Genomic DNA, 57671 nt, shown 5'->3' with positions numbered 1-57671 from the left:
TTTGAGATTACGAGAAGGTTAAATTTAGAAGATTCCTCAGTTTTTTCTCGGAATCAGCTTGCTTTGGCATAAGAATCTTTCCGAAGTTTCTGCATGATCCAAAGCATGCAGGCGCCGGCGAAAAAGAGAAACGCCGTGACGTAAAAGGTGGCCGAAATGGTAAAGTGGCTCGATATGATTCCGCCGAGCAGAGGCCCGAGCACGTTTCCTAAAAAGCGAAAGCTGACATTGTAGCCGAGAACTTCACCTTGAATGCTGCCGGGAGCCTGAACGCGGATCGCTGCCGTAATGCATGGCAGCAAACCGCCCATCGCCATTCCGAATAAAAATCTGAAAACAAGGAGCACGCTGAGTGAGGACGCGAGCGCCTGCGGAATAAAAAAGAAAGAGGAGGCGAGCAAAAGTCCGATTAAAATGCGGCGGTGGCCGTAGCGGTCGCCCAGATCACCCCATTTTCTAGCCAGCAGCAAACTTCCGAGCCCCGTTGCTGAAAATGCCATGCCGGAGAAAAAGGCAAGATTGACAGGTCCGTGCAGCTCATTTACATATAAAGCGAGCAGGGGCTGGATACTGAAATTGCCTGTTTGAATCAGCATGGTTAACAGCATCATGACCCACAGCGCCGGATGGTGAAAAATATAGGAGAGCACTTCTTTTCTCGAGTAAGACGTACGTTTGGCTGTTTTCTCTGCAAGAGGCTTTTCTTTGACACCAAATAACACGAGAAGAACAGACGAGAAAATCACAAAGGATGTGATAAAAAAGGTATACGTAAAGCCGAAATGATCAGCAAGCATGCCTCCCAAAAGCGGGCCGAACAAGCTTCCGGACACTTGCCCCATTTGCAGTGTGCCAAGTGTTTTGCCGGCTGAGCTCTTCGGAGTCTGTGCCGAAATCATCGCAAGAGAAGTCGGGATGAATCCGGTTACAAGACCCATTGCCATACGCAGAAAAAACAATTGGTACACCGATGTAACAAAGCCCATGAAGAAAATGCTGAGGGCAATGCCCGTTCCGGTTGCCATAAGGATTTTCTTGTATCCGCGTTTGTCTCCGAACCGTCCCCAAAACGGGGATACCAAAAACGCCATGAGAAATGTAATGCCGAACACATAGCCGCTCCACCTTTGCACAAAGCCGTTTGAAAAAGAGCTGAGCGTCTCAATGTATAAGGAGAGAAAAGGAACGATCATCGTTGTGCTAGCGGAGACAAAAAAGTTCGCCAGCCACACAATGACAAAGTTTTTCTTACGGATAGAAATAACATCACCTTCTTATTATTTCGGGTTCCTTACTAATTATAAAGAAACGATTCACAATTTAAAAGAAACGAAGCGGCTGGGAAAATTCATTATTTTTAGAAAATGAAGAAATGTCGAGAAGGGGAATTGATATACTATAAAGATAGCATTTTCTGATCGGAGGAAAGGCAGGTGTAAAAAGGTGACGACAAACAGCTTACTCATTATTGATTTCGAATTTACAATGCCTGATGGAAAGTACAGTCCTCAAAACTTCTTCCCGGAAATCATTGAAGCCGGAATTGTAAAGTCGATTGATGATGAAGTGGTTGAGACGTTTTCTAGCTATGTTAGACCGAAAAAGTTCCCGAAGCTTACGAAACGATGCAAATCATTTTTAAAAATAACCCAAAAACAGGTAGACGAAGGAATGAGATTCGAGGATTTCATCCGTAAACTAAACGAGCTGGATCCTGAGAAAAACAGCACAATTATTACGTGGGGAAACATGGATATGAAAGTGCTGAAGCAAAACTGTATGTTTAACCATATCCCTTTCCCGTTTAAGGGAGAAATGAGAGATTTATCGCTTGAATACAAAAACTTTTTTGGAGACCGGACATTGACGGGTTTATGGAAAGCTGCCGAAGAGTATGGAGATTCCGGAACCGGCACCCATCATAAAGCGCTTGATGATGCCCTTACAGCATATAAACTTTTTAAGCTTGTTGAGCAGGATAAGCAGTATCTCGAAAAGCCAAAACCGCCCACAATCGGCGAAAGAATCGATTTAACCGAACTGTTGAAGCGCGCGACGTGAAAAACCCAATCTTTTGTCAGACTGGGTTATGGCAGGTTAAAATATTCTTTTTCTAAAATGTCCAGATTATGAAGGGAGCGCTTTGCCCACTCCGAACCATCCTCATTCAATTTGGCTCTCATCTGTGCTGTCGCCTCCCGCAGAGATTCGGTATAATCCGGTACTTCACCGTCATAAGGCTTCACCATATGGTGGGGGATATTGGTCTGTTCACCATATGCGAGCGCTTTTCTCTCATGAAAAAATGGCACATCCGCCTGTTTTGGATGATGAAGGTCTCCCTGAGCGGGATGGGTAAGAACCGCTTTCACTTTCACTAAATAATGCTGCGGCCTGCAAGCCGTGATTTCTCCTATGTATACACCTGTTTTGTAAAATCCTTTAACGATAGAGCCTGTCTCAAACGTGCTCATCTGTCATCACCTCGCATTTATTCTATTAAAGTTCCAATCGATTTGCTAGTGAGGAAGATCAGCGGGAAGCTTAATGGTCACCGTAGTGCCTTTTTGGAAGCTGCTGTTAAATGAAATGGTCCCGTGATGATGTTCAATAATGGAAAAGGTTACGGTGAGGCCGAGTCCCGTTCCGTTCGTTTTTAAGGAATAATAAGGTTCGCCGAGTTTTTGCATTTGATGGTCTGTCATCCCGACCCCATTGTCTGTGATGTTAATCATGATCGTATGGCCGTTTCTTTTGGCTGATATGTGGATCATCCCCTTCCCGTGAGGAACCGCTTCAATACTGTTTTTCATCAGGTTGATGACAGCCTGCTTCAGCTTTGTTGCGTCTCCGTATATCAAAAGGTCCGGTTCTGTTTCAGCCTCGACGGTTACTGACTTGTAATTGGCGTACGACACCATAAGGGAGCTTGTCTCTTTGATAAGGGCAGATAGGTCAAAAACCTCTTTTTCGTATAATTGCTGTTTGGCCATATCGAGATAGTTTGTAATAATGCCTTGCGCCCGGTCAAGCTCTGACAGTACAAGCTTTTTGTAATCCGCACTCGACTTGTTTTGTAAGGTTTCGTCATTAAAAAGCAGCTGGACAAACCCGCGGACAACTGTCAGCGGATTCCTGACCTCATGGGCGACGCTCGCTGCCAGTTCACTCACAATCGTCATTTTTTCAGAATGGATAAGCTGTGAACGCAGGGCGATATTTTCGGCGATGCTTTCGATAATATAGATGCTTAATAGAAGAACACTGGAGCGGAAAAGCCCTGAGACTGCCGCCTCGTAAACGAAAATTCCTGATTTTTGAAAATTTAAAATATTCAAGGCGGAAAGAATCCAGCTTGAGGCGAAAAATAGGAAAATCTCCACGCAGCTGATCAATAAAGACAGCAGCAGTTTTTTCGCTTTGGACATGAATGGCCATTTTTTCTGAAATAAGATTGGGATAATGATAAGAAAAGGCAGCAAAGTGAAAACAAACATTGCGGAAGGTTCGTAAAAAAGCAGTTCAAAACATAGGACAGATGCGGCGACTGTAAGTCCGGAAGCGGTACTAATGTAAAATAAACAAATGATAACGGGAATCATCTGAAGGCCGTATTGTATGTAGTCCATTTCATGAATCGGGAAAATAATGCATAAAACGGAGGCACCGCAGGCGAAGAGCGTGACCAAACCGCTGTTTATTTTTGGCACAAGAATCGCAGGTTTTCCAAGCCAAAACACTTGGTAAAGAAGAATAGGAAACAAAATAAAGCAGATGTGCAGAAGATAGTCTTTTAGAATTTCCATTCGTGTGAAATCCTTTCGTATAAAATATGAATCTATTATAACACTAAATATTAGAAGTAAAATATAAAATTCCTTTATTAAGAACGCCTTTACAAATGAAGACGTAAAGGCGTTTAACAGCTATATTTACGATAATGCGGCTTTGATGCGGCGCAGGCCGTCCTGCAGGGTTGCAAGAGAGCATCCTGCGTTCAGGCGCATAAATCCTTCTCCGCCAGGCCCGTATTTCGTCCCGGGCTCTAAAATAACTTTTCCTTTTTTTAGCATTCTTTGCTGAAGCTCTGCATCGGACAAGCCGTAAGCGCTGAAGTCGAGCCAAATCAAGTATGATGCATCCGGCTTCATCATTTTGACCTTTGGCAGCTCATTGCTCAAAAAGGCTTCCGCTTCGTTCATGTTTTTCTCAATGTAAGTGATCAATTCATCAAGCCACGGTCCCCCTTTTGAATACGCGGCTTCGATTGCAGTGACGGCAAACGCGTTCAGTCCGCCTAAACCATTTCGCTGAAGGCTTGCGGAAAACTTGGCGCGCTTCAGGCGATCCGGAATAATGATCGTTGAAGCCTGCAATCCGGCGATATTAAATGTTTTGCTTGGAGCAGCACATGTCACAGAAATATCAGCGAAATCGTCAGAGAGTGAAGCGAACGGCGTGTGTTTGTGTCCGTACAGCATTAAATCGGAATGGATTTCATCCGATACAACTGTGACGCCATGCTCAAGGCACAATTCGCCTAGCTTCAGTAAATCTTCTCGGCTCCATGAACGCCCAGAAGGGTTATGAGGATTGCATAAAATAAACAATGTAACACTTGGGTCACTAAGCTTCGTCTCCAAATCTTCAAAATCCATTGCATATGCGCCGTCTTTTTCTAGCAGCGGATTATGTAAAATGTGCCGGCCGTTTTTCTCCACCATATGGTAAAAAGGCGTATAAACTGGAGGCTGAACAACTACTTGATCGCCCGGCTCCGTAAAAGCTTGTACCGCCATGCTCAAAGCCGTTACAACGCCGGGGCTGAATGTGATGCTTTCCGGATTCACCTTCCAGCCGTGCCTGTTTTGCATCCATCCGCACACAGCATCCCTCGTTTTTTGATCTGGAGTTGTATAACCAAAAATACCGTGGTCAAGACGCTCTTTTAACGCTTCAGTTATCGCTTCTGGCGCGCGAAAATCCATATCCGCCACCCACATCGGGAGTGCGTCTGTCACGCCAAATAATTCGCCTGTTTTGTCCCATTTGACCGATTGGGTGCCAAGGCGTTCTTCTCGTTTATCAAAGTTCATTCTGTTACCCCCTCATGTATGTTTATTCTTCTAAGCTTCACTATGATAAGATAGAACTGCAAATTTTATTATAAGCGGTGATGAATATGGAAGAAAGTCAAGCGGTCAGGGAAATGATTAAGATCATTGCCAAATGGGACCCGTTTAAATATGGAGAAGAGTTTTACGAAACGGAGGCTGTTGATGTCGTGCAGGCAGTCTATGATGAAGACGATCCCGACGTGCTGGCGAAAAGCATTCAGCAAATATTTGAAACTTCTTTTGAACAAACGCTGCCGATCGCCAGCTGCCGGGAAGTGGCTGGCCAGCTTTTATTCATTAAAAACAGCAGCTCCTGCACGCCTTAAAAAAACCGGTTCAGCACCGGTTTTTTTAATTGATAAAATCAGCAATGTGTTCAGAAACAAGTTCAGGCCGTTCTTCAGGCACCAGATGTCCGGTCTGGCCAAGTGAGTACAGCACGGAATTAGGCAAATCTGCGTGCAGCCGTTTACCGATCTCCATTGGGACAATTCGATCCTCCTCGCCCCAAATCAATAGAGCAGGCTTGTTCATTTTCTTCAATTGCTCGGGTTCTAAATCTCCTTCTCTGTGGCGGATAAACCTTGTCATGGCTTTGAAAATCTGCTCGTCCTGAAACGGTCTGCCATAGCCGTCGATCATCTCCTCATCAATCAGCGATTTGTCATGCACCACATTTAATAAATTTTTCATCACGCCTTCTTTCGAGAGCCAGCGTTTGATGTAAAGATGAAAATACGGGATATGGGTCCCGAAAATGATCGTCGGGTGTGAACGTTTTAAATACCCTGAACTGCAAAGCAGCACAACCTTTGAAAAAAGCTCAGGTTTTTGGAGAGCAGCAGACAGCGATATCTGCCCGCCCATAGAATGCCCGACAAGCACAGCCTGTTTCACTTGCAAGTGCTCCAAAATCCCAATGACAAGCTTAGCAAGGTTTTGATAGGTATAGATAAACGTTCTTGATTTTTCAGATTGGCCGAAAGGAGGCAAATCAAGCGCGATGATGTCGTACTTGTCCCGAAGGAGAGGAATTACTTTTCTGAAGCTGAATGCAGATGATAAAAAACCGTGTACGCAGACCAGCGTTTGCCTGCCGGGATTTTGATAATGTTCGTAGTATACATTGACTCCATCGACCATAAACCGCCTTATTGGTGAAACCGCCTCCATTCTGTGTCACTCCCTTTTTTTGATGGTTGTATTATGCCCTGAAATTGTAAATTCTAGCGGAAGTTTCTCCTCGTTTTTTCTTAGCATTCGTCAAAAAACGTGATATAATGTCATGAGATTTCTTGACATTGCAAAGGTGTGAATCAAATGAAATTGACAGAAAAAGAAACAGAAATATTAGAAATTTTAGACGAAAACAGCCGCGCCGATTTAGAAACAATCGCAAAGATGGCGGGCATCCCTGTAAATGAAGTAAAAACAATTATTGACAAACTGGAGAAAGAAAAGGTTATTATCGATTATTCCGCTATGATTGATTGGCGAAAAGTAGACGGACATGAGGGCGTTACGGCCATGATCGACGTCAAAGTAACGCCGAAGCGGGGCGTCGGTTTTGATGAAGTGGCGGAACGGATTTACCGATTCCAAGAGGTTGAATCAGTTTACCTGATGTCAGGCGTATACGATTTGTCTGTCGTGATTCGCGGCAATTCGATGTCTGACGTAGCGCGTTTTGTTTCGGATAAACTGTCAACGCTTGATTCAGTTGTATCTACGACAACCCATTTTATCCTGAAAAAATACAAGCATGACGGCAAAGTGTTTGAAACAGGAGACGACGACAAAAGAATCGTGGTGTCACCGTAAATGACTTCGTATTTATCAGACTATGTACAACAAATAAAACCATCCGGCATCCGCAAATTCTTTGATTTGGCGGCAACGATGGAAGGCGTCATTTCTTTAGGCGTCGGCGAGCCTGATTTTGTTACCGCGTGGAATGTCCGCGAAGCAAGCATTCTCTCTCTTGAACAAGGATATACGTCATACACGGCCAATGCAGGTTTATACTCATTGCGGGAGGAAATCAGCCGTTATTTGAGCAACAGGTTTGATCTTAGCTACTCGCCAGATAATGAGCTGATTGTGACAGTGGGGGCAAGTCAGGCTTTGGATATTGCGATCCGCGCCATTGTGAATCCAGGTGAGGAAGTCATCATTCCTGAGCCGTGTTTTGTGGCGTATGATGCGCTTGTTTCTTTGGCAGGCGGTATCCCGGTTCACGTTCATACAACGGCAGACAAAGGATTTAAAGCAACGGCTGCTGATTTTGAAGCGGCAGTCACTGAAAAAACAAAGGCCATTCTCATCTGCTCACCATCGAATCCGACAGGTTCGGTTTATTCGAAGGAAGAGCTGAATGAGATTGCTGAGTTTGCCAAAAAACATGATGTCATCGTCTTAGCCGACGAGATCTACGCGGAGCTGACATATGATGAGGAATTTACAAGTATAGCGGCATTACCGGGAATGAAGGAACGGACGGTAGTCATCTCAGGCTTTTCAAAAGCATTTGCAATGACGGGCTGGAGGCTCGGTTTTGCCGCGGCACCATCCTTGCTTCGGGATGCCATGCTTAAAATTCATCAATATGCGATGATGTGTGCGCCCGCAATGGCGCAGTTTGCCGCCCTTGAAGGCCTGAAGAACGGCATGGAAGACGTAGAAAAAATGAAAAAAAGCTATCGAAGAAGACGGAATCTGTTTGTAGAATCGCTCAATGAAATCGGTCTCAGCTGTCATCATCCGGGCGGCGCTTTCTATGCTTTTCCATCTATTAAAAGCACGGGAATGAGTTCAGAACAGTTTGCCGAGGAGCTACTGACGCAGGAAAAAGTGGCAGTTGTTCCTGGAAGTGTGTTTGGTCCGAGCGGTGAGGGATATATCCGTTGTTCATACGCAACCTCGATTGAACAGCTTCAAGAAGCGTTAGTCAGAATGAAACGCTTCCTGCAAAAAACAACATAAAAAAAGATACGAACCTTTTGTTCGCATCCAATAAAAGGGGGGAATACTAGAAAGCCTTTGGTATTTTCAGTTTACCCCCTTTTTGCTGTGTATAAACCTGATTTTTTATAAAAAGTTTTCTTTGCGGAAATAAGACATGTGTGATATAATTTTAAATTGCGTATAAACAGATATTTAATTTAACTTAGGAGTTGTTATGAATGGCAGCAAAATTTGAAGTGGGCAGTGTTTACACTGGTAAAGTTACAGGATTACAAGCGTATGGTGCGTTTGTTGCATTAGATGAAGAAACTCAAGGTTTAGTACACATTTCTGAAGTGACTCATGGTTTCGTAAAAGATATCAACGAGCACCTTTCAGTTGGCGACGAAGTACAAGTAAAAGTACTTGCTGTTGATGAAGAAAAAGGCAAAATCAGCCTTTCAATTCGTGCGACACAAGCTGCGCCTGAGAAAAAAGAAAGCAAACCAAGAAAACCTAAAGCTGCTCAAGTAAGCGAAGAAGCTTCTACACCACAAGGTTTCAACACATTAAAAGATAAGCTTGAAGAGTGGATCGAAATGTCCAACCGCAAAGACCTTATCAAAAAATAAGCATGAAAAAAGCACCGGACAGGAATGTTCGGTGCTTTTGATTTCATGCAAAATCCTATTTCAGCGTGATTGATATCCTATCGCATTTCAGGATTTGCTGCTTCTTCACGTGATCTTTCCTCGTTTGGCTTAAATAGCAGACCGAGGTTGATTAAGCCGGCGATTCCGACAAGTCCGTAAATGATTCGGGAAAGAGCTGACCCTTGGCCGCCGAAGATAGCCGCTACTAAGTCAAATTGGAAAAATCCGATCAGTCCCCAGTTAATGGCGCCAATGATGGTTAATACAAGACAAATTCTTTGAATGGTACTCATGTTTTGCAACCTCCTCCATGAATTATTAAAACAGTTATAGATTGTGACATATTGGAGAATCTATACATGCATTCTCCATATGAGGGAAGCTGGCCTGCCCTCGCTTATATCAGCTTCTTTCCCAGCGACATGCAAAATAAAACCATCTGGTATGCTGACCGGTGAGAGCTGATTGCTTTACATGTGGTGAGGACATTCTGCATAATAAAAAATCTAAGGAGGAGATGTCATGCAAAACTTTACATACTGGAATCCGACCAAATTAATTTTCGGGCGCGGCGAAGTGGAAAGACTTCCGGAGGAACTCAAACCTTACGGAAAAAACGTATTGCTTGTGTACGGAGGCGGCAGCATTAAACGCAGCGGCCTATATGATCAAGTGATTGAACAGCTGAATAAAGCCGGAGCGACCGTGCATGAATTAGCAGGTGTGGAACCGAATCCTCGTGTGTCAACTGTTAATAGAGGTGTTGCCATCTGTAAAGAACAAAACATTGATTTCTTGCTGGCTGTCGGAGGCGGAAGCGTAATCGACTGTACAAAAGGGATTGCCGCAGGAGCGAAGTATGATGGTGATGCGTGGGATATCGTTACGAAAAAGCATCAGCCAAAAGATGCTTTGCCATTCGGAACGGTATTGACTCTCGCTGCGACTGGTTCAGAAATGAACTCAGGATCTGTTATTACAAACTGGGAAACAAAAGAAAAATACGGCTGGGGCAGCCCGCTCGTATTCCCTAAATTCTCGATTCTTGATCCGGTGAATACATTTACCGTACCTAAAAACCACACGATCTACGGGATGGTTGACATGATGAGCCACGTATTCGAACAATACTTCCATCATGTATCAAACACGCCGTATCAGGACCGCATGTGTGAATCACTTCTGCGTACAGTCATTGAAACAGCACCTAAGCTGATTAATGATCTCGAAAATTACGAATTGCGTGAGACGATCCTGTACACAGGAACAATTGCATTAAACGGCATGCTTTCTATGGGTGCAAGAGGGGATTGGGCTACTCATAATATTGAACATGCAGTATCAGCCGTTTATGATATTCCGCATGCCGGCGGACTGGCAATTTTGTTCCCGAACTGGATGAGACACACATTGTCTGAAAACCCTGCCCGCATGAAACAGCTTGCAGTTCGCGTGTTTGATGTTGAAGAAGCAGGTAAAACAGATGAAGAAATCGCACTTGAAGGTATCGATAAGCTGTCCGCATTCTGGACAAGCCTTGGCGCTCCGAACCGTCTTGCTGATTATGATATTAATGATGAGCAGCTTGACACAATTGCTGACAAGGCAATGGCTAACGGTACATTCGGCCAATTTAAATCACTCAACAAAGAAGATGTGCTGTCAATTTTGAAAGCATCACTATAAAAAAGGGGAAATAGCCGTTTGGCTGCTTCCCTTTTTCTTTTTGTCAACTTATGTTACAATGGAAAATCTGTTTTTCACCAGCATCATTTGGAGGTTTTACTATGGAAAATTTCACTTATTATAATCCGACAAAGCTGATTTTTGGAAAAGGTCAGCTTGATCAATTAAGAAAAGAATTCAAACAATACGGCAAGAATGTACTGCTTGTTTACGGGGGCGGCAGCATTAAACGCAACGGCCTTTATGATCAAGTCACAGGCATTTTAAAAGAAGAGGGCGCTGTTGTTCATGAGCTGTCAGGTGTAGAGCCGAACCCGCGTCTTGCAACAGTGGAAAAAGGCATAGGCCTTTGCAGAGAGCATAACATTGATTTTCTGCTTGCTGTCGGCGGAGGCAGTGTGATTGACTGTACAAAGGCAATTGCAGCTGGCGTCAAATACGATGGCGACGCTTGGGATATTTTCAGCAAAAAAGTAACAGCGGAGGATGCGCTGCCGTTTGGCACTGTTTTAACGCTTGCTGCGACAGGCTCTGAAATGAACCCTGATTCCGTGATTACAAACTGGGAAACAAACGAGAAATTTGTATGGGGCAGCAATGTGACTCATCCGCGTTTCTCTATTTTAGACCCTGAAAATACGTTCACGGTTCCGGAAAATCAAACAGTATACGGCATGGTTGACATGATGAGCCACGTATTCGAACAATACTTCCACAATGTTGAAAACACGCCGCTTCAGGATAGAATGTGCTTTGCTGTTTTGCAGACGGTCATCGAAACAGCTCCTAAGCTTCTTGAAGATCTGGAAAACTACGAGCTTCGTGAAACGATTTTGTATGCTGGTACAATCGCTTTAAACGGCACGCTCCAAATGGGCTACTTTGGTGACTGGGCTTCTCATACAATGGAACACGCCGTTTCAGCTGTGTATGATATTCCGCACGCGGGCGGTTTGGCGATACTGTTCCCAAACTGGATGAGATACACGCTTGATACAAATGTAGGTCGTTTTAAAAACCTAATGCTCAACATGTTTGACATTGATACTGAAGGCAAAACAGATAAAGAAATTGCGCTTGAAGGAATCGATAAACTGTCTGCGTTCTGGACAAGCCTCGGTGCACCTTCTCGTCTTGCTGATTACAATATTGGAGAAGAAAAGCTTGAGCTGATTGCTGATATCGCAGCCAAGGAAATGGAACACGGCGGCTTCGGCAACTTCCAAAAACTGAACAAAGATGACGTGCTTGCCATCCTTCGCGCGTCTCTATAAACCCAAAGGGCGGAATCCAGTCATTCCGCCCTTTCTTCTTGACTTGATTTCACAGATAAGTTCATATAAAGTGAAAGATGAAAACATTATACCGTTATGGAGGGACAAGCAATGACGCATGTACGCTTTGACTACTCAAAAGCGTTGACTTTCTTCAACGAACATGAACTTACATATCTGCGGGACTTTGTAAAAACAGCACACCATAATATCCATGAAAAAACAGGCGCGGGCAGCGATTTTCTAGGCTGGGTGGACCTCCCTGAACATTATGATAAAGAAGAATTCGCGCGCATCAAAAAAAGCGCGGAAAAAATCAAATCTGACTCTGATGTCTTGCTTGTTGTCGGCATTGGCGGTTCTTATCTTGGAGCGCGGGCAGCGATTGAAGCGCTGAATCACGCGTTTTATAACACTTTGCCAAAAGCAAAACGCGGCAATCCGCAAGTCATTTTTATCGGGAACAACATCAGTTCATCTTATATGAGAGACGTCATGGATCTTCTTGAAGATGTTGACTTCTCTATTAATGTGATTTCTAAATCAGGTACGACAACTGAACCTGCAATCGCTTTCCGTATTTTCCGCAAGCTTCTTGAAGAGAAATACGGTAAAGAAGAAGCGAAAGCGCGGATTTATGCAACAACTGATAAAGAGCGCGGCGCATTAAAAACGCTTTCTAACGAAGAAGGCTTCGAATCATTCGTTATTCCTGACGATGTCGGCGGCCGTTATTCAGTTTTAACAGCTGTAGGCCTCTTGCCGATTGCTGTCAGCGGCGTCAACATTGATGACATGATGAAAGGCGCCCTGGATGCGAGCAAAGATTTTGCAACATCTGAACTGGAAGATAACCCAGCATACCAATATGCGGTTGTTCGCAATGTCCTTTATAATAAGGGCAAAACAATTGAAATGCTCATCAACTACGAACCGGCGCTTCAATACTTTGCGGAATGGTGGAAGCAGCTGTTCGGAGAAAGCGAAGGGAAAGATGAGAAGGGCATTTATCCTTCTTCAGCGAACTATTCAACAGACCTTCATTCTTTAGGCCAGTATGTACAAGAAGGCCGCAGAGATTTATTCGAAACGGTCCTGAACGTAGAGAAACCTAAACATGAACTGACAATTGAGGAAGCGGATAACGATCTTGACGGCTTGAACTATTTAGCCGGTAAAACTGTTGATTTCGTTAACAAAAAAGCATTCCAAGGTACAATGCTTGCCCATACAGACGGAAATGTTCCGAACTTAATCGTTAACATTCCTGAGCTGAATGCATATACTTTTGGATACCTTGTATATTTCTTCGAAAAAGCCTGCGCGATGAGCGGTTACCTCCTTGGCGTCAATCCGTTTGACCAGCCTGGTGTAGAAGCGTATAAAGTCAATATGTTTGCGTTACTCGGCAAACCTGGCTTTGAAGAGAAAAAAGCAGAGCTTGAAAAACGTCTGGAAGATTAATGTGAGAAAGCTGACTGGCATTTGCCGGTCGGCTTTTTATAAAATCAGAAAGGGTGCTGATGTTCATGAAACAATTGGTTAAACATCTCATCATTGCCGGTTTTTCTGCAGCTATTTTAAGTTTCCTTATCTCCTTTGATGCCGTGTATACAGAGTTTTCTTCAAGCTTTGGCGGCACGCTTTCACATTTTTTCATCCACGCCTTTCTTCTCATTGGTTTGCCGCTTGCCCTTTTTACCGATGCAGTACATCGGATTTTGCATTTAAAACGAACCCATACTCTTTTCACTAAATTAGGACTCTATGCAACGGTTGTTTATGTGTCTTGGGATTCAGCTGTATGGCTTGCAGCGGCAATGGCTGTTTACTTCTTAATTGAATGCGCTTTCTTTTCTGTTGGCCGCGCGAAAGAAACAACGATTTCCATGTAGGCGCCTCTGAATGAAGTCTTGTTCGGCAGGACAGGATAAGTGAAAAAAGGGGCATTCTGATGATACCAATACCTTCCGCGATAGATGGGCAGTCTTTTCTGCTTCAAGAACTGGAACAAGTGATGAAGCCGCTCGGTTATGTGATAAACGGCGGCTGGGAATACGATCATGGCTACTTTGATTATAAAATTGATGATAGAGACGGCTATTTATTTTTAAGAATTCCCGTCAATTCGGTACAGGGCAGTCTCGATGAACGAGGGGCGGCCGTCCGGATCGGAACGCCATTTATGCTGAGACAGGTGTTTCAGGCGGATGTTGACGATCACGCCGAGGGAGGGCCTTTCCAATCACTGTTTAATCAATTTTCCGAACCGGAAAGGCGGGACGCGGAAATTGATCCGGCATTTTTGGATATCGGCGCCTCTCTCGTGAAAGAATTGGAGGATGTTCTGTTACACTAGATGGCAAGGAATTGATCTGTTTCGAGCACCTTGTATGTAAGAGGAGGGGAAAGCATCGGCCCCTCCTTTTTTTGTACGCCTATAATTGTTGTGTTGTGATCAAGGAAATAGAGAACACAGGTTTTGTAAGCCGCTCCCTTTAGTTCGTCAGGAACAGCAAGAAGCTCCACATGCTGATCAAGTGTCAGCTTGATTCCGTTCTGCTGTTTAGACGGCCGTAACTTGACTTGGTAATGCTGCAGCATCGCCCGGCTGATAAATTCTGAAGTTCCGATGATTTGGTTTGCGCCTGCCCGCTCTGCATTTGTGACAAAACGGTCAGTCAAAATCTCGACGATGCAGTAAGCAAGGGGATTAAGCCCTTTAACAGATAAAAGAGTCAGCACTGACAGCATATCAGCATCAGTTTCACTTTTATACTGATCGGCAGTAATCATCACTGATTCCGCTTCAGTGATATTGGCCCGTTTCAGTGTCCCATCATCGGCAGCGTGCCCGCGTATGAAATGAACGTTTTCAATAAGCGGGCCTTCTGTTAAGGATTCATCGATTAGTACGACCGTTTTGGAAGGGGCGGCAAGCTGAAGCTCCTTCAAAAGCCGGTTTGTTTTTTCATTCCACCCGATCAGAATGATGTGGTCCCGGCCTTTGTAAGCAACTTTTCCTTCGATGTAGCGATGCTGTCTGCTGAATGCGGCCGCTGATAACGTAGCGAAATACGCTGTGACAAAGCTTGCTCCGCTCAAAATCAGCAGTATTCCGGCTGCCTGTCCCAGCGGCGTGTGCGGCACATAGTCTCCATAACCGACTGTAGAAACCGTAACGACAGCCCACCAAATACCTTCGAATACCGAAGTGAACTGCTTAGGCTCAAGTATATAAATGATTTGGCCGAACAAAAGAATCAGACATAAAATAATAACCCCGATTCGGATAAATAACGGCCACCTGAGCCATGAAATAAATATCCGATTTGATTTCATTCTTTTTCTCCTTCTTCAGATACTGAGATGGATAAAATCTGTTTAATAATTGTATTTAATTTCTCATTTAGCTTTTCCTGGCCGTACTTATCTCGGGCCTGCTTCATTAACTCGGCTGTATCATCATCAAGCTGAATAAGCGGTTCATCAATTTCCGATTCATTATACAGCTGGATAAACGCGTCCAGTCCTTCATTCATTCGGTCGATTGCTGTGCTCAGCTGTTCCTTTTCCTCACTCGTCACTTTCATAGCTTCCATCACACCCGTGCTTTTTTCTAACAGTATGTCCCACTTCCGGTGATGTTTTTCAAAAAATGTACAAAACATATAAAACCGGATTTCTCCATAAACTAAAACAAAAAGGATGAAAAAGATGACGATCTTTCAAAGAACGATCGTGGTTTTGATCGGTACGCAGCTGGCGGCATCCGCGGTGATTTTGTTTATTTTTGATTTGAATTCATATAATCACTTTTCCGGCAGCTTCTCCTGGCTTCATTTTCTGAAAGAACTGGCCGGCAGTTTCGCCTTTTATTTGTTTTCAGCAGGCCTGTTCTTTTTGCTGATTGGATTGTGTGCTCCAAGCCGGAAGAAAAAGCGCATTTCTGTACACGGGAAAGAAAACTCATTAAAATAATCGTAATAGAGAAATGATCATGGAAAAAGGATGATGAAAAAATGCTGTTTATATTTTTAACAATAGCCGCATTGGGATTGTCGTTTTGGGCACAATTTAAAGTAAAGAGCAACTTTGAAAAATATTCAAAAGTGGAAGCCTCAAGCGGACGTACAGGGGCAGAAACGGCAAGACGGATTTTAGATATAAACGGTCTTTACGACGTGCCGGTCGAACCGGTAAGAGGCACTTTAACAGACCATTACGACCCGACAAGACGGGTGGTGCGTTTATCTGAGCCGGTCTATTACGGCCGCTCAATTTCCGCCATATCCGTAGCTTCCCATGAAGTCGGACATGCCTTGCAGCATCAGGAGTCATATGGTGCGCTTGTGCTGAGACATAAAATCTTCCCAGTCGTGAATTTTGCATCCGGTGTAGCTCCTTTGCTTTTCTTAGGGGGCATGCTTCTCGGCAGCCTGAATTTGATCGGGCTTGGCATCATACTGTTTTCAGCGGCAGTCTTTTTCCAGCTGATTACATTGCCTGTCGAATTCAATGCAAGCTCACGCGCGAAGCAGATTATTGTGTCAGAAGGATTCATCCGAAACAATGAAGAAAATGGGGTAAATAAAGTGCTGAGCGCTGCTGCCTTAACGTATGTGGCCGCCGCCCTGGTTTCCCTGTTTGAACTACTTCGTTTTGTGATGATTTTCTTAAACGGTCGTGATGAGAATTAACGTTAAGGAGGTGGCCCCTTACCATTTATGGTAAGGGCTTTTTTTGCTTATTTTACAATTGATCGCCATTTTTGTTTTGATTGGCATTACGGCTGTTTTCGTTGCAGCGGAATTTGCGATCGTCAAAATCAGAGGTTCAAAAATCAATCAGCTCATCGAAAGCGGTGACAGCCGAGCACTAGCCGCACATAAAATCATCTCCAATCTTGACGAGTATTTATCAGCCTGCCAGCTCGGGATTACGATTACAGCCCTCGGCCTTGGATGGCTTGGTGAACCTACATTTGAACGTTTTCTTCATCCCTTATTTACAATGACAGGCATGCCGGAACCATTTAACCACATTGTCACATTTGTAGTTGCATTTATCATCGTCACTTTTTTGCATGTGGTGATGGGGGAGCTTGCCCCAAAAACGGTTTCTATTCAAAAAGCTGAAGCTGTAAGCTTATGGATTGCAAAGCCGCTGATCTGGTTTTATAAAATCACGTACCCGTTTATTAAAGCATTAAACGGCTCTGCAAGCTTTCTTGTGAAATTGTTTGGCTTTCATTCAGTAAAGGAGCATGAGGTTGTCATCAGTGAAGAGGAACTAAGGCTGATCCTTTCTGAAAGCTATGAAAAGGGAGAAATCAATCAGTCTGAATTCCGCTATGTAAATAAGATTTTTGAATTTGACAACCGGGTAGCGAGAGAGATTATGATTCCGCGGACAGAAATTGCGGTTATCTCTCTGGAGCAGTCGCTTGAAGAGGCAATTCATCACATCATTAATGAACGGTATACACGCTACCCTGTCATCAAAGATGACAAGGATCATATTTTAGGGATCATCAACAGCAAAGATATGTTTAAAGCTTATTTTCTCGGCCAGCCGATAAAGCTGGAGCAAATCATGAGGCCCGTTATCAGAGTCATTGAAAGCATTCCTGTTCAACAGCTTTTAATCCGCATGCAGAAGGAGCGGATTCACATGGCGATTCTCGTCGATGAATACGGGGGAACGGCGGGGCTTGTCACTGTAGAGGATATTATAGAGGAAATCGTCGGGGAAATCCGCGATGAGTATGATCAGGATGAAACACCGCACATCCTGAAAAAGGGCGAGCACCATTATGTGATGGATGGAAAAGCGCTAATAGACGAAGTGAATGACCTTCTCGACATTGCGATTGAAAATGAAGAAATTGATACGATTGCAGGCTGGCTTCTAACGCAAAAAATGGAGCTGAAAGCAGGAGATGTGATACACGCGGAGGGCTGTGAATTTAAAATCCTCGACGCCGAAGATCATCACATCCGTTTTGTAGAAATTAAAAAAACTGATTTTTGATAAAAAACAGCCGGGGAACAAACGGCTGTTTTTTGTGTCATCAAGTCATTTCTTAAAAAGCAATGCTGTAAAGACCTTTTTCTACATAGGATATATAAGAACGGTACACTGGGAAGGAGTGGCTGTATGAAAAAGGCTTGGTGGAAGGAAGCCGTTGTTTACCAAATTTACCCCCGCAGTTTTAAAGATTCAAATGGCGACGGAATCGGGGATATTCAAGGAATCAGATCCAAGCTTTCTTACATAAAAGAGCTGGGCGCTGACGTCATATGGATTTGCCCGCTGTATGATTCACCGAATGCCGATAATGGCTATGATATCAGGGATTATCAAAACATATTAAGCGAGTTTGGCACGATGGAAGATTTTGATGAGCTGCTTGGTGACATTCATGATCTGGATATGAAGCTGATTATGGATCTCGTTGTGAACCACACAAGCGACGAACATCCATGGTTCATAGAATCCCGTTCATCCATACACTCGGAAAAGCGCGACTGGTATATTTGGAAAGACGGCAAAAACGGAAAAACGCCCAACAATTGGGAAAGCATTTTCGGCGGGCCGGCTTGGGAGTATGATCAAAAGACAAGCCAGTATTATCTGCACCTTTTTGATAAAAAACAGCCTGATTTGAATTGGGAAAATGAAAAGGTGAGGAATGCCGTTTATGACATGATCAATTGGTGGCTTGATAAAGGAATTGACGGATTTCGGGTGGATGCCATTACGCATATTAAGAAAAAAGAAGGGTTTCCTGACATGCCGAATCCAAAGGGACTGGACTATGTCCCTTCCTTTCCTTATCATATGAATGCTGACGGCATTATGGATTTGTTAACAGAACTGAAGGAAAACACGTTTTCCCGCTATCCGATTATGACAGTTGGTGAAGCAAACGGCGTCGCTGCAAAAGAAGCAGCTGATTGGGCTGGAGAAAAAAACGGCATATTCAGCATGATTTTTCAATTTGAGCATCTCGGCCTGTGGGATGTAGAGATCAATGAAAGTATTGATATCGTTGCATTTAAACGAATTTTAACTGACTGGCAGGACAGTTTGGAAGGGATCGGCTGGAATGCTTTGTTTATGGAGAATCACGACCAGCCCCGTTCAGTTTCTGTGTGGGGAAACGACGGAGTGTACCTGAAAGAAAGTGCAAAAGCGCTTTCCGCTGTTTATTTTCTCATGAAAGGCACACCGTTTATTTATCAGGGACAGGAACTCGGGATGACGAACGTGGCTTTTCCATCTATTGAGGACTATGATGATGTCGCAATGAAACGCCTGTATGAAACAAAAACAGCGAAAGGCACATCACACGAGGATGTGATGAAGATTGTCTGGAAAAAGGGAAGAGACAATTCGCGAACGCCGATGCAATGGAATGCTGGTCCATACGCCGGATTTTCTGAGGCCAAACCGTGGATCGGAATCAATGACAATTACAAATGGCTGAATGCCGAGGCGCAAAAAAACGATAAAACATCCGTTTACCATTTTTACAAAAGCTTGATCAAGCTGCGCCAAACATATGATGTTTTTATTAACGGGACATACGAGCTCATTTTACCGGAAGATCAGCAAATCTTTGCATATCTTCGGAAAAATGAGAGCCATACTGCACTGATTGCGGCCAATCTGACAGGAACACCGGCGTTGTTCAAGCACTCTGGATTGCCATTGTCATCAGATGCACTCGTCTTGTCAAATATTGAAGCAGAGCCGCACCAGCATATGACATCAGTACTCTTAAAGCCGTATGAAGCAAGAATATATCTATGGTGCTAAACTCCAGCCTTAGACTGGAGTTTTTTTGTTTTATCGGGTTTATGAGAGCGGTTTAACAGGAAAAAAAGAACACAGAACGAATTAAGCGATGAGAGCGGACAAACGAAAGGAGAAACAAATGCTGAAAACACTGCAAATCAAAACAACCAAACGAGATGAAATGATTGATATCACCCGGGAGGTGGAAGCATTTCTTCAAGAAACAGGTATAACGAGCGGCGCAGCGCTGATTTACTGTCCGCATACGACTGCGGGCATTACAATTAATGAAAATGCCGATCCGGACGTCAAAAAAGATATGCTCAGAAGGTTTGATGAGGTATATCCGTGGGAACATGAGCTGGACCGCCATATGGAGGGCAATACAGCTGCACACATGAAGTCGAGTACAATCGGAGCTTCACAGCATGTCATTGTGGAAAACGGCCGGCTTATTCTTGGAACGTGGCAGGGCATTTATTTCTGCGAATTTGACGGCCCTCGTACCCGGACATGCTATATCAAAATGATGGGATAATAGGCTGTTTTTTATGACAAAAGCATGATCGCTGAACAAGCGCCGATAGCCGGAGGGCCTGTCACACCCGCCCACGCTGCGGCTTTATCGAATGAAGGCGCGCTTGGCATTCGTCCATATGCGAAATAAAAAGCGCGGGAAAGAGACACGCGCCTCATCCTTTGTTTTCAGGAAAGCCTGCATGAGGGATAGTCAATCAATGGATGTGAACGTACCGAGCTTTGCCGAACGTAACTTGATAAACTGAGGTGACAGATATGAACATTATTCAATATTCTTATAAAAAAAGAGGGAAAATTGAGTTTGTATTTGAAGGCTGGCCTCACTCAAAAGTTACAATGGTTCCTATCAAAGGCTACTATTTTGTCCGCTTTATCAAATGGAGCAGCCAGGATCCAATCGTGACAAGAAATGACCTTGAAAAAATGGAGTGGGCTGCGAACCAATATTTCGGCACAGCCCCCTTCTATCGAAAACGAAAGGCATTTGAAACCCCATCGTCCGGAAAATAGGCGATGGGGCTTTTTAGCGGACGATGCGGAAAAGAGACGGAACATCCAGTCTGGTCGCCTGAGACAGAAGGTAGGCTGACTGTAAGGCTCCTTTTTTCCTAAAAGAATTCAGCTTATCAATAATTTGCTTTCCGTTTAAGATTCCAAGACCATGGGCAAAATATTTATCTTCCCCCAGTAAAATCACATTTTCGCCTCTCCATTGCGCCTTTTGCGGATCAAATTCAGGATTCTTAAAATACAAACAATCTCCAAGGAAAAAGTGGTGTCCTGTTTCCGTATAGATCGGCAATTTCTCATAATGCCAGTCATATAAAATAATTCTGTCAAAGCTGGCATTGAATTTATCTTCACCGATTGTATCGATTAAGGCCAAGTAATAAATGATAACGATTGCGGTTGCGCATTCAAACGCATAAAACGGGCCGTTCTCTGCAATGTCCCGAATCGCTTTTGAAGGCGGCATTCTGTATTTCAGCTCCAAGGCGCCCTCCGGTGAAACCCTCCAATACGTTGTATTCCCGTATGTTTTTAAAAAAGTGGCAAACTTCGCCCCGCTTTTGTGCAGCGTCTTTGCCGCTGCTACAATATTCATCCGCAGTTTAAGCTCAAACATCAGTTCAGCAATTGAATGATAATCAAACTGAACAGGCGTCTCAATCATCTCTTTTAACAGCGGATTCAGATTTTGATCAATCTGCCAATTTTCAATATCCTGGGGACGGAGCAATTGTCCTGATACAATAATCATGTTTAGCCCCCCTTGTTTTATATAAGATATGCAAAGAGCTTGGGCAATGAAAGCTAAAAAGACAGAAGACTGCCAAAAAGAACTTCTTCCATTTTTTATTTTAAAACTTTTTTAAGCAGCCGATATATACTGTATCAAACCTGAAGGAGCAAGTGGACATGAAGACTTTTATCAATTGGCTTAAGAAACCGTCTATTTCAAAGAAATTAATCGTCTCATTTATTGCGATTCTCATTATCCCTATTCTTATATTAGAATTTAGCTCTTACCGAAGCGCCAGCGGAAAGCTGGATCAGGAAATTATGGGAAATGCGAAAAACAGTGTCGATACATTTAATACAACTGTTACAAATGATCTGGGAGAAAAAGCGAAAGCAGTCACCTTTTTCAGTGAATCTCTTAAAAGGTCCGCATTCAAAGGGAAATCGAATCAAGAAGAGATCAAAGCTAAATTTTCACAATATGTATCTATTAATCAAGGAGTAGCCAGAATTTATGGGGGCGCAGATAACGGAACTTATGTACAAGCGCCAAAAGAAAAATTGCCGGAAGGATACGACCCGAGACAACGGCCTTGGTACCAGGATGCGATGAAGGCCGGCGGTGAAATTGTCGTGACAGATCCTTACGTGGCTGCGAGTGACGGAAGCATGGTCATTACCATTGCACAGGAGCTGAAGGACGGATCTGGCGTTGTCGCCATGGATATTACCATTGATAAATTGTTAGAACAAATGAAACAAATCAAGGTCGGAAAAGAAGGTTATGCTTTCATTGCAACAAAAAACAAAACCTATGTCGCCCACAAGAACCATAAGGCTGGAGAAAAGCTTTCAGGCGACTGGGTAGCCAAAATGTATGCGAATGACAGCGGTGAACTCCAGTATACTCTTAATAACGAAGATAAAAAGATGACCTATACTACAAACGAACTGACTGGTTGGAAAATAGCCGGCACAATGTATATGGATGAAATTAAGGATGCCTCAAAGTCTGTGCTGACAACAGGAATGATTGTGCTGATTGCTTCCATTGTGGCAGGCGGAATTTTAATTCTGTTTATCGTTCGTTCGATTACAAAACCGTTAAAACGTCTTGTTCAATCATCGAAAACGATCAGCAGGGGGGATCTGACCGAAACGATCGAAATCCATTCAAAGGATGAGCTTGGGGAGCTTGGGGAAAGCTTCAATGAAATGGGACAATCTCTCCGCTCTCTGATCAGCGCTATTCAGGACTCGGTGAACAATGTGGCCGCATCTTCCGAACAGCTTACGGCATCTGCCGGGCAGACGAGTAAAGCCACCGAGCATATTACGATGGCGATTGAGCAGTTCTCAAACGGAAACGAGGAGCAAAGCGAAAAGGTTGAATCCAGCTCTCATCAGCTGAACTTAATGAATGAAGGACTCCAGCAAGTCTCACAAACATCGTCAGATATTACAAAGGCATCTATCCAATCAACGGAAATCGCCGGAACGGGTGAGAAGTTTGTGCAGCAGACAGTCGGACAAATGAACTCGATTAATCAATCTGTTCAGCAGGCTGAAGCTGTTGTCAAAGGCTTAGAAGGAAAATCAAAAGACATCACAAGCATTTTGAGAGTCATCAACGGAATCGCTGACCAAACAAATCTGCTTGCACTAAACGCAGCCATTGAAGCGGCGCGTGCCGGAGAGTCAGGACGCGGCTTCTCTGTCGTAGCGGAGGAAGTGCGCAAGCTGGCTGTCCAATCAGCCGATTCAGCAAAAGAAATCGAAAAGCTGATCCAAGAAATCGTCGCAGAAATCGAAACCTCTCTTCACATGTTTAAAGAGGTCAATCAGGAAGTACAGTCCGGACTTGTTGTCACAGACAATACAAAAGAAAGCTTCCAGAGCATTTTCAGCATGACAAACGAAATCGCGGGCAAGCTGCAGACGATGAATTCCACCGTCGAGCAGCTGTCAGACCGTTCACAGCATGTTTCAGCAGCAGTCAGCGGCATTGCAGACGTGTCGAAAGAAAGCTCGGCTAGCATCCAGGACATTGCCGCATCAGCTGAAGAACAGCTTGCTTCCATGGAAGAAATCAGTTCCTCAGCGACCACTCTTGCGCAGATGGCAGAAGAGCTTCGTGATCTGACGAAACAATTTAAAATCGAGTAAAAGCCGAAAAACAGCGCTATCAAAGCGCTGTTTTTTATATGGTAAACAATAATAAAGTCCTAGTTTAACCGGTGAATTTAGAACTATTTTTCATTTTTACCTTCATTTTCAATGTAATTTAAAGGAAGATCCGCCGATATAATTTGTAAATTATTGAAAGAAGGTTCAAAAGGAAATGAAAAAAACACTCACCACTATTCGCAGATCATCAATTGCAAGGAGACTTATTATTTCTTTCCTGCTGATCTTAATTGTTCCGATAACCGCCCTTTCGGTTAGCGCTTATCAATCAGCAGTTGCCTCACTTGATGTACAGATGACGCAAAGCGCAAAGGAAAATGTTCAGATATTAGATCACATCATTGATGATAAAATCAGTACGACTGAAAAAAGCCTCGCGTATTTCAGCGATTGGGCTACAGCAGAAAAATTTCAGGATAAAAAGAAAACAGAGCTGAAACAGGAATTTAAACAATTTATCCAAATGAATGATAATGTCGCTGCGGTATTTTCAAGCGGCAAAGACGGGGAATTCACACGTTATCCGTACGCTGACATGCCAAGTGACTTTAATGCTTTGGAACGAGATTGGTACAAAGAAGCAATGGCCAATAAAGGCAAAACAATTGTCACTGAGCCTTATGAATCGATTTCATCAGGAAAAATGGTCGTCACCATCGCCCGTCAAACGGTGGATGGATCAGGCGTTGTCGCCATTGATATGAAAATTGATGACTTAGTCACTACCGCGAAAGGAATCAATATCGGAAAAGAAGGCTATGCTTTTATCTTGAGCCAAAACAAGAAAGTCATCGCCTACTCCGGAGAAAAAGCGGGAACAGAGCTAAAAGGGGACTGGGTTGATAAGCTCTACAAGGATAAAAGCGGGGACTTTGAATATACGTACAAAGGCAAAAAGAAAAAAATGGCATTTGCAACAAGCGAAACAACAGGCTGGAAAATCAGCGGCACGATGTATGCAAACGAGATTCACGATGCTGCAAGCAGGGTTCTGATCATGGCTTCAATCGTTCTGGCGATTGCCATCGCAGCTGGAATGACGGCGATTTATTTTGTGATTCGATCCATCACAAAGCCATTGAGACGCATTGTCGCATCCGCTGAAAAAATTAGTGAAGGCGATCTAACCGAAACGATTGAAATCAATTCAAAAGATGAACTCGGCGTTCTGAGCGAGAGCTTCAATCATATGGCACACTCGCTTCGCTCGCTCATTCAGGGGATCAAAGACTCAGTAGAACACGTTGCCTCATCGTCCGAAGAGCTGACTGCATCGGCAGACCAGACAAGCAGAGCCACTGAACACATTACGATGGCTATCGAGCAATTTTCAAACGGCAGCGAAAGCCAAAGCGAGAAAATAGAAACGACAACCGAACAAATTAATGAAATGAATGACGGATTGGCAGAGCTGGCGCGGGCTGCAGCAGTGATTACAGAAACATCCGCAGATTCAACCGAAGTGTCAAGCAAGGGGGAGACACTCGTCCAGAAAACAGCCGGCCAAATGAACACAATTGACCATTCCGTAAAAGCAGCGGAACAAGTGGTGAAAGGGCTGGAGATCAAATCAAAGGATATCACGAATATTTTGCGTGTCATCAACGGTATTGCGGATCAAACCAATCTTTTGGCTTTAAATGCCGCCATTGAAGCGGCCAGAGCGGGTGAATATGGCCGGGGCTTTTCAGTCGTCGCTGAGGAAGTGAGAAAGCTCGCGGTACAGTCGGCTGACTCAGCAAAAGAAATTGAATCGCTGATCAGTGAAATAGTAAAAGAAATTCACACATCACTGAACGTGCTTCAGTCCGTAAACAAAGAAGTTGAAACAGGGCTTGTCATGACGGATGAAACTAAACAGAGCTTCAAACATATATCGCAAATGACCAATCAAATTGCTTCCGAGCTGCAAAACATGAATGCAACGGTTGAGGAGCTGTCAGCGGGAGCTCAAGAAATTTCCGCAGCTTCAAATGATATCACAGCCATTTCTAAGGAAAGCTCGGATGGCATCCAAGATATCGCCGCTTCAGCTGAGGAACAGCTGGCTTCCATGGAGGAGATTAGTTCATCTGCACTGACGCTTGAAAGAATGTCTGAAGAACTCCGTGATCTGACAAAACAATTTAAAGTAGATAAATAATAGGTCTAAAATACTATTTATTTATGGGAAATTAGTTACTTTCGTTAAATTTCTTCTTTTTTGCTGTATATATTTACCCATTTCCAGCCGATATGAAGGGTAGCATAAAAAAGGAGAAATGAATGATGAAAAAAATACTCCAACTCATAAAACAAAGATCAATTACACGGAAGCTTCTCGTTTCCTTTCTGTCGATCCTCATCATACCGGTTGTTATATTGGCGATCTTTGCGTATCAATCGGCTAGCAGCTCACTCGACAGACAGATGATGGGGAGCGCATTGGAAAATGTACAGCAATTAAACGAAATCATTAACACCAGCATCGGCGAAAAAGAAAACAGTGCTGATTATTTCAGCGAATGGCTGACAAAAGAGAAATACAATGCAAAAAGCAATGCAAGCATTGCAGAGAAATTCTCACAATATATCAGCATTAACAAGGATGTAGAATCCATTTATACAAGCGACACAAAAGGGCACTTTACCCGCTATCCGGATCTTCCGATGCCAAGCGGCTATAATCCGGTTGAGCGCGACTGGTACAAAAAAGCGGTTGCGAATAAAGGAAAAGTCGTTGTGACAGATCCTTATAAAACCGCGTCGACAAATACGATGGTTGTGACAATCGCCCAGCAGACAAAAGATGGTTCAGGCGTTATCGCAATCAACATGACGATTGAAAATCTGCTGAAAACAACCAAAAAAGTCAACATCGGCACACAAGGCTACGCATTTATCATGACGAAGGACAAAAAAGTTGTCGCACACCCGAATGAAAAATCAGGAACTGAATTAAAAGGCGACTGGCTCGATAAGATGCTGAGTGCTGATAAAGGCGATTTTCAATACACCATGGATGGCGATAAGAAAAAAATGGCCTTTGATACAAACAAGTTGACGGGATGGAAGATCGGCGGCACCATGTATTTGGATGAAATCCATGAGGCAGCCCAGCCTGTCCTACACCTTGCTTTAATTGTCTTGGCCGCAGCTATTATCATAGGGATTATCGTCATGACTTTGATCATTCGGTCGATTACAACACCGCTGAAACAGCTTGTCGGTTCCTCTAAGCGGATCAGCGAGGGAGATTTGACGGAAACCATTGATATCCGTTCAAAAGATGAATTGGGCGAGCTTGGCAAAAGCTTTAACAATATGGCGTCGTCACTTCGTTCTCTCATACACGCCATCCAGGATTCGGTAGATAATGTTGCCGCTTCCTCTGAGGAGCTCACTGCATCAGCTGCGCAAACGAGCAAGGCAACAGAGCACATTACATTGGCGATTGAACAATTTTCTAACGGCAATGAAAAACAAAACGAAAACATTGAAACGGCAGCAGAGCACATTTATCAAATGAATGACGGGTTGACGAATATGGCTCAAGCTTCTGAAGTGATCACTGATTCATCTGTTCAATCGACAGAAATTGCAAGTGAAGGCGGCAAGCTTGTTCACCAAACCGTCGGCCAAATGAACGTCATTGACAAGTCCGTTAAAGAAGCGGAGCAAGTTGTACGCGGATTGGAAACGAAATCGAAAGACATTACAAACATTTTGCGTGTGATCAACGGCATCGCAGACCAGACGAACCTGCTTGCCTTAAACGCAGCAATTGAAGCAGCGCGCGCAGGCGAGTACGGCCGCGGCTTCTCCGTTGTAGCGGAAGAAGTAAGAAAACTGGCAGTACAGTCAGCAGATTCAGCAAAAGAGATTGAAGGATTAATCATCGAAATTGTGAAGGAAATCAATACATCTCTCGGCATGTTCCAATCTGTCAATCAAGAGGTGCAGACAGGCCTTGACATCACAGATAAAACAGAAATGAGCTTCAAACGCATTTCTGAAATGACGAACCAAATCGCCGGCGAACTGCAAAATATGAGTGCGACGGTTCAGCAGCTTTCTGCCAGCTCCGAAGAAGTTTCGGGAGCGTCTGAGCACATTGCATCGATTTCAAAAGAAAGCTCAGCGCATATACAAGATATCGCGGCGTCAGCCGAAGAGCAGCTTGCTTCCATGGAAGAAATCAGCTCGTCTGCAGAGACCCTTTCGTCTATGGCGGAAGAGCTTCGCGATATGACCAAACGATTCAAAATCGAATAATAAACCTTAACACCCAAGCTTGTTGCGCTTGGGTGTTTTTTTTAGTTTTTTTATTAAACCTTTTATCCTAGTTTGACGATATTAGATTTATCTTAAAGGAGGAGTCAACAAGAATGGGAAAATTCATACATCGGATCAAACAGCCATCGATCAGCAAACCGCTAATCGCTGCGTTTCTGGCAGTGCTTATTTTGCCGGTTGGGGTTTTAGCATATTTCAGTTATCAATCAGCTTGGAACGCGTTAGACAGAGAGCTCATAAACAGTGCGAAGGGAAATGTTGAAGAACTAAACAGTACGCTGCAAAATAAATTAGAAGATAAAGTAAAAGCAATAGATTATTATAGTGAGACAGTCGATAAAGACATATTGCTAGGCAAAAACAAAACATTACTGAAAGAGAAATTTAAGCAGTACACGACACTTAACGACGATGTAGGCGCAATCTATGCTGCTTCAGAAGATAAGAAGCTTTATAAATATCCGGATAGCGGTGTTCCGAAAGGTTTTGATCCGACAGGACGTGACTGGTACAAACAGGCGGTTGCGGAAAAAGGACAAGCTGTTTTCTCAGAACCGTATACTGATGAAGCGACAGGAGATATCGTTGTCACAATTTCAAAACAATTAAAAGACGGTTCAGGGGTTATAGCGCTTGATTTAAACCTGGATGAAGTGCTTACTGCATCACAAAGAATCAAAATCGGTAAAGAAGGCTTTGCATTTATTACGACTGGCAACAAAAAATATATCGCCCATCCGACAATTAAGCCGGGGACAACCGGATCCGGCGATTGGACAAACCAAGTATATTCCAAAAAAGAAGGCTCATTTGAATATACATTCGAAGGCAAAGAAAAGAAAATGGCCTTTACGACAAATAAACTGACTGGCTGGAAAATCGCAGGCACATATTTTGTCAGTGAATTGCAAGATGCTTCAAGTCCGGTGCTGAACACTGCGGTTATCATTCTATGCGTGTCAATTGTAATCGGCGGCATACTCATACTCTATATTATTCGTGCCATCACCAAGCCGTTAAAAAAACTTGTCTCAACGTCTGCAAAAATCAGCAGCGGAGATCTCACAGAAGTCATTGACATTCACTCGAAAAACGAGTTTGGCCAGCTTGGCGAAAGCTTTAATGAAATGTCTGCATCATTGCGTTCTGTAATCGGGGTTATTCAAACGTCTGTAGAAAACGTTGCTTCATCTTCTGAGGAGCTGACGGCAAGCGCAGCCCAAACGAGCAAGGCAACTGAGCATATTACACTTGCCATCGAACAGTTCTCAGATGGCAACGAGGCGCAAAGCGAGAAACTGGAAACAAGCTCAAATCATCTTTCTCAAATGAACGAGGGGATTTCAAAAGTGGCTCAGGCCTCTTCAACCATTACGAAATCATCGATTCAGTCCTCTGAGGCAGCGGGCAGCGGAGAAAAGCTGGTGGAGCATACAGTCGGCCAGATGAAAACAATTGACCAATCCGTTCAAAAAGCGGAAGCGGTTGTGAAGGGTCTTGAAACAAAATCGCAAGACATCACAAGCATCTTGAATGTGATTAATGGCATTGCTGATCAAACCAACCTGCTTGCATTAAATGCTGCGATTGAGGCGGCAAGAGCGGGAGAATACGGAAGAGGTTTCTCAGTAGTTGCGGAAGAGGTTAGAAAACTTGCTGTACAGTCAGCAGACTCCGCCAAGGAAATTGAAGGATTAATTCAAGAGATTGTCAGGGAAATCAGCACCTCACTTTCAATGTTCCAATCCGTGAATCATGAAGTGAAAGAAGGCTTGCAGATTACGGATCAAACAGCGGAAAGCTTTAAACAAATCTATGAGATGACAACCCAAATTTCCGGCGAATTGCAAAACTTGAACGCGACGGTTGAACAACTGTCAGCCGGATCACAGGAAGTGTCAAGTGCTGTTGAAGATATTTCTGCAGTGGCGAAAGAAAGCTCAGCAGGCATTCAGGATATCGCAGCTTCGGCGGAAGAACAGCTTGCGTCCATGGAAGAAATCAGCTCTTCAGCGGAAACGTTGGCAAACATGGCGGAAGAACTTCAGGACATTACGAAGAAATTTAAAATTGAATCTTAATAAAACAAGAAAGCGGCATATCTGCTGCTTTCTTTTTTGTTGAAAACAAAAATAAACAAAAACAATTCAAAAACAAACAGAAATCATGTATAATGAAAACGGATACAAATAAAAGGGGATGGAGGAATATCAAATATGGTGAAACATATATGGGATTCAGAGCGAGCTGCACAGCTGCCTAAAGGTGTAGAGGAATTGGTGTACAGGTCCAATCTGATCGGGTCAGACCGCACTGTCTGCAACTGGGGCGGGGGGAATACATCTATGAAAACAACGGAAAAGGATTTTAGAGGCCGTGAAATAGAAGTCATGTGGGTAAAAGGAAGCGGTTCGGATTTGGCAACAATGAAAACGCATAACTTTACCGGTTTGAAATTAGATGATATCCGCCCGCTGATTAAAAGGGACCAAATGCCAGATGAAGAAATGGTAGACTACCTGTCTCATTGTATGATAGACAGCAAACATCCCCGCCCTTCAATTGAAACGCTATTACACGCTTTTCTGCCATACAAACATGTTGACCATACCCATCCAGATGCGATTATCAGCATATGCTGTGCAGATAATGGAAAACAAATCGCTGAAGACATTTACGGAAACCGATTTGTATGGGTGCCATACGTTCGCCCTGGATTTACTTTGTCTAAAATGATCGCTGAAGGCGTAGCAAACAATCCCCACGCCGAGCTTATATTAATGGAGAAACACGGCTTAGTCACTTGGGGAGAGACGTCTGAAACATGTTATCAAAAAACGATATCCATCATTCAAGAAGCCGAGCAGTATGTTAACGATCGTATCAATCAGCATGAGGTATTCGGAGGCAAAAGGTATCAGCCGCTGCCGGAGGATAAAAGAAAACAAATCTTGGCAGGCATCATGCCTGTGATCAGAGGAGCAGTAAGTGAAGAAAAGAAAATGATCCTTTCCTATGATGATCATGACGATGTCTTGGAATTTGTAAACAGTGTCCAAGCGCCAGCACTTTCGCAAATCGGTGCGGCATGCCCGGATCACCTTGTTCACACAAAACGGGTTCCGCTGTACATTGATTGGAATCCGGAAACTCAAGATGTGCACAAGCTTGCAGATCTGATCAAGTCAGGAATCGAGACCTTTACATCAGAGTATCAGGCTTACTTTACACGAAATCAGCAGGATGGGGATCAAATCTTTGAATCCTCCCCACGGGTGATATTGATTCCGGGAATCGGAATGGTGAATACAGGAAAAAGTTATGCCATGTCTAAAGTAAGCGGGGCTTTATATCGGAGGGCCATCGCCGTGATGAAAGGAGCAACCGCTCTGGGGCAATTTGTTTCTTTACATGAAAATGAATCCTACCATGTCGAATATTGGCCGCTCGAACTATATAAACTCACGCTGGCCCCGCCGGAAGCAGAATTTTCCCGAAAAGTAGCGTTGATAACTGGAGGAGCCGGCGGAATCGGCAGTGCAGCATGCCGCCGATTTGCAGCTGAGGGAGGGCACGTGATCGTAGCTGATCTGAATATAGAAGGTGCACAGAAAATTGCCGGGGAAATAAACGATGCATACGGAGAAGGACGGGCAATGGCTGTCAAAATGGATGTGACAAAGGAGGAAGACGTACAATCAGCTTTTGAACGAGCGGCGCTTGCTTACGGCGGCATTGATATCGTCGTCAATAATGCCGGGCTGGCCACATCAAGCCCATTTGACGAAACAAGTCTAAAAGAATGGAATCTTAATATGAATGTTTTAGGAACAGGCTATTTCCTTGTAGCCCGTGAAGCGTTTAAACAGATGAAACACCAAAATAGAGGCGGAAGCATGGTATTTGTCGGATCGAAAAATTCGGTTTATGCGGGCAAAAACGCCTCTGCCTACAGCTCGGTTAAGGCGCTTGAAACCCATTTAGCAAGATGCATTGCTGCAGAAGGTGGAGAATTCGGCATTAGGGTCAACTCTGTTTTGCCTGATGCGGTTCTTCAAGGATCGGCAATCTGGGGTTCAAGCTGGCGGGAGGAACGAGCCGCGGCGTACGGGATTGAACCGGATCAGCTGGAGGAACATTACCGGAAACGGACAGCATTGCTCGTCAATATTTACCCGGAGGATATTGCCGAAGCCATTGCATTCTTCGCTTCTTCCAAAGCCGAAAAAACAACGGGCTGCATGATCACGGTAGACGGCGGCGTCCCTGCTGCTTTTACGCGTTAGAAATATGCTATGATAAAAAATATAAGACGGACTACGATATGAGGAAGGGCGTTACCGATGCTAGTAGCAGAACGGCAGCAAAAAATAGTGGAAATAGTAAATATGCGTTCAAGCATCCGCGTTTCCGAATTAAGTGACATATTTTCAGTCACAGAGGAAACCATTCGGCGTGATCTTGAAAAGCTTGAAAAAGAACATAAACTGAGCCGGAGCCACGGAGGAGCGGTCAGTATTCAGCAGAAGGAATCAGAAATTCATTTTTCTGAACGGGAAATCACGAATGTCATCGAAAAAAAAGCCATCGCTCACGAAGCGGCCAAATATGTAAAAAGCGGAGACCGAATCATTCTCGATGCAAGCACAACCGCTTGGTACATGGCAAAAATACTCCCTGACATTGAGCTCACCGTGATTACAAACTCAATGAAAGCAGCTATTGAACTCAGCAATAAAGAAAACATATCAGTCATTTCAACAGGCGGCATTTTGCTGGAAAAATCATTATCGTTTGCCGGCCCGTTAGCAGAGCGTTCACTTGAGACCTATCATGTCAATAAAACCTTTCTGTCATGTAAGGGATTTGACGTACACAACGGGATGAGTGATTCAAATGAGTGGCAGGCGCTGCTCAAAAAACGGATGATCGAAAGGTCGGACCAGACCATTTTGATGGCCGATTCAAGCAAATGGGGGAACCGCGAGTTTTCACATATTGCCTCGCTGCAAGATGTCAGCCGCCTTATTACGGATTCTGGACTTGATCCGGCATCGGTAAAAGCTCTTGAGGACAAAAAGGTGAAGGTGACAGCTGTTCCTCTTTCGAAGAGAGGGTGAAAGGATGATTTATACTGCCATTGATATAGGCGCATCAAGCGGGAGAATCATGGTAGGTGAACTGAATGAAGGGAAGCTTGACATACAAGAGATTCACAGGTTCGCTAACGGTTTCAGTCAAAGAGACGGGCATTGCTTTTGGGATATTGATCATTTGCTAAAACAAATCCTGCAAGGACTGCAAAAAGTAAAGACGCTTGGGTATGAACACTGCACCGTAGGCATTGATACATGGGCAGTTGATTATGTCTTACTGGACGAAAAAGGCGATCGGTTGCGGGAAGCAATCTCCTACCGTGATAGAAGAACAGATCACACAATAGACAAACTGGAACATACCCTCTCAAAAGCCGCAATTTATCAAAAAACAGGAATACAATTTCAGCCTTTCAACACGATCTATCAATTGTATGAGGAAGACCGTGAGCTGCTGATAAAGACAGACAAAATTATGATGATTCCTGATTATTTAGGCTATTGTTTAACCGGAAAAGCTGTAACGGAAATCACAAATGCGTCCACAACACAGCTTTTAAACGCCTCAACGGGAAATCTTGATCCTGAATTGCTTGAAGCCGTGTCCGTTCAGGAACAGCAATTTGCCCCGCTGACTGAACCGGGGTGTGAACTCGGGAAGCTAAGAAATGAGTGGTTCCCGGATTATGATCTCCCGGCGTGCAAGGTGATGACAGTCGCAACACATGATACGGCCTCGGCCGTCATTGCGGCGCCAGGCGTACATGATGGCTGGGCGTATATCAGCAGCGGAACATGGTCGTTAATCGGGGTTGAAAACAAAACACCGATAATAACTGATCTTGCTTTAGAAAACAACTATACAAATGAACGCGGTGCAAACAACACCATTCGCTTTCTCAAAAACATTATCGGCATGTGGGTGATACAAGAAGTCAGACAGCGGTTACAAGCAGATTACTCTTTCCAGCAGCTTGCAGAAGAAGCCGAAAAAACAGAACCATTCCAGCAATTTATAAACTTAAATGATAAACGATTCCTGAATCCAGAAAACATGATAAAGGAAATACAACATTATTGCAGACAAACCCGCCAAAAGATTCCCCGCACTGCAGGCGAACTTGCCTGCTGCATCTACAGCAATTTAGCCATCATCTATGCGATAGCCATCAAAGAGCTCGAAACAATCACAGAAAAACCGATCGAGCAATTTCATATCATCGGCGGCGGAGCCCGGAATGATTTCTTAAATCAATTAACGGCAGACATGAGTGGAAAAGCGGTATATGCAGGGCCGATAGAGGCAACTGCCACCGGAAATCTTTTGATGCAAATGATTGCTGCCAAAGAAGTCAAAGACATAAAAGAAGCCCGGCAAGTCGTCAGAAATTCCTTTCCGATCAAAGTGTTTACACCTAAAGACATTGACAGAAGCACCATCATTCAGTCATTTCAGCAAACCGTTTTGAAAGCGCTATCTAAATGATGAAGAGGTGAAAAGGTTTGAAAAGAAAAGCCAGTATCATGTTTGTCCATCAAGACAAGTACGAAGAATACAAACAGCGGCATGATGACATTTGGCCTGAGATGGCAGAAGCACTCAAAGCTCATGGAGCACACCATTATTCCATTTTTCTAGACGAGGAAACAGGCAGGCTTTTTGCATATTTAGAAATAGAGGATGAAGAGAAATGGAGAAAGATGGCGGACACGGAAGTTTGCCGAAGATGGTGGAAATCGATGGCGCCATTAATGAAAACAAATTCGGATTTCAGTCCTGTTTCGATAGATCTAAAGGAAGTTTTTTATTTGGATTAAAAAACTGATAAAGGGAGAGAGCCGTATGACCATAAAAGCCAATTATGACAGTGCAAAACAGGCATATGAAAAATGGGGAATTGATGTTGAAGAGGCGCTTCGGCAATTAGAGCAAGTGCCCATTTCGATCCATTGCTGGCAGGGTGACGACATTGAAGGCTTTGAAGTAAATAAGGGCGAGCTTTCAGGCGGAATTGACGTGACTGGCAATTATCCCGGAAAAGCGCAAACTCCTGAAGAATTAAGAAGAGATTTGGAGAAGGCTCTTTCTCTCATTCCTGGAAAGCACCGCGTAAACCTGCATGCGATATACGCAGAAACAAACAGGGAAGCGGTAGAACGTGACGAATTGAAGCCGCAGCATTTTGAAAACTGGGTGAAATGGGCAAAAAACCTTGGTCTCGGTTTAGATTTTAATCCAACCTTGTTTTCGCATGAGAAAGCGGCTGACGGACTCACCCTTTCACACCCTGATCCGGATATCAGAGAATTTTGGATCAGGCATTGCATCGCTTGCCGCCGTATCGGGGAATACTTCGGGAAAGAATTAGGAACACCTTGCTTGACGAATATTTGGATTCCCGACGGCTATAAGGATATCCCGAGTGATAGGCTGACACCGCGTAAAAGACTAAAAGAATCACTGGATCGGATCTTCGCAGAGGAGATCAGTGAACAACACAATCTTGATTCAATCGAGAGCAAGCTGTTCGGGCTTGGCTCCGAATCATATGTTGTCGGATCTCATGAATTTTATTTAGCTTATGCTTTGACGAACCATAAGCTTTGTTTACTTGATACAGGCCATTTCCATCCGACTGAGACGGTATCGAACAAAATCTCGTCCATGCTGCTTTACACAGACAAGCTTGCCTTGCACGTATCGCGGCCTGTTCGTTGGGATAGCGACCATGTAGTGGTTTTGGATGATGAATTGAGAGAAATCGCTCTTGAAATTGTACGAAATCATGCTCTTGAGAAGGTCGCCATCGGTCTGGATTTTTTCGATGCCAGCATTAACCGTGTAGCCGCCTGGACTATCGGAACGAGAAATATGATCAAAGCTTTATTGTATGCCCTGCTTCTCCCGAACGGATATTTAAAACAATTGCAGGAAGAGGGCCGCTATACAGAAAGGCTGGCCCTGATGGAGGAATTCAAAACATATCCTTTCGGAGCCATCTGGGATTCCTACTGTGAGCAAATGGGCGTTCCGGTAAAAGAAGCATGGCTTCATGACATCAAAGAATATGAACAACAGGTGCTTTTAAAAAGGAAGGCATCTTCTCCGATTGTCTAATAAAAAATCCGCCGCGGCATTTGCGCGCGTGCGGATTTTTTTAAGCTTGATCAGCAGGGTATACAATCCCCATTTGCTTTCTTGCTTCTTCCATAATTTTTGCGGTGGTCAAAGACCGTTCAAATGTATTTTCTTCAGATTCCAGCTTATTCTCTTTTATGAGCGTGACAAATTCTTCTGCTTCATAGAACATCGCTGGTTTAGGATCAGGGATCGCGATGTTTTCAAGGCGGCCGTCCCGGTAGCGGATTTCAACACGTTCAGGCCGGTGAATCGTATCGATTACAATCGTCCCGTCTTCACCCTGGATTTCAGCCGGGGCATAGGAAGTAGAGATTTTGGAATGCATCAGAACAGCTTCGAACCCGTCGTAAGACAGAATGACAGTTCCTTCTCCGTCCACTCCGGAGGATAAAGCATATCCGTTTGCTTTTACATCCTTCGGCGCGCCAAACAACACAACAGCCGGATAAATACAATAGACGCCAATATCCATTAATGACCCATTGGAAAGCTCAGGCTGAAACGCATTCAAAACAGTTCCGCTTCTGAACGCGTCATACCGTGAGGAATACTGGCAGTAGCTTGCGGTAAATCTGCGGACAGTGCCGATTTTATGCAGGTGTTTTTTCAGCTCTTTGAAATTCGGCAGGAAAGTGGTCTTCATTGCTTCCATGAGAACAACGCCGTTTGCCTTAGCCGCTGAGATCATCTCTTCTGTTTCTTTTGTATTCGAAGCAAATGGCTTCTCACAAAGCACATGCTTGCCATGGTTCATAAAGAGAACGGCTTGTTCCTTGTGAAGAGCGTTCGGGCTCGCTATGTATACGGCATCAAAGCAATCGCTCGCCGCCATTTCCTGAAGGTCTGAGAAGGCATGCTCAGCGTTGTGTTTAGCAGCAAACTCGCCAGCGCGTTCAGCCGATCTTGAATAAACAGCAGTCAGCTGAAAATCTTCGATATCCGCTGCTGACTCAAGAAAGCGGTCTGTAATCCAGTTGGTTCCTATTATTGCAAAACGTATCACTCGTATCGCTCCTTTTGTATGATATAGCTAAATTATAGCTTAAAAAGAACAAAATCACATGATAGATATAAATAGAATGTTAAAACCGTGAAAGCTTTTCCAGCAATTAACGGTTTTTATTTTTCATTATAGGGACGATAGTGTACAATTTAATTAAACTATGTATGACGGAGGAACGATAGTGGAGACGTTGCAAACATGGAGCGGCAGATTCAAGCGATTCTTCTTGGATAATAAGTTTGTTTTATTTTTGCTTGTGCTGCTGCTGATTGGTTTAAATATTCTAGTATTTACAAAAACATCATTTATTTTCACCCCGATTATTGTTTTGCTCAAAACGATATCACTTCCGATTATTTTGACAGGCATTGTTTTTTATCTGTTAAACCCGGTCGTCGATTTCCTTGAGAGAAGAAGAATAAGAAGAATCTATTCTATATTGCTGCTATATCTATTGGTTATCGGGCTGATCACGATCACAATCGTGTCGATCATTCCCTTCTTAAAAGAACAAATTATGAGTTTAATCGACAACATCCCAAGATATGTGGATATCGTTGAAAATCAGACGAAACAGCTGATCGGCAGCAACTTCGTCAATCAGGCCCAGCAAACGACGAACATCAATATATCTGATCTCGCAACAAAGGTTTCAGATCAGGCAGCGACAATTGTGAACAGTACCTTTACCGGCGTTGGGAATTTTATCGGCGCCCTGACTGAGATTATCATTTCAATCGTTACGGTTCCGTTTATCCTTTTCTATTTGTTAAAGGACGGAAAAAAATTGCCGGTCTACATACTGAAGTTTGTTCCGACGCAATTGAAAGAACAGACATACACAGTCTTAAGCGAAATGAATCATCGGTTAAGCTCTTATATCAGAGGCCAGATCATTGTCAGCTTCTGTATCGGGTTTTTGCTGTTTATCGGTTATTTGATTATCGGGCTGGATTATGCTTCATTGCTTGCAGTCATTGCGGCTTGCACAAGCATCGTTCCATATTTAGGGCCAACGATTGCCATTACGCCTGCGATTATCATTGCCATAGTGACATCGCCGCTCATGCTGCTTAAGCTGGTGATCGTTTGGACGATTGTTCAGCTGATTGAAGGGAAGCTGATCTCTCCGCAAATTATGGGAAAAAACCTTCACATCCATCCGATTACGATTATTTTTCTGCTGTTAACAGCCGGCAAGCTGTTCGGCGTTGTTGGAATCATTCTTGCGATTCCCGGCTATGCGGTTGCCAAAGTCATTACGACACATTTATTTGACTGGTTTAAAATGCGGTCACATTTATACGATGAAGAAAAAAATGAAAATACGCCGGGGCATAAAGTGTGATTTTCGTTTATAGTTATATAAGACGGGCTTTCCATTTATGGGAAGCTCCCGTTATGTAAAAAAATAAATGTCTAATGGGGAGAATCAAAATCATGACTCTATGGGAATTGTTTGTAGCCGCCATTTTAGGAATCGTAGAAGGATTAACAGAGTACGCGCCGGTTTCTTCGACAGGACATATGATTATAGTAGACGACATCTGGCTTAAATCAAGTAATCTGATGTCAGAAGAAGCTGCTAACTCATTCAAGGTGGTTATTCAGCTAGGCTCCATTTTAGCAGTAGCTATCGTGTTTAAAGACCGAATTTTAAATTTACTCGGCTTGAAAAAAAATATTACAAGCGACCAGGAGCAGGGACATAAATTAAGCATTGCCCAAATTGCCGTCGGACTCGTGCCTGCAGCTGTTCTCGGCTTTTTGTTTGAAGATTACATTGATGAATATTTATTTTCCGTTAAAACTGTGGCCATCGGTTTAATTGCCGGGGCAATCCTCATGCTTTTTGCTGACTGGGTCAATAAGCGGAAAACAGCGACAGACACACTCGACCGCATTTCCTATAAACAGGCGATAGCCGTCGGCTTATTCCAATGTCTTGCCCTTTGGCCGGGTTTCTCGCGTTCGGGTTCAACCATTTCCGGCGGTGTTATTCTCGGATTAAACCACCGAGCTGCAGCCGACTTTACGTTTATTATGGCGATGCCGATCATGATGGGAGCCAGCTTTCTAAGCCTCGTGAAGCATTGGGACAGCTTAAGCTCGGATCTGATGCCATTTTTCATCGTCGGCTTTATCTGTGCCTTTGTGGTCGCACTGTTTGTCGTCCGTTTCTTCTTAAGGCTGATTAACAAAATCAAACTTGTCCCATTTGCAATCTATCGAATTATTCTCGGTGTGATTTTACTTTTGATCATGATGTAAGTCGAAAAATAAGGCTCTTTTCCGAGCCTTATTTTTTCTGTCAATTCAAGAGGAAACAGCTTGTTTTTCAAAATAAAATCATCTATAATAAACATGACGTTACATACGGGGCCATAGCTCAGCTGGGAGAGCGCTACGCTGGCAGCGTAGAGGTCAGGGGTTCGAGCCCCCTTGGCTCCATACCTTTAAACCCTTATTCTATAAGGGTTTTTTGTTTTGAGGAAAAGGTTCATTCTCTGAATCCTCCAGTTGAGCGAAGTCAAAGTGAGCAGTTTATCTGTCAATCATGAATTTTCCAATACCTCCTTTTGTTCCTCAAAGACCGTCATGTCTTCCAAAGGAGGGGAGTAGACATGAAGAGACACCATTCGTTCGGATGTGGGATTAGACATTTTGTGAATTAAACCTTTGGTTGAAATAAGGCATTCTCCTTCGTGGACAAAGTATGAATTGGAGAGTTCTGCGTGTTCGCCGGCTGAGCGATAAATAGAATTAAGAAGTTTTCCTTCTAACACCATTGCACAACCAATGGATTGACCATGATCATGTACAGTTGTCTCCTTGTTTGGCGGAATGTTAATCACGATAATTTCCAATTCATTATTTCGATAGATGGCATTTCGGCCGTAAGCGTACTGGTCTGGTTCCTTAATATACGGTTGACTTAATTTTGCTGCGTTTGGAATTTGTTTTAAAGACGTTGCTAAATCTTTAACCGATGGATTTTTCAAGCCGCTAAAAATGTCTTGGATACACTCATACAGTTCCATTCGTTTTTGCCTCCCGGAATATTTAGAATTTCCTTACATTGGTATTTCATAGGTTAATTCATGGTATTTACCCATATACAATTTAGAGGCGGCAAACGCCCAGTGAACACAAAAAAATGTGCGGCCAAAATGTTGTCTTATCACCAACTTATTCGAGTTTATTAGTTGGAATAGTGGATTGAAAGGATTAAGACGGCCTGATTTAATTCGCTTGAGGGAACGGGCAGGGATTCATAAGTGCAGTTCTAGACACAATATCGGGGAAAAGCTTTCAAGCTTTCTATGTTGTGCTTGAAATTTACTCCATTGACAAAACACAATCGATTTGAGATAATATTTGATTATATGCTCATTCATTCACATAATTATAATAAAATAATATCATTTCCCCTGAAAGGGAGAATATTAGAATGAAAGCTAATGGTATGCAAAATCTATTAGCTTCTTTTGTTTTCAAAAAATGGTGTGTTTCGCATGTATTCATATAGGAAGGAATGACAACATGAAGACAAAACACTATTGGGTGATTTCTTTGCTCGCCGTCTTAGCGGTCGGGCCGGGATTGATGTCTAACACGGCATTGTCGTCAGTTCAAGGCCTTGTTCAGAAAGCGGTTGGAACAAGTGTCTTCACATCAGTAAATCCGATATTGATCGGCAATATGGCCTTTGCCTTGTTAGTTCCGGCAGGACCGTTGCTGAGGAAAAAATTCGGTGCTCGTCCCGTCTATCTGGCTTCATTACCTGTTTTTATACTAGGCTCACTGCTCATCGCATGTTCAGGCGATATTGCATGGATGGCGGCAGGGCGCTTTTTACAGGGGGCGGCAACAGGTGTCATGCTGATGATTATGATTCCAATGCTTGTACTGTCATTCCCGATTGAACGCAGGAATTATGCACTGCTTGTGCTGATCGGGGGATTCTATGGTTCTGTTATCATCGGCACAATCCTGGGAACCATTGCAACAAGCTGCGGGCATTGGAGATGGCTGTTTTTCATCTTTGGCACCTTGTCCCTGATCGGTGTCGCGGTGAGCTATTTCTTTCTCCATGACGAACATCACGGAGCGGCGGATCAAGAACAGCCGCTTGATCGTGCGGGAATTCTTTTATCTGTTTTCCTTGCCGCAGCCTCAGCGGTTTCATTCATTTTTCTGCAAAAATGGGGGCTGTCATCGGGTTATGTATGGATTGGTTTCGGGGTGACGTTATGTTTGCTCATTGGTCTATTGATTGTGGAATATAAAGTGAAAAACCCATTCATATCTATTAAACTGATGCTGCTGCCAAAACCGGTGCTTGGCTTATTGATCATAGCTGCAGGGACGATAACGGTAGCTGTCAGCCTGTCTGCTTTTCAAGGCTTGCTCCGTCAAATGTATGATATTTCTCAGGAGCATCTCATTCTTTTAAACTTGACTCTTTTAATCGGAGTGGCGATCGCGGCCATTTTGAGCGCTCTGTTTTATGATAAAGTCGGACCAGGGATGCTCGGTATTATCGGCGGACTCATTCTCGTCTTTGTGAATTTTCAATGGCTGCATATGCAGGATCGATCATCTCTTTATATGTTCGCGGCACTGTTTATCATGCTTGCAGCGGGAACAGGCCTGACAGTCGCCGCAGGGCTGATGGGAGCTGCCATGGGAGGCCCGCTGCCTGATTTGGTCAAGAGAATGACAGCTGTTCAGTTTTTAAGATTGTTTGTCTATATGGGAGTTCCTATTCTCATCGGCTTTTTCACGAAAAAAGATGCTGCCAGACAAAGCGGTTCGGTACAGGATTCTATGATGACTGCTTATCATGATCTCTTCTTCATTTCTTTTATCCTTAGCGTGCTGCTCGTCTGCCTGTCATTTTGTATGAATGCCACTGGAATGGGGCACAAGCTGGCACATAAACCACATGATAAAGCGAAAACAGCTCCGGAAAAACCGGCCGTTTCAGCAGAAGGTTTGTCGAAGGCAACTGTCAAATCATATAAAGTAATAAATGATACGGAATATCGGAATGCACTCAGAAATTTACAAAAATAGAAACATGGTAAAAACCTTTTCATTGAGCGAAAAGGTTTTTATTTTGCAATCTTTTCCCAACTTTATCCCTAAAGAATTGAAAAATATTAGAAGTGCAAGTAAAATTCTAAAAGGTAGATTCTTTTACATTCGTAATCTTTTAATTCGAAGGAAGGTTTTCATGGCCCGTAAAAAACTTAAAAAACGTAAACTCTTGATTTCACTATTTTTCCTTGTATCGATTCCGCTAGCTCTGTTTGTTTTAGCGACAACTTTATCAAAACCGATTGAAATATCCAAAGAAACTGAAGAAATCGATGAACAGCAAGTATTTATAGACAGTCTGTCCGGACATGCCCAAATTTTGTATGAAAAATACCATGTTCTCCCCAGCATCACAATTGCTCAGGCCATTCTCGAATCGGACTGGGGGAACAGTGAACTGGCTGCTAAGGCCAACAACCTTTTTGGCGTAAAAGGGAATTATAAAGGCCATCATGTCACGATGGAAACGGACGAAGTTGAAAAAGGGAAAAGAAAAACCATTCGCGCGAAGTTTCGAAAATACAGCACGTTTTTTGAATCTATGGATGATCATGCCCAATTGTTCGTCCGTGGCACATCGTGGAATAAAAAGAAGTATAAACCGGTGCTTGAGGCAGGGAATTATAAGGAAGCGGCAACCGCCCTGCAAACATCAGGATATGCTACAGATCCTGACTACGCTGACAAAATCAGCGCTATTGTGGAAAAATACGATTTAGATGAGTACGATGAGGTAAATCCATCCCTCAAATCTGTGGATTTAAACGCCTCTATTAAAGACAGTGCCGTTCAAGACGTATGGTCCAAGCCTTCTACTGATGATCGGTCCATAAGGCTTACCTCTGCCCAATCTTACGTCGGCAAAGACATAAAGGTTGTGTCTAAAAAACAGAAAGGCCAGTCTGTATGGTACCAATTCCAAATCAATGATAAACTTATTGGCTGGATTGATGATTCAGCTGTTGAAATAAAGGAGGCAACCTAAGCCCTTTTTACTGGTATTTTTAATTCTTTGTTCCATTCTGGGGAATTTGAGGTATAATATTCCACGGAAGTTATCACTTTTTAACTATGCTTTCGGGAGGGAACAAAGGTGCAGAAATATAGACGCAGAAACACGGTTGCCTTTACAGTATTAGCTTATTTTACTTTTTTTGCGGGAGTATTTTTGTTTAGTATCGGACTCTATAATGCTGATAATCTGGAACTCAATGAAAAAGGTTATTACATCGCTGTTATGATACTTGTAGCAGTTGGTGCGATTCTTACACAAAAAGTAACCCGTGATAACGCGGAGGATAACGAAATCATCGCGGAACAGGAAAAAAGACAAAATCAATCTCATATCGAATCATAAAAAAATCCGGCGACTGCACGCCGGATTTTTTTGATATCACCCTGTAAACACTTCGCCATCAGGGTAACGGATATTTGATTGCTCTGTTTTTGCGAATGAAAACACGAACGTTAAAGGACCAATTCTTCCGATAAACATGATGACAATAATGATACACTTGCCAGCTGTTGTCAGTTCAGGAGTAAGCCCCATCGTAAGGCCGACAGTTCCGAATGCGGAAAAGGTTTCAAACACAATTTGAAGAAATGGCGCTTGTTCTGTGATCGTCAGGGCGAAAATCCCTAAAAACACGATGAACAAACTGGTGACGCTCACAGCTAAAGCTTTAATGATAATCGGATATTTGATGGAACGGCGGAAAATAACCGTTTCTTTTTTACCTCTCAAGTAAGCAATAACAGATGTTAAAATCACGATGAACGTAGTCAGCTTAATGCCGCTCGCCGTTGATGCGCTTCCTGCTCCGATAAACATCAATAATAAAGTAAATACAATTGTTCCTTCTCTCATGCTTCCAAAATCTAGAGAATTGAAGCCTGCGGTTCTCGGCGTCACTGCCTGAAAATAGGACGCCCACAGTTTATCCACTATATGCAGGTGGCCGAGCGTGCCGGGGTTGCTGTATTCTAAAATAAAGACCGTAAGCATAGCAATCGCATTCAACATCAGCGTTCCTGTAAGCATGAGCTTTGTATGTAAAGAAAAAGCTTTAAAACGCCGATTTTTCATCACATCAAACAGAACCGTAAATCCGATCCCTCCTGTGATAAATAAGAAAGTAATCACGAGGTTTACTGTAGGATCGCCAACGTAGCTCATCAAATTATCAGGCCACAGCGAAAACCCGGCATTGTTAAAAGCAGAAATTGCGTGAAACAAACTTGCAAACAAGCCGGATGACCAGCCGTACTGAGGTACAAGCCGGATGGATAAAATGAGTGCTGCTATCAATTCAATACTGATCGAAAACAGAAACAGGACTTTGACAAGGCCAATGACACCGCCGATTGTCGGCTGGTTTAAGGCTTCCTGGACGAGCATTCGTTCTTTTAAGCCGATTTTTTTTCCTAATATCATGACGATCAAGACCGCAAATGTCATAAATCCAAGCCCGCCAATCTGAATCAGCCCCATAATAACTGTTTGCCCGAATACCGTAAATTGAGTACCGGTATCGACAACAGCAAGCCCTGTAACAGTTGTAGCGGAAGCCGCAGTAAAAAGGGCATCTATCCATGACAATGGCTTCGTAGTGGAAATCGGAAGCATTAATAGGACAGCCCCGATGATAATGGTAAGGAAAAAACCAATGGCAAGCACTTGAGGCGGTGTAAACCGAACCCATTTGATCACTTTATCCCTTTGAAGTGTCACTTTTGTCTACATCCCTTCGTTTTCAAAACGTTTAATATCCTTTTTGTGGCCCATGATCACCAGGCAATCTTGCTCGTGAATGATGTCTTCAGGCGCGGGGGAAAGACAGATATCTCCATGATGTTTAATGGCCAGGATCGTGCAGCCGTACTTTGCTCTTACATTCAGGTCAATAATCGATTTTGAATCAAGCTTGCGCGTAGCCAGCAGCTCGACAATACTGTATTCATCAGATAGATCAATGTAATTCAAAACATTTTCGTCTGAAAGGCTTTGTGCGATTTTAACTCCCATATCTTTTTCAGGATGAATAATGCGGTCAGCGCCTATTTTTTCAAGCACCTTGTGATGATAATAGTTTTGAGCCTTCACCCAAATATTTGGAACATCAAGCTCCTTTAATAATAGGGTGGTCAGCGTACTCGCTTGAATATTTGCTCCGATGGCAACAATCACATATTCAAAATTGCGTATTCCTAATGAAAGCAATTCGTTTTCTTCGGTGGCGTTGGCAATTACCGCATGAGTGGCGTAAGAAGCATATGCATTGACCTTTTCTTCGTTGATATCAACCGCAAGGACCTCATGCCCCATTCTATGAAGTTCTTTACAAATGCTGCCGCCAAACCGGCCCAGACCGATCACGGCAAATTGCTTATTTTTAATTCTTCCCAATGTTCATATCTCCCTTAGTGAATTAACGTTTTTGAAGCAAAAAAGACCATTGCAAAGAATGGCCGATAATAGACCTCCTCTCTGTATACGCCTACGAGGTTAGCTGTCGGATTAGGGATTCAGAGTACCCCCTCTTACTTAGTAAGATTCACCCCAAGGCTGTTAATAAAACAGCCAATCGTTGGTTCCCCCGTTCGTGTTTGATTAAGCGGTAAAAGAGACTGTATGAAATTGAACACTCAAGAATTTACTCCTGTTTCTAGTGTTTGTCAATTTAAATTTTAAACCAGAAAAAAGATAACGGGAATTAGAGAAAAAGGGGAGGGTAAAACGCAAAAAAGACCGGCGTTAACCGGTCTTTTACATTAGTTGCAACCGCAAGGCTGAGTCGGAGGAGTGCTGCGCTTAGCCACGTCAATGCTGGCTTCTGCGTAAAATTTATTTCCGATGCTTAATGATTTATTCTCTGCACGGAAAGTATATGTACCTGCGGCAGGAAGTGTTTTGTTATTCAGTTTTAATTTAAATTCGCCAGCTCCTAACAAATCAAGTGCCAAAGGAACTCTTACTGTTTTCCCGTTATTGAGGATCTGTGTTGTACGCAAGGCATTTCCGTTCAATGTGTCTTTCGTGTTTGCAGTAAATCCGCTTGGCAATGTAAACTCCATAACGCCAAGGCTGAGAAGCGTGTTTGGACGGTAAGTCAATTCGATATCTGAGAAAGACCATTCCGTTTTGCTGGCGCCAGTGATTGTTGCGAACAATGAAGCTGTAGACTGTGTTCTCATAGTAGATTCAGTATGAGCTTTAGTTGATGTAGATTCAGCCGCGAAAGAAGCTGTAGGTGCAGAAACGAGTAACCCGAGACTTAATGCACTAATTGCCAAAGAAGATAATAATTTGCGTTTCATAACAAAATTCCCCCTAAAAAATGATAAATTAAACAGGCCTGCCCGCTTTTCACCTCCTCTGAAGGCCAAATACAAATTTTACCTACATAAAATTACCATCAAATATTTTGGAAGTAAATGGGGTGTTTTTCCCGTATTTTTCAAATTTGTAGTAGTTACATCAAAAAAACGCCTGGTTTCCCAGGCGTTTTCTGCTTTACTTTGTTTCGATCGGTATAAATTTAAAAATTTCTCCGGTCTGCACCGATTCAGCAAGCCGTTTCAGCCAGTCATAGTAAGCTTTAGAGCTTTCCAGCTGATCATATAACTGCAGTGCTTCATTTTTGATATCCTCATCGAGATCTTCCTTGCATAAAACCTTTTGTAAATCAGCTTGAGCTTCCTCGATCGCTGCTACATTCACTTGAACCTCCCGCTCCCATTTAGGCGGAAAGAAATTTGTGAAAAATTTAAAGAAATCCTTCTCAGCCACAAATGTATGCTTACGGATGCCCCGGTGAAATGTTTTTTTCACTACATTTAAGTCTTGAAGCTTTTTGACGCCTGTGCTCATGCTTGGTTTGCTCATTTGCAGCTCCTCACGCATTTCGTCAAGCGTCATCTCATCCCTCATATACATCGTCCCATATAAAATCCCGACACTGCGGGTAATTCCGTAAAGATCCATCGTTTCAGCAATGGAGTCAATAACAAGATCCCGAGCCTGTTCTATAGCTGCAAATTCTGGATTTTCATCCATACTGACCCTCTTTTCCTTTAGAAAATTAAATTCGTTAAGTTATTTCTTTATGTTCTTTATCTTAACCAAACATGAGGAAAAGTCAAAAAGAAAAATCGAAATGGGACTTTGACAGTTTAAAAACCATGTGTTAGATTAAGGTTGTTAAAAACATTAAATTTTTATTTAACAAACTTTATTTACGTCAAGGAGGCTTATATGAGTCAAACATTATTCATTGACGGAGAATGGATCAGTGCCGAAAAAGAACAGATCCGCAGTATTATCAACCCATTTAATCAAGAAGAAATTGCAACTGTAAGCGAGGGAGGGCGAGAGGACGCCATCAAAGCAATCGCAGCCGCACGCAGAGCATTTGACAAAGGAGAATGGTCTGCGCTATCCGGGCTTGAACGCGGGAAAATTGTTCTGAAAATTGCGGAATTAATCAGACGCGATCTTGAGGAGCTGGCTGAGCTTGAATCTCTTGATACAGGAAAAACACTCGAAGAAAGCAAGGCCGATATGGACGATATCGCCAATGTTTTTCAATATTACGCCGGCTTGGCAGACAAAGATGGCGGAGAGATCATTTCATCTCCGATTCCTGATTCAGAAAGCAAAATTATTAGGGAGCCAATCGGGGTTTGCGGCCAGATCACTCCATGGAATTATCCGCTCCTTCAAGCGAGCTGGAAAATCGCCCCTGCACTGGCCGCAGGAAACACAATCGTCATGAAGCCGAGTGAGATTACGCCGCTGACGACAATCAAAGTCTTTAAGCTGATGGAAGAAGCCGGTGTTCCAAAAGGTGTTGCAAATCTTGTTCTTGGACCGGGAGCCACAGTGGGCGACGAGCTTGCCGTAAACAAAGACGTCGATTTGATTTCATTTACGGGCGGAATTGAAACAGGCAAAAAAATCATGCGGGCGGCAAGCGGAAACGTCAAAAAAATCGCCCTTGAACTTGGCGGGAAAAACCCAAATATTGTTTTCAAGGACGCGGATTTAGAAGTTGCGGTTGATCAGGCCTTAAACGCTGTATTTTTCCACGCCGGCCAAGTATGCTCTGCAGGTTCCCGCTTGCTTGTTGAGGATGCCATTCATGATCAATTTTTGGCGGAGCTGGTCAAACGGGCAAAACGCATAAAACTCGGAAACGGTTTTCATGCTGAGACAGAAAGCGGTCCGCTTATTTCGGCGGAGCACAGGGCAAAGGTAGAAAAATATGTTGAGATCGGAATAGAGGAAGGCGCGAAGCTGGAGACAGGAGGCAAACGCCCGGAAGATCCTGAGCTTCAAAACGGCTTTTTCTATGAACCTACTATTTTCTCAAACTGTAATTCTGACATGAGAATCGTTCAGGAAGAGGTTTTCGGTCCTGTATTGACAGTCGAAACCTTCAGCTCTGAAGAAGAGGTAATCGAGCTTGCGAATGATACCATCTATGGCTTGGCTGGAGCGGTATGGTCAAAAGACATTGAAAAGTGCGAACGGGTAGCTGCCCGCTTGAGAATGGGAACCGTTTGGATCAACGATTTTCATCCGTACTTTGCACAAGCGCCATGGGGCGGATATAAGCAATCCGGGTTCGGACGCGAGCTTGGAAAAATAGGCCTTGAAGAATACACAGAAGTCAAACATGTATACCGCAATACAAAACCGGCAGCGGTTAACTGGTTCAATTCATAAGAGGGGGAGATTGATGATGACATTAAATATGAAGGTAGAAAGCATGCAGAAATTCCACACATTTGAAATTCCGACTGTGATTAAGCATGGAATCGGAGCCATCAAGCATACGGGTGAGGAAGTAGCTGCACTGGGCGTTTCAAAAGCGCTCCTTGTCACAGACCCAGGGATTTATAAAGCCGGTGTTGCTAATCCTGTAATCGAATCACTTAAAGAAGCAGGCATTGAAGTGGTGCTCTTTCATAAAGTTGAGCCAAACCCGCCTGTCCGTCTGGTGAATGAAGGATCTGAGCTTTACAAAAAAGAGAACTGTAATGGTTTGGTGGCAGTCGGAGGCGGAAGCTCCATGGATACAGCAAAAGCAATCGGAGTAGAAGCGACTCACGAAGGAAGCGTGCTTGATTATGAAGCGGCAGATGGGAAAAAACCGCTGGAAAACCGCATTCCTCCGCTGACGACAATTCCCACTACAGCTGGAACAGGATCAGAAGTAACCCAATGGGCGGTTATCACAGATGAAGAAAGAGAATTCAAATTCAACACGGGCGGTCCGCTGATTGCAGCGCACTTGACCATCATTGATCCTGAGCTTCATGTTTCAATGCCTCCGCATGTAACAGCTATGACGGGAATTGATGCGCTCGCCCATGCCATTGAGTGCTATACAATGAAATTTGCACAGCCAATCACGGATGCGGTTGCCCTAATGGCGATTGAGTATGCCGCTCATTACATTAAGAGGGCATTTGCTGACGGAGAGGATCTGGAAGCGAGGTACGGAATGGCGCAGGCAGCGATGCTTGCCGGTCTTTCTTACGGAAGTGAATCAGCGGGCGCGGCTCATGCGATGAGCCAAACGCTTGGCGGTATTATCCCAGTCGCTCACGGCCAATGTGTAGCGGCGATGATGGGCCCTGTCATGGAATACAACTGGAAGGGCTATCCTGAGAAGTTTGCGCGTATTGCGAAAGCGTTCGGTATTGATACAAGCAAGATGACAACAGAAGAAGCTGCGAAAGCATCTGTCAATTGGATGTATGATCTGGTCGAAGATTTAGAAGTGCCGACTTTAGAAGAGCAGGGAGTATCACCTGATATGATCGAACGCTTGTCTAAAGAAGCAATGAAAGATCCGCAAACCTTCGGAAACCCTAGAGATTTAAATGAAAAAGCATACAACTGGATCTACAAGCGCTGCTTTAACCTTACGCCTAAAACGGTATAATCAAAATCCCGCTCCTTTACAGAGCGGGATTTTTTGGGATAATGAAGCATAGGTGGAAATTTTAGATAAGAAAGAAGGTGCCAGCTGATGTGGAAGCGTATGACTGCAAAAGCGGAAGGCTTATATATCGCAGATACAAAAAGCTTCGTAACAAAGCAAATGGACAAGCTTGATTTTGATTATGGCGGCATCCCCGGCGACTTGCATTTTGGCCTGACCAAAAAAGCGGGAGCCAGAGAACCAATGTTTTCAAGAGGGACTGAAATTTTCAACCGCAGACAAATTTCAATTGTTTCAATAGAGGAATGCAACGAAATCGCTTTAAAAATGGGAGTGCCGAGAATTTTGCCGGAATGGCTCGGGGCGAATGTGGCAGTCAGCGGTATGCCAGATCTTACTTCATTAAAAGAAGGAAGCCGGATTATTTTTCCGAGCGGAGCGGCTCTGCTGTGTGAGGGCGAAAATGATCCGTGTATCCAGCCGGGAGAAGTCATTCAGTCTTATTATCCGGACCAACCGAAGCTGGCGCCGGCTTTCGTCCGCCACGCACTGGGCATTAGAGGGATTGTCTGTATTGTGGAGAGACCTGGTGCTGTTTACACAGGTGATGAAATAGAAGTTCATTCCTATCAGCGAAAAGTCAAACGAAAAGCAGAAAGGGTCTGATTAAATCAGGCCCTTTCTATCTTTTCTTTAATTTCTTTCATTTGGCTGAGGTGCCGTTTTTCATGATGGCCGATAAAATCGATCCACTGTCTGACAGTCAGCTCTTGAAACACGGGATGCGGAAGCACTCTTTCAAAATCTTCTTCTTTCAGAGAGGCAATCGCAGCAGTCAGCTGCTCTCTTACCACATCAAGCTCACGTTTCATTTGGCTGCCTGAAATAAAATCATGCGCAGGCTCAAGATGACTCGGGGCTTTCCGTTTATTATTTCTGTCCTGTGCTACCTCAAGCGGTTTTTCTTCAATTTCTTTAATCGGAGCGTCCTTTACACGTTCCTTCAACATTTTTTGTGCGGTCATATCGATTTTTTTCAAATGGTCAAGAACTTCCCGTATGCTCCATTCTTCAGCAGAAGGCTTTTGGTTCAGCTTTTCGTCAGAAAGTCCTTTCAATTCGTTCCACGTTTCTAATCTGGCTTCATTAAAGATACTCATCATATCTCCTCCTAAAATGACATTACCATATATATAAGCAATTATCATTTATAAAGCACTTCAAACGGGTTATTTGTCTTAAAATTTTGAAACTTTTCCCGGGGTGTCTCGTATAAATGGTAACGGCAGCCGTTCATCAATGCATTGATGAAGAAAGGATGAGGAAATTGGAGTTATTTGGAGTACCTATACAAACAATGTATCTTTATACGCTTATTATTGCGGGCAGCCTTACGCTGTTATTCCTGTTTTTCGGAGATGTATTTGCAGGGCTGCCAGAAGGCATTCCGTTTCTTAATCCGACATTAGTGCTCTCATTTTTCACATGTTTTTCAGCGGGCGGATATATAGGTGAACTCGTATTGCCTCTGTCGAGCTTGCTGATTGCGCTTTTATCTTGCATCCTTTCAATCATGCTGGTGGTATTGCTTCACATCTTTGTACTGGTACCATTATCATCTGCAGAAGAATCATTGGCATATAGAGAAGATGATCTCAGAGGAAGACTCGGTAAAGTGATTACAGCTGTGCCGGTTGACGGGTTTGGTGAAGTGGTCATAGAAGGGATAGGCGGGACCATTTCAAAGTCAGCGGTCAGTTTTGATAATCAGCAGATCAGTTACGGGACAACGGTGTTAGTCGTAGATATTAACAACGGAGTTCTTTCGGTTACTCCGCATGAACCCATTTAACATACAAGGAGGAATTTGATATGACAATGCCGATTATAATGATCATCGGAGTTGTATTCTTTTTATTAATTGCACTAATAGCTGTGTTTATTACGAAGTATCGTACAGCAGGGCCTGATGAAGCGTTAATTGTAACAGGGAGCTATCTGGGCAATAAAAATGTTCATGTCGATGAAGGCGGCAACCGTATTAAAATCGTCCGCGGCGGAGGAACCTTTGTCCTTCCCGTCTTCCAGCAGGCAGAGCCGCTAAGCTTATTATCAAGCAAACTCGATGTTTCGACACCTGAAGTCTATACAGAACAAGGAGTGCCAGTAATGGCCGATGGAACTGCGATTATTAAAATCGGCGGTTCTATAGGAGAAATCGCTACAGCGGCCGAACAATTTTTAGGGAAATCAAAAGACGACCGTGAGCAGGAAGCGCGGGAGGTTTTAGAAGGCCACCTTCGTTCCATTCTCGGCTCAATGACAGTAGAAGAAATCTATAAAAACAGAGAAAAATTCTCTCAAGAGGTGCAGCGTGTCGCTTCACAGGATCTCGCGAAAATGGGGCTTGTAATCGTCTCGTTTACCATTAAAGATGTTCGTGATAAAAACGGTTATCTTGAATCATTAGGGAAACCGAGAATTGCCCAAGTAAAACGCGATGCTGATATCGCAACAGCAGAGGCTGATAAAGAAACCCGAATTAAGCGGGCAGAAGCCGATAAAGACGCAAAAAAATCAGAACTTGAACGGGCGACGGAAATCGCTGAAGCTGAAAAACTCAATCAGCTCAAAATGGCTGAATTCCGCAGAGAACAAGATACGGCAAAAGCGAATGCCGATCAGGCATATGATTTAGAGACTGCCAGAGCGCGCCAGCAAGTCACAGAGCAGGAAATGCAGGTTAAAATTATCGAACGCCAAAAACAAATAGAGCTAGAAGAAAAAGAAATTCTTCGCCGTGAACGTCAATACGACTCAGAGGTAAAGAAAAAAGCCGATGCAGACCGTTATTCTGTTGAGCAGTCCGCAGCAGCTGAGAAAGCCAAACAGCTCGCGGAAGCCGATGCCAAGAAGTACAGTATTGAAGCAATGGCAAAGGCTGAGGCGGAAAAAGTAAGAATTGACGGGCTAGCAAAAGCAGAAGCAGAAAAAGCGAAAGGAGAGACAGAGGCAGAGGTTATCCGCCTGAAAGGTCTTGCAGAAGCGGAAGCAAAAGAGAAAATTGCGGCTGCCTTTGAACAGTACGGGCAGGCGGCGATTTTCGATATGATTGTCAAAATGCTTCCGGAATACGCGAAACAAGCAGCGGCACCTCTTTCAAATATTGATAAAATCACCGTTGTCGATACAGGAGGAAGCGGTGAATCAAGCGGAGCAAACAAAGTAACCAGCTATGCGACGAACTTAATGTCAAGTCTGCAAGAAAGTTTAAAAGCATCCTCGGGAATCGATGTAAAAGAAATGCTTGAGAACTTTTCAGGAAAAGGAAACGTAAAACAAAGCATCAATGAATTAACAAATGAAATCAAAGAAGCCAAAACGGTCCAAAAATCAGAGTAAGGAAAGGACAGAACCGTATGGTAACTGTACGTGAAGCGAAGTTAGAGGATATAAAGGGTATTGCAAAAGTGCATGTAGACAGCTGGAGGACAACATACCACGAAATTATCCCGATTGATTATTTAAACAGCCTGAACTATAAGGAATTTGAAGACAAATGGAAAAGTCGCTCGTTAAAAGGAGTATTTGTTGCTCAGGACGAAATGGATTCAGTATTCGGCTTTGCTTCATTTGGACCTATTCGCTCTGAACAAGAAGGCTATGACGGCGAGTTATACGCTATTTATCTTCTGGAAGAGCGCCAGCGGCAAGGTGCAGGCAGGGCGCTCTTAGCAAAAGGAGCGGAGTTTTTGCTTCAACATGGATTTTCAAGTATGTTTGTTTGGGTTATTGAGCAGAATCCCTCAATTATATTTTATCAGGCCTATTCACCTGAAAGAGTAGCGGAGGACAACTTTGAAATTGCCGGAGTAAGGCTGAAAGAAGTAGGTCTTGGCTGGCCGGATCTTTCAGCTTTAAAAACACTTCTTAACAGATAACGAACAATCCCTCAGCGGAATTCGCTGGGGGATTGTTACTTTTACGCTTTGTCACTTTTAAGCAAACGGGGTGCTGTCATAAATAATAAACATAGGACAATTGCACAAATAATGAATGAAGGAACCATGTAAGTCGCATTATAAGTTAAAGAATAAATCCATACCGGTGTTCCTTTTGGAGCAAAGCTGCCGAAAAACACAGCTCCTGAAATGACATGCGCGGCATAGCGCAGCAAACTGCCGATAAAAACTGCGCTGACCACTGAAACAATCAATTTCCCTTTTGTTTTTGATACAGCGGCTTTACGGACAGAAGAAGCGAAACAGCCGCTTATGCCGATTGCTGCGAAAGCGACAATGTAATCTAACAATAGCTGTACAGGATGTTGAGCAAACAAGTTTCCGATTGCTATTTGTACTAGACCTGTCAACAAACCTGTAGTAAGACCTGCTTTGACACCCCAGCGAAACGAAATTAAAAAGATCGGAATCATCATGATGGAGACCGAGCCTCCTTGAGGCATGCTAAGAAACATTCCTGAGACAATGTCTAAAATAACGGCTGCCGCTGTCATAATGGCAATTTCAATAAGGCGAACCAGTTGCTTAGATTGATTCATATCTATCTCCTTCCATTGACAGACAACCAAAAGGACAACAAAAAAGCAGCACGCGGAAGGATGAGAAAAGTTCCACGCACTGCTTTACGATCTGCAATTCATTTGACTTTGCCACATCCCTACGCCAGCGTTAACTAACAGGTTCAAAGGGTCAGAACGAAACCGCTCACTCTCAGCTTTAATGCTCCCCTTGTGGTCATCAGTATTTAGTTCGTTTCTACTATACAAGAAAACGAAAAAAACAACAAGATCACATGACTGATGTATATGTTCTTTTAAGAAACTTATATGATACACACGCTTTAGAAATCATGGCGAGGATTATAGTTTATTTGTTTTATAGATTTTTTTAAAAAAACTATTGCAATAAATAAATACAGGTGTTATATTATTAAACGTCGCTGATGCACAGCGGACACAAACTAGATGCTTCAAAACAACTTGAAAAAAGTTGTTGACAAAAAAGAAGCTGAATGTTATATTAGTAAAGCTGCTTCATTGAGAAGTAACGAAATGATCTTTGAAAACTAAACAAGACAAAACGTACCTGTTAATTCAGTTTTTAAAAATCGCACAGCGATGTGCGTAGTCAGTCAAACTACTTTATCGGAGAGTTTGATCCTGGCTCAGGACGAACGCTGGCGGCGTGCCTAATACATGCAAGTCGAGCGGACAGATGGGAGCTTGCTCCCTGATGTTAGCGGCGGACGGGTGAGTAACACGTGGGTAACCTGCCTGTAAGACTGGGATAACTCCGGGAAACCGGGGCTAATACCGGATGGTTGTTTGAACCGCATGGTTCAAACATAAAAGGTGGCTTCGGCTACCACTTACAGATGGACCCGCGGCGCATTAGCTAGTTGGTGAGGTAATGGCTCACCAAGGCAACGATGCGTAGCCGACCTGAGAGGGTGATCGGCCACACTGGGACTGAGACACGGCCCAGACTCCTACGGGAGGCAGCAGTAGGGAATCTTCCGCAATGGACGAAAGTCTGACGGAGCAACGCCGCGTGAGTGATGAAGGTTTTCGGATCGTAAAGCTCTGTTGTTAGGGAAGAACAAGTACCGTTCGAATAGGGCGGTACCTTGACGGTACCTAACCAGAAAGCCACGGCTAACTACGTGCCAGCAGCCGCGGTAATACGTAGGTGGCAAGCGTTGTCCGGAATTATTGGGCGTAAAGGGCTCGCAGGCGGTTTCTTAAGTCTGATGTGAAAGCCCCCGGCTCAACCGGGGAGGGTCATTGGAAACTGGGGAACTTGAGTGCAGAAGAGGAGAGTGGAATTCCACGTGTAGCGGTGAAATGCGTAGAGATGTGGAGGAACACCAGTGGCGAAGGCGACTCTCTGGTCTGTAACTGACGCTGAGGAGCGAAAGCGTGGGGAGCGAACAGGATTAGATACCCTGGTAGTCCACGCCGTAAACGATGAGTGCTAAGTGTTAGGGGGTTTCCGCCCCTTAGTGCTGCAGCTAACGCATTAAGCACTCCGCCTGGGGAGTACGGTCGCAAGACTGAAACTCAAAGGAATTGACGGGGGCCCGCACAAGCGGTGGAGCATGTGGTTTAATTCGAAGCAACGCGAAGAACCTTACCAGGTCTTGACATCCTCTGACAATCCTAGAGATAGGACGTCCCCTTCGGGGGCAGAGTGACAGGTGGTGCATGGTTGTCGTCAGCTCGTGTCGTGAGATGTTGGGTTAAGTCCCGCAACGAGCGCAACCCTTGATCTTAGTTGCCAGCATTCAGTTGGGCACTCTAAGGTGACTGCCGGTGACAAACCGGAGGAAGGTGGGGATGACGTCAAATCATCATGCCCCTTATGACCTGGGCTACACACGTGCTACAATGGACAGAACAAAGGGCAGCGAAACCGCGAGGTTAAGCCAATCCCACAAATCTGTTCTCAGTTCGGATCGCAGTCTGCAACTCGACTGCGTGAAGCTGGAATCGCTAGTAATCGCGGATCAGCATGCCGCGGTGAATACGTTCCCGGGCCTTGTACACACCGCCCGTCACACCACGAGAGTTTGTAACACCCGAAGTCGGTGAGGTAACCTTTTAGGAGCCAGCCGCCGAAGGTGGGACAGATGATTGGGGTGAAGTCGTAACAAGGTAGCCGTATCGGAAGGTGCGGCTGGATCACCTCCTTTCTAAGGATATTATACGGAATATAAGACCTTGGGTCTTATAAACAGAACGTTCCCTGTCTTGTTTAGTTTTGAAGGATCATTCCTTCGAAACGTGTTCTTTGAAAACTAGATAACAGTAGACATCACATTCAATTAGTAATACAAGATATCACATAGTGATTCTTTTTAACGGTTAAGTTAGAAAGGGCGCACGGTGGATGCCTTGGCACTAGGAGCCGATGAAGGACGGGACGAACACCGATATGCTTCGGGGAGCTGTAAGCAAGCTTTGATCCGGAGATTTCCGAATGGGGAAACCCACCACTCGTAATGGAGTGGTATCCATATCTGAATTCATAGGATATGAGAAGGCAGACCCGGGGAACTGAAACATCTAAGTACCCGGAGGAAGAGAAAGCAAATGCGATTCCCTGAGTAGCGGCGAGCGAAACGGGATTAGCCCAAACCAAGAGGCTTGCCTCTTGGGGTTGTAGGACACTCTGTACGGAGTTACAAAGGAACGAGGTAGATGAAGAGGTCTGGAAAGGCCCGCCATAGGAGGTAACAGCCCTGTAGTCAAAACTTCGTTCTCTCCTGAGTGGATCCTGAGTACGGCGGAACACGTGAAATTCCGTCGGAATCCGGGAGGACCATCTCCCAAGGCTAAATACTCCCTAGTGACCGATAGTGAACCAGTACCGTGAGGGAAAGGTGAAAAGCACCCCGGAAGGGGAGTGAAAGAGATCCTGAAACCGTGTGCCTACAAGTAGTCAGAGCCCGTTAACGGGTGATGGCGTGCCTTTTGTAGAATGAACCGGCGAGTTACGATCCCGTGCAAGGTTAAGCAGAAGATGCGGAGCCGCAGCGAAAGCGAGTCTGAATAGGGCGCATGAGTACGTGGTCGTAGACCCGAAACCAGGTGATCTACCCATGTCCAGGGTGAAGTTCAGGTAACACTGAAT

General features: G+C 43.8%; 54 protein-coding genes, 1 tRNA gene, 2 rRNA genes, 1 pseudogene and 2 riboswitches (1 of these 60 cut by a window edge). Of the genes and pseudogenes, 41 read left to right on the top strand and 17 right to left on the bottom strand.

The genetic code is table 11. The features are described 5' to 3' along the window. Nucleotides 1-53 precede the first annotated feature (53 nt). Nucleotides 54-1262 (bottom strand): multidrug efflux MFS transporter, encoded by a 1209-nt coding sequence (locus tag MKY50_RS16155; protein ID WP_434736154.1) that lies wholly within the window; start codon nt 1260-1262, stop codon nt 54-56. Here MKY50_RS16155 and MKY50_RS16150 point away from each other — a divergent pair. Together MKY50_RS16150 and kapD are read left to right on the top strand one after the other, a co-directional pair. Then, nucleotides 1165-1368 (top strand): hypothetical protein, encoded by a 204-nt coding sequence (locus MKY50_RS16150; RefSeq protein ID WP_003243502.1) that lies wholly within the window; start codon nt 1165-1167, stop codon nt 1366-1368. The two genes, MKY50_RS16155 and MKY50_RS16150, sit on opposite strands and share 98 nt — an antisense overlap. Before the next feature lie 75 nt (nt 1369-1443). Further along, nucleotides 1444-2061, top strand: coding sequence for a 3'-5' exonuclease KapD (gene kapD / locus MKY50_RS16145; protein ID WP_003228846.1), 618 nt, complete (start codon nt 1444-1446; stop codon nt 2059-2061). 26 nt (nt 2062-2087) lie between these two features. Here the strand turns inward: kapD and kapB are convergent, their stop codons facing one another. The 3 genes from kapB to patB all read right to left on the bottom strand — a co-directional run bounded on the left by kapB (nt 2088) and on the right by patB (nt 5096). Continuing rightward, on the bottom strand, nt 2088-2474 hold the full coding sequence (gene kapB / locus MKY50_RS16140) for a kinase-associated lipoprotein KapB (RefSeq protein ID WP_080529729.1): 387 nt from the start codon (nt 2472-2474) through the stop codon (nt 2088-2090). Between the two features lie 45 nt (nt 2475-2519). After that, nucleotides 2520-3806, bottom strand: coding sequence for a sporulation sensor histidine kinase KinB (gene kinB, locus MKY50_RS16135; RefSeq protein ID WP_003228853.1), 1287 nt, complete (start codon nt 3804-3806; stop codon nt 2520-2522). A 126-nt stretch (nt 3807-3932) separates the two neighbouring features. Next, the gene (gene patB / locus MKY50_RS16130; protein WP_341116921.1) at nt 3933-5096 is read right to left on the bottom strand and encodes a cystathionine beta-lyase PatB; all 1164 of its coding nucleotides are present in this window, start codon (nt 5094-5096) and stop codon (nt 3933-3935) included. An 86-nt stretch (nt 5097-5182) separates the two neighbouring features. Between patB and MKY50_RS16125 the strand changes: the two genes are divergently transcribed. Then, a complete protein-coding gene (locus tag MKY50_RS16125; RefSeq protein WP_032722422.1) occupies nt 5183-5443 on the top strand; it encodes a YugE family protein in 261 nt (86 codons plus the stop codon). A 25-nt stretch (nt 5444-5468) separates the two neighbouring features. Here the strand turns inward: MKY50_RS16125 and MKY50_RS16120 are convergent, their stop codons facing one another. Continuing rightward, nucleotides 5469-6290, bottom strand: coding sequence for an alpha/beta fold hydrolase (locus MKY50_RS16120; protein ID WP_019712492.1), 822 nt, complete (start codon nt 6288-6290; stop codon nt 5469-5471). A gap of 147 nt (nt 6291-6437) precedes the next feature. Between MKY50_RS16120 and MKY50_RS16115 the strand changes: the two genes are divergently transcribed. The 3 genes from MKY50_RS16115 to yugI all read left to right on the top strand — a co-directional run bounded on the left by MKY50_RS16115 (nt 6438) and on the right by yugI (nt 8692). Next, entirely contained in the window at nt 6438-6938 is a 501-nt protein-coding gene (locus MKY50_RS16115; RefSeq protein WP_009968070.1) for an Lrp/AsnC family transcriptional regulator, read from the top strand. Then, complete coding sequence (locus MKY50_RS16110; protein WP_319620169.1) at nt 6939-8099, top strand: aminotransferase; 1161 nt, start codon at nt 6939-6941, stop codon at nt 8097-8099. A gap of 200 nt (nt 8100-8299) precedes the next feature. After that, nucleotides 8300-8692 carry a S1 domain-containing post-transcriptional regulator GSP13 gene (gene yugI / locus MKY50_RS16105; protein WP_003228864.1) on the top strand — a complete coding sequence of 131 codons (393 nt, stop codon included), beginning with the start codon at nt 8300-8302 and terminating at the stop codon, nt 8690-8692. A gap of 77 nt (nt 8693-8769) precedes the next feature. Here yugI and MKY50_RS16100 read toward each other — a convergent pair whose 3' ends face one another. Continuing rightward, complete coding sequence (locus tag MKY50_RS16100) at nt 8770-9006, bottom strand: DUF378 domain-containing protein (RefSeq protein ID WP_003220771.1); 237 nt, start codon at nt 9004-9006, stop codon at nt 8770-8772. 229 nt (nt 9007-9235) lie between these two features. Between MKY50_RS16100 and MKY50_RS16095 the strand changes: the two genes are divergently transcribed. The 5 genes from MKY50_RS16095 to MKY50_RS16075 all read left to right on the top strand — a co-directional run bounded on the left by MKY50_RS16095 (nt 9236) and on the right by MKY50_RS16075 (nt 14032). Further along, nucleotides 9236-10399 carry an iron-containing alcohol dehydrogenase gene (locus tag MKY50_RS16095; protein ID WP_341116920.1) on the top strand — a complete coding sequence of 388 codons (1164 nt, stop codon included), beginning with the start codon at nt 9236-9238 and terminating at the stop codon, nt 10397-10399. A gap of 101 nt (nt 10400-10500) precedes the next feature. After that, the gene (locus MKY50_RS16090) at nt 10501-11673 is read left to right on the top strand and encodes an iron-containing alcohol dehydrogenase (protein ID WP_341116919.1); all 1173 of its coding nucleotides are present in this window, start codon (nt 10501-10503) and stop codon (nt 11671-11673) included. A gap of 111 nt (nt 11674-11784) precedes the next feature. Next, nucleotides 11785-13137: a glucose-6-phosphate isomerase gene (locus tag MKY50_RS16085; RefSeq protein WP_003243401.1), complete on the top strand. Its 1353-nt coding sequence runs from the start codon at nt 11785-11787 to the stop codon at nt 13135-13137. A gap of 59 nt (nt 13138-13196) precedes the next feature. Continuing rightward, a complete protein-coding gene (locus MKY50_RS16080) occupies nt 13197-13568 on the top strand; it encodes a hypothetical protein (RefSeq protein WP_015251349.1) in 372 nt (123 codons plus the stop codon). A gap of 59 nt (nt 13569-13627) precedes the next feature. Further along, nucleotides 13628-14032: a YugN-like family protein gene (locus MKY50_RS16075; RefSeq protein WP_029318502.1), complete on the top strand. Its 405-nt coding sequence runs from the start codon at nt 13628-13630 to the stop codon at nt 14030-14032. On the opposite strand, the gene kbfO is transcribed toward MKY50_RS16075, so the two are convergent. Together kbfO and mstX are read right to left on the bottom strand one after the other, a co-directional pair. Next, entirely contained in the window at nt 14029-15015 is a 987-nt protein-coding gene (kbfO, locus tag MKY50_RS16070) for a potassium channel protein KbfO (RefSeq protein ID WP_044052672.1), read from the bottom strand. The two genes, MKY50_RS16075 and kbfO, sit on opposite strands and share 4 nt — an antisense overlap. After that, a complete protein-coding gene (gene mstX / locus MKY50_RS16065) occupies nt 15012-15344 on the bottom strand; it encodes a biofilm formation protein MstX (protein WP_021480479.1) in 333 nt (110 codons plus the stop codon). The genes kbfO and mstX overlap by 4 nt, the downstream gene beginning before the upstream one ends. A 46-nt stretch (nt 15345-15390) precedes the next feature. Here mstX and MKY50_RS16060 point away from each other — a divergent pair, with 46 nt between their 5' ends. From MKY50_RS16060 to MKY50_RS16030, 7 genes and pseudogenes are all read left to right on the top strand, one after another. Beyond that, nucleotides 15391-15654 carry a membrane protein gene (locus tag MKY50_RS16060; RefSeq protein ID WP_015483620.1) on the top strand — a complete coding sequence of 88 codons (264 nt, stop codon included), beginning with the start codon at nt 15391-15393 and terminating at the stop codon, nt 15652-15654. A gap of 41 nt (nt 15655-15695) precedes the next feature. Next, the gene (locus MKY50_RS16055) at nt 15696-16373 is read left to right on the top strand and encodes a zinc metallopeptidase (RefSeq protein ID WP_003228889.1); all 678 of its coding nucleotides are present in this window, start codon (nt 15696-15698) and stop codon (nt 16371-16373) included. A 43-nt stretch (nt 16374-16416) separates the two neighbouring features. After that, the gene (locus MKY50_RS16050; protein ID WP_014665156.1) at nt 16417-17706 is read left to right on the top strand and encodes a hemolysin family protein; all 1290 of its coding nucleotides are present in this window, start codon (nt 16417-16419) and stop codon (nt 17704-17706) included. Between the two features lie 126 nt (nt 17707-17832). After that, on the top strand, nt 17833-19497 hold the full coding sequence (locus MKY50_RS16045) for a glycoside hydrolase family 13 protein (RefSeq protein ID WP_106073434.1): 1665 nt from the start codon (nt 17833-17835) through the stop codon (nt 19495-19497). 25 nt (nt 19498-19522) lie between these two features. After that, a pseudogene (locus MKY50_RS16040) lies at nt 19523-19656 on the top strand (hypothetical protein). Next, a complete protein-coding gene (locus MKY50_RS16035) occupies nt 19616-20014 on the top strand; it encodes a secondary thiamine-phosphate synthase enzyme YjbQ (protein WP_167408404.1) in 399 nt (132 codons plus the stop codon). The pseudogene MKY50_RS16040 and the gene MKY50_RS16035 overlap by 41 nt, the downstream one beginning before the upstream one ends. A gap of 257 nt (nt 20015-20271) precedes the next feature. Further along, nucleotides 20272-20526 (top strand): hypothetical protein, encoded by a 255-nt coding sequence (locus MKY50_RS16030; RefSeq protein WP_167408402.1) that lies wholly within the window; start codon nt 20272-20274, stop codon nt 20524-20526. Nucleotides 20527-20539: 13 nt separating this feature from the next. Here MKY50_RS16030 and MKY50_RS16025 read toward each other — a convergent pair whose 3' ends face one another. After that, nucleotides 20540-21277, bottom strand: coding sequence for a protein-glutamine gamma-glutamyltransferase (locus MKY50_RS16025; protein ID WP_003228904.1), 738 nt, complete (start codon nt 21275-21277; stop codon nt 20540-20542). A 158-nt stretch (nt 21278-21435) separates the two neighbouring features. Between MKY50_RS16025 and mcpB the strand changes: the two genes are divergently transcribed. The 9 genes from mcpB (at nt 21436) to rhaA (ending at nt 35934) form a co-directional block, all read left to right on the top strand. After that, complete coding sequence (gene mcpB, locus MKY50_RS16020; protein WP_015714604.1) at nt 21436-23424, top strand: methyl-accepting chemotaxis protein McpB; 1989 nt, start codon at nt 21436-21438, stop codon at nt 23422-23424. Nucleotides 23425-23599: 175 nt separating this feature from the next. Beyond that, nucleotides 23600-25588, top strand: a complete 1989-nt coding sequence (gene tlpA / locus MKY50_RS16015) for a methyl-accepting chemotaxis protein TlpB (protein ID WP_213377115.1) — start codon at nt 23600-23602, stop codon at nt 25586-25588. A 122-nt stretch (nt 25589-25710) separates the two neighbouring features. Beyond that, on the top strand, nt 25711-27699 hold the full coding sequence (gene mcpA, locus MKY50_RS16010; protein ID WP_441293752.1) for a methyl-accepting chemotaxis protein: 1989 nt from the start codon (nt 25711-25713) through the stop codon (nt 27697-27699). Between the two features lie 113 nt (nt 27700-27812). Beyond that, nucleotides 27813-29801: a methyl-accepting chemotaxis protein TlpB gene (gene tlpB, locus MKY50_RS16005; protein WP_341116918.1), complete on the top strand. Its 1989-nt coding sequence runs from the start codon at nt 27813-27815 to the stop codon at nt 29799-29801. A gap of 135 nt (nt 29802-29936) precedes the next feature. Beyond that, nucleotides 29937-32006: a bifunctional aldolase/short-chain dehydrogenase gene (locus MKY50_RS16000; protein WP_341116917.1), complete on the top strand. Its 2070-nt coding sequence runs from the start codon at nt 29937-29939 to the stop codon at nt 32004-32006. Between the two features lie 57 nt (nt 32007-32063). Further along, nucleotides 32064-32840 (top strand): rhamnose catabolism operon transcriptional regulator RhaR, encoded by a 777-nt coding sequence (gene rhaR, locus MKY50_RS15995; protein ID WP_009968057.1) that lies wholly within the window; start codon nt 32064-32066, stop codon nt 32838-32840. Between the two features lie 4 nt (nt 32841-32844). Continuing rightward, complete coding sequence (rhaB, locus tag MKY50_RS15990; RefSeq protein WP_042974474.1) at nt 32845-34302, top strand: rhamnulokinase; 1458 nt, start codon at nt 32845-32847, stop codon at nt 34300-34302. A gap of 17 nt (nt 34303-34319) precedes the next feature. Further along, a complete protein-coding gene (gene rhaM / locus MKY50_RS15985; protein WP_014480666.1) occupies nt 34320-34634 on the top strand; it encodes an L-rhamnose mutarotase in 315 nt (104 codons plus the stop codon). A gap of 25 nt (nt 34635-34659) precedes the next feature. Next, nucleotides 34660-35934, top strand: coding sequence for an L-rhamnose isomerase (gene rhaA, locus MKY50_RS15980; protein ID WP_015251361.1), 1275 nt, complete (start codon nt 34660-34662; stop codon nt 35932-35934). 40 nt (nt 35935-35974) lie between these two features. Here rhaA and iolU read toward each other — a convergent pair whose 3' ends face one another. After that, on the bottom strand, nt 35975-36961 hold the full coding sequence (gene iolU / locus MKY50_RS15975; RefSeq protein ID WP_069322850.1) for a scyllo-inositol 2-dehydrogenase: 987 nt from the start codon (nt 36959-36961) through the stop codon (nt 35975-35977). A gap of 181 nt (nt 36962-37142) precedes the next feature. Here iolU and MKY50_RS15970 point away from each other — a divergent pair, with 181 nt between their 5' ends. From MKY50_RS15970 to MKY50_RS15960, 3 genes are all read left to right on the top strand, one after another. After that, on the top strand, nt 37143-38309 hold the full coding sequence (locus MKY50_RS15970; RefSeq protein WP_014480665.1) for an AI-2E family transporter: 1167 nt from the start codon (nt 37143-37145) through the stop codon (nt 38307-38309). 92 nt (nt 38310-38401) lie between these two features. Then, nucleotides 38402-39232, top strand: coding sequence for an undecaprenyl-diphosphate phosphatase (locus tag MKY50_RS15965; protein WP_014477785.1), 831 nt, complete (start codon nt 38402-38404; stop codon nt 39230-39232). A gap of 107 nt (nt 39233-39339) precedes the next feature. Then, nucleotides 39340-39412, top strand: a tRNA-Ala gene (locus MKY50_RS15960). A gap of 104 nt (nt 39413-39516) precedes the next feature. Here MKY50_RS15960 and cdoA read toward each other — a convergent pair. After that, nucleotides 39517-40002, bottom strand: a complete 486-nt coding sequence (gene cdoA, locus MKY50_RS15955) for a cysteine dioxygenase (RefSeq protein WP_021480465.1) — start codon at nt 40000-40002, stop codon at nt 39517-39519. A 502-nt stretch (nt 40003-40504) separates the two neighbouring features. Between cdoA and MKY50_RS15950 the strand changes: the two genes are divergently transcribed. From MKY50_RS15950 to MKY50_RS15940, 3 genes are all read left to right on the top strand, one after another. Next, nucleotides 40505-42040, top strand: coding sequence for an MFS transporter (locus MKY50_RS15950; protein WP_061891028.1), 1536 nt, complete (start codon nt 40505-40507; stop codon nt 42038-42040). Nucleotides 42041-42200: 160 nt separating this feature from the next. Continuing rightward, a complete protein-coding gene (lytG, locus tag MKY50_RS15945; protein WP_003228938.1) occupies nt 42201-43049 on the top strand; it encodes an exo-glucosaminidase LytG in 849 nt (282 codons plus the stop codon). A 108-nt stretch (nt 43050-43157) separates the two neighbouring features. After that, entirely contained in the window at nt 43158-43421 is a 264-nt protein-coding gene (locus MKY50_RS15940; RefSeq protein WP_003222348.1) for a YiaA/YiaB family inner membrane protein, read from the top strand. 36 nt (nt 43422-43457) lie between these two features. Here the strand turns inward: MKY50_RS15940 and ktrB are convergent, their stop codons facing one another. From ktrB to gbsR, 4 genes are all read right to left on the bottom strand, one after another. Beyond that, nucleotides 43458-44795 (bottom strand): Ktr system potassium transporter KtrB, encoded by a 1338-nt coding sequence (gene ktrB / locus MKY50_RS15935; RefSeq protein ID WP_080529717.1) that lies wholly within the window; start codon nt 44793-44795, stop codon nt 43458-43460. Between the two features lie 6 nt (nt 44796-44801). Further along, nucleotides 44802-45470 carry a potassium uptake protein KtrA gene (gene ktrA, locus MKY50_RS15930; RefSeq protein ID WP_029318513.1) on the bottom strand — a complete coding sequence of 223 codons (669 nt, stop codon included), beginning with the start codon at nt 45468-45470 and terminating at the stop codon, nt 44802-44804. A gap of 72 nt (nt 45471-45542) precedes the next feature. Next, a riboswitch (cyclic di-AMP (ydaO/yuaA leader) is annotated at nt 45543-45691 on the bottom strand. Between the two features lie 144 nt (nt 45692-45835). Further along, nucleotides 45836-46381, bottom strand: coding sequence for a biofilm surface layer hydrophobin BslA (gene bslA / locus MKY50_RS15925; protein ID WP_003243556.1), 546 nt, complete (start codon nt 46379-46381; stop codon nt 45836-45838). A gap of 196 nt (nt 46382-46577) precedes the next feature. Further along, the gene (gbsR, locus tag MKY50_RS15920; RefSeq protein WP_014480661.1) at nt 46578-47120 is read right to left on the bottom strand and encodes a transcriptional regulator GbsR; all 543 of its coding nucleotides are present in this window, start codon (nt 47118-47120) and stop codon (nt 46578-46580) included. Between the two features lie 198 nt (nt 47121-47318). Between gbsR and betB the strand changes: the two genes are divergently transcribed. From betB to MKY50_RS15905, 3 genes are all read left to right on the top strand, one after another. Then, nucleotides 47319-48791 carry a betaine-aldehyde dehydrogenase gene (betB, locus tag MKY50_RS15915; protein ID WP_029318514.1) on the top strand — a complete coding sequence of 491 codons (1473 nt, stop codon included), beginning with the start codon at nt 47319-47321 and terminating at the stop codon, nt 48789-48791. A 16-nt stretch (nt 48792-48807) separates the two neighbouring features. Continuing rightward, nucleotides 48808-50016, top strand: a complete 1209-nt coding sequence (gbsB, locus tag MKY50_RS15910) for a choline dehydrogenase (RefSeq protein WP_341117324.1) — start codon at nt 48808-48810, stop codon at nt 50014-50016. Between the two features lie 87 nt (nt 50017-50103). Next, on the top strand, nt 50104-50682 hold the full coding sequence (locus MKY50_RS15905) for an MOSC domain-containing protein (protein WP_003228953.1): 579 nt from the start codon (nt 50104-50106) through the stop codon (nt 50680-50682). A 5-nt stretch (nt 50683-50687) separates the two neighbouring features. Here MKY50_RS15905 and MKY50_RS15900 read toward each other — a convergent pair whose 3' ends face one another. Then, on the bottom strand, nt 50688-51176 hold the full coding sequence (locus MKY50_RS15900; RefSeq protein ID WP_003242867.1) for a DinB family protein: 489 nt from the start codon (nt 51174-51176) through the stop codon (nt 50688-50690). Nucleotides 51177-51343: 167 nt separating this feature from the next. Here MKY50_RS15900 and MKY50_RS15895 point away from each other — a divergent pair, with 167 nt between their 5' ends. The 3 genes from MKY50_RS15895 to MKY50_RS15885 are packed head-to-tail and all read left to right on the top strand — an operon-like array spanning nt 51344 to nt 53957. Next, nucleotides 51344-51868, top strand: a complete 525-nt coding sequence (locus MKY50_RS15895; RefSeq protein ID WP_026113746.1) for an NfeD family protein — start codon at nt 51344-51346, stop codon at nt 51866-51868. Nucleotides 51869-51888: 20 nt separating this feature from the next. Then, the gene (gene floT / locus MKY50_RS15890) at nt 51889-53418 is read left to right on the top strand and encodes a flotillin lipid rafts scaffold protein FloT (protein WP_014480656.1); all 1530 of its coding nucleotides are present in this window, start codon (nt 51889-51891) and stop codon (nt 53416-53418) included. 17 nt (nt 53419-53435) lie between these two features. Continuing rightward, nucleotides 53436-53957, top strand: a complete 522-nt coding sequence (locus MKY50_RS15885; protein ID WP_029318517.1) for a GNAT family N-acetyltransferase — start codon at nt 53436-53438, stop codon at nt 53955-53957. Between the two features lie 41 nt (nt 53958-53998). Here MKY50_RS15885 and thiT read toward each other — a convergent pair whose 3' ends face one another. Beyond that, nucleotides 53999-54577, bottom strand: a complete 579-nt coding sequence (gene thiT / locus MKY50_RS15880; RefSeq protein ID WP_003228966.1) for an energy-coupled thiamine transporter ThiT — start codon at nt 54575-54577, stop codon at nt 53999-54001. A 99-nt stretch (nt 54578-54676) separates the two neighbouring features. After that, a riboswitch (TPP riboswitch) is annotated at nt 54677-54778 on the bottom strand. A gap of 402 nt (nt 54779-55180) precedes the next feature. Between thiT and MKY50_RS15875 the strand changes: the two genes are divergently transcribed. Continuing rightward, a 16S ribosomal RNA gene (locus tag MKY50_RS15875) occupies nt 55181-56730 on the top strand. A 170-nt stretch (nt 56731-56900) separates the two neighbouring features. Beyond that, nucleotides 56901-57671 (top strand): 23S ribosomal RNA (locus tag MKY50_RS15870); it runs 2157 nt beyond the window's last position. The 16S and 23S rRNA genes sit together here, the layout of an rRNA operon.

It is taken from the genome of Bacillus sp. FSL R7-0685, from assembly GCF_038002425.1.
Classification (GTDB): Bacteria; Bacillota; Bacilli; order Bacillales; family Bacillaceae; genus Bacillus; species Bacillus subtilis.
Note: the sequence above shows the minus strand (reverse complement) of the source record. Positions and strands in the feature narration are given on the sequence as shown.

Bases quoted from the DNA above. Each gene is read 5' to 3' on its own strand.
- MKY50_RS16150 (WP_003243502.1), top strand. From the start codon at position 1,165: ATGTATAAGGAGAGAAAAGGAACGATCATCGTTGTGCTAGCGGAGACA.
- kapB (WP_080529729.1), bottom strand. From the start codon at position 2,474: ATGAGCACGTTTGAGACAGGCTCTATCGTTAAAGGATTTTACAAAACA.
- kinB (WP_003228853.1), bottom strand. From the start codon at position 3,806: ATGGAAATTCTAAAAGACTATCTTCTGCACATCTGCTTTATTTTGTTT.
- patB (WP_341116921.1), bottom strand. From the start codon at position 5,096: ATGAACTTTGATAAACGAGAAGAACGCCTTGGCACCCAATCGGTCAAA.
- MKY50_RS16125 (WP_032722422.1), top strand. From the start codon at position 5,183: ATGGAAGAAAGTCAAGCGGTCAGGGAAATGATTAAGATCATTGCCAAA.
- MKY50_RS16120 (WP_019712492.1), bottom strand. From the start codon at position 6,290: ATGGAGGCGGTTTCACCAATAAGGCGGTTTATGGTCGATGGAGTCAAT.
- MKY50_RS16115 (WP_009968070.1), top strand. From the start codon at position 6,438: ATGAAATTGACAGAAAAAGAAACAGAAATATTAGAAATTTTAGACGAA.
- MKY50_RS16110 (WP_319620169.1), top strand. From the start codon at position 6,939: ATGACTTCGTATTTATCAGACTATGTACAACAAATAAAACCATCCGGC.
- yugI (WP_003228864.1), top strand. From the start codon at position 8,300: ATGGCAGCAAAATTTGAAGTGGGCAGTGTTTACACTGGTAAAGTTACA.
- MKY50_RS16100 (WP_003220771.1), bottom strand. From the start codon at position 9,006: ATGAGTACCATTCAAAGAATTTGTCTTGTATTAACCATCATTGGCGCC.
- MKY50_RS16095 (WP_341116920.1), top strand. From the start codon at position 9,236: ATGCAAAACTTTACATACTGGAATCCGACCAAATTAATTTTCGGGCGC.
- MKY50_RS16090 (WP_341116919.1), top strand. From the start codon at position 10,501: ATGGAAAATTTCACTTATTATAATCCGACAAAGCTGATTTTTGGAAAA.
- MKY50_RS16085 (WP_003243401.1), top strand. From the start codon at position 11,785: ATGACGCATGTACGCTTTGACTACTCAAAAGCGTTGACTTTCTTCAAC.
- MKY50_RS16080 (WP_015251349.1), top strand. From the start codon at position 13,197: ATGTTCATGAAACAATTGGTTAAACATCTCATCATTGCCGGTTTTTCT.
- MKY50_RS16075 (WP_029318502.1), top strand. From the start codon at position 13,628: ATGATACCAATACCTTCCGCGATAGATGGGCAGTCTTTTCTGCTTCAA.
- kbfO (WP_044052672.1), bottom strand. From the start codon at position 15,015: ATGAAATCAAATCGGATATTTATTTCATGGCTCAGGTGGCCGTTATTT.
- mstX (WP_021480479.1), bottom strand. From the start codon at position 15,344: ATGTTTTGTACATTTTTTGAAAAACATCACCGGAAGTGGGACATACTG.
- MKY50_RS16060 (WP_015483620.1), top strand. From the start codon at position 15,391: ATGACGATCTTTCAAAGAACGATCGTGGTTTTGATCGGTACGCAGCTG.
- MKY50_RS16055 (WP_003228889.1), top strand. From the start codon at position 15,696: ATGCTGTTTATATTTTTAACAATAGCCGCATTGGGATTGTCGTTTTGG.
- MKY50_RS16045 (WP_106073434.1), top strand. From the start codon at position 17,833: ATGAAAAAGGCTTGGTGGAAGGAAGCCGTTGTTTACCAAATTTACCCC.
- MKY50_RS16035 (WP_167408404.1), top strand. From the start codon at position 19,616: ATGCTGAAAACACTGCAAATCAAAACAACCAAACGAGATGAAATGATT.
- MKY50_RS16030 (WP_167408402.1), top strand. From the start codon at position 20,272: ATGAACATTATTCAATATTCTTATAAAAAAAGAGGGAAAATTGAGTTT.
- MKY50_RS16025 (WP_003228904.1), bottom strand. From the start codon at position 21,277: ATGATTATTGTATCAGGACAATTGCTCCGTCCCCAGGATATTGAAAAT.
- mcpB (WP_015714604.1), top strand. From the start codon at position 21,436: ATGAAGACTTTTATCAATTGGCTTAAGAAACCGTCTATTTCAAAGAAA.
- tlpA (WP_213377115.1), top strand. From the start codon at position 23,600: ATGAAAAAAACACTCACCACTATTCGCAGATCATCAATTGCAAGGAGA.
- mcpA (WP_441293752.1), top strand. From the start codon at position 25,711: ATGATGAAAAAAATACTCCAACTCATAAAACAAAGATCAATTACACGG.
- tlpB (WP_341116918.1), top strand. From the start codon at position 27,813: ATGGGAAAATTCATACATCGGATCAAACAGCCATCGATCAGCAAACCG.
- MKY50_RS16000 (WP_341116917.1), top strand. From the start codon at position 29,937: ATGGTGAAACATATATGGGATTCAGAGCGAGCTGCACAGCTGCCTAAA.
- rhaR (WP_009968057.1), top strand. From the start codon at position 32,064: ATGCTAGTAGCAGAACGGCAGCAAAAAATAGTGGAAATAGTAAATATG.
- rhaB (WP_042974474.1), top strand. From the start codon at position 32,845: ATGATTTATACTGCCATTGATATAGGCGCATCAAGCGGGAGAATCATG.
- rhaA (WP_015251361.1), top strand. From the start codon at position 34,660: ATGACCATAAAAGCCAATTATGACAGTGCAAAACAGGCATATGAAAAA.
- MKY50_RS15965 (WP_014477785.1), top strand. From the start codon at position 38,402: ATGACTCTATGGGAATTGTTTGTAGCCGCCATTTTAGGAATCGTAGAA.
- cdoA (WP_021480465.1), bottom strand. From the start codon at position 40,002: ATGGAACTGTATGAGTGTATCCAAGACATTTTTAGCGGCTTGAAAAAT.
- MKY50_RS15950 (WP_061891028.1), top strand. From the start codon at position 40,505: ATGAAGACAAAACACTATTGGGTGATTTCTTTGCTCGCCGTCTTAGCG.
- lytG (WP_003228938.1), top strand. From the start codon at position 42,201: ATGGCCCGTAAAAAACTTAAAAAACGTAAACTCTTGATTTCACTATTT.
- bslA (WP_003243556.1), bottom strand. From the start codon at position 46,381: ATGAAACGCAAATTATTATCTTCTTTGGCAATTAGTGCATTAAGTCTC.
- gbsR (WP_014480661.1), bottom strand. From the start codon at position 47,120: ATGGATGAAAATCCAGAATTTGCAGCTATAGAACAGGCTCGGGATCTT.
- betB (WP_029318514.1), top strand. From the start codon at position 47,319: ATGAGTCAAACATTATTCATTGACGGAGAATGGATCAGTGCCGAAAAA.
- gbsB (WP_341117324.1), top strand. From the start codon at position 48,808: ATGACATTAAATATGAAGGTAGAAAGCATGCAGAAATTCCACACATTT.
- MKY50_RS15905 (WP_003228953.1), top strand. From the start codon at position 50,104: ATGTGGAAGCGTATGACTGCAAAAGCGGAAGGCTTATATATCGCAGAT.
- MKY50_RS15900 (WP_003242867.1), bottom strand. From the start codon at position 51,176: ATGAGTATCTTTAATGAAGCCAGATTAGAAACGTGGAACGAATTGAAA.
- floT (WP_014480656.1), top strand. From the start codon at position 51,889: ATGACAATGCCGATTATAATGATCATCGGAGTTGTATTCTTTTTATTA.
- MKY50_RS15885 (WP_029318517.1), top strand. From the start codon at position 53,436: ATGGTAACTGTACGTGAAGCGAAGTTAGAGGATATAAAGGGTATTGCA.
- thiT (WP_003228966.1), bottom strand. From the start codon at position 54,577: ATGAATCAATCTAAGCAACTGGTTCGCCTTATTGAAATTGCCATTATG.